This is a genomic window from Azospirillum humicireducens, assembly GCF_001639105.2.
GTDB lineage: Bacteria > Pseudomonadota > Alphaproteobacteria > Azospirillales > Azospirillaceae > Azospirillum > Azospirillum humicireducens.
Genome location: NZ_CP028907.1, coordinates 568,606 through 624,691, shown reverse-complemented (window position 1 = coordinate 624,691; position 56,086 = coordinate 568,606). Strand labels below are relative to the sequence as shown.

Genomic DNA, 56,086 nt, shown 5'->3' with positions numbered 1-56,086 from the left:
CACGGCTGATCGGCATCGCGCTGGCCGGCTTCGACTATGTCATGGACATGCAGACCGAACGCGGCGACGGCACCGAGCTGTTCTATGCCCGCTGCGCCGTGCTGCACGCCGCCCGCGCCGCCAAGATCGACGCCTTCGACGTGGTGTGGTCCGACCTGAACGACGAGGCCGGCTTCCTGAAGGAGGTCGACCTGATCAAGCGGCTGGGCTTCAACGGCAAGTCGCTGATCAACCCGCGCCAGATCGAGCTTCTGCACAACGCCTACGCCCCGACCGAGGAAGAGGTCGAGTATGCCGGCCGCGTCGTCGCGGCGGCGGAAGAGGGCGAGCGCAAGGGGCTCGGCGTCGTCTCGCTGAACGGAAAGATGATCGACGGTCCCGTCATCGACCACGCGCGCCGTGTGCTGCAGCGGGCCGAGGCGTCGGGAACCCGCAAGTGAATTGGAGTGCTGTGCCGTGACCGACTTCGCTTTCGACCTGCTGGACCGGCTGCCCCGCTTCGACGGGTTCGCCAGCCGGACCCCCTATCTGAAGGACCCGGAGCTGAAGCGCTCCCGCAAGGTCTGCCCGTCGCTGGAGGACGCCATCCGCCGCTCCGGCCTGAAGGACGGGATGACCATCTCCTTCCATCACGCCTTCCGTGAAGGCGACAAGACGATCAACACCGTGGTCGACCTGCTGGCCCGAATGGGCTTCAAGGATCTGACCCTGGCGCCGTCGTCGCTGCTCAGCTGCAACGCGCCGCTGATCGAGCATATCCGCAACGGCGTCATCAGCCGCATCTACACCTCCGGCATGCGCGGCAAGCTGGCCGAGGCGATCAGCCATGGCTTGATGGCGCATCCGGTCAACATCCACTCGCATGGCGGCCGGGTGAAGCTGATCCAGGACGGCGAGCTGAAGATCGACGTCGCCTTTCTCGGCGTGTCGACCGCCGACTGCTTCGGCAACGCCAACGGCATCAGCGGCCGCTCGCGCTGCGGTTCGCTCGGCTATGCCAAGGTGGATGCCCGCCATGCCGGCACGGTGATCCTGCTGGCCGAAGAGATCGTGCCCTTCCCCAACGCGCCCGCCAGCATATCGCAGGACGAGGTCGATTACGTGGTGAAGGTCGAGCAGATCGGCGACCCGTCCAAGATCAGCGTCGGCGCCGCCCGCATCACCACCAACCCGCGCGAGCTGCTGATCGCCCGGCTGTCGGCCGAGGTGATGGTGCATTCCGGTTATTTCGAGCAGGGCTTCTCGATGCAGACCGGCTCCGGCGCATCGGCGACGGCGACGACGCGATTTCTCGAAGGCTACATGCGCAAGAAGGGGATCACCGCCAGCTTCGCGCTGGGCGGCATCACCGGCGGCATCGTGGATCTGCACAAGAAGGGGCTGATCGAACGGGTGATCGACACCCAGAGCTTCGACGGCGATGCCGCTGAATCGCTGCGCACCTCGCCCAACCACATCGAGATCTCGACCAACGAATATGCCAATCCCGGCTCCAAGGGCGCCTATGTCGACCAGATGGATCTGGTGATCCTGAGTGCCCTTGAGATCGATGTCGATTTCAACGTCAACGTCATCACCGGATCGGACGGGGTGATGCGCGGAGCGTCGGGCGGACATTCCGACGTCGCGGCGGCGGCCAACCTGTCGATCGTGGTGGCGCCGCTGATCCGCAGCCGCATCCCGACCGTGGTGCGCCGCTGCACCACCGTGGTGACGCCGGGCGAATGCATCGGCGTGCTGGTGACCGACCACGGCATCGCCGTCAACCCCCGCCGGCCGGAGATCGCCCAGCGGCTGAAGGCCGCCGGTCTGCCGGTGATGACCATCGAGGAACTGCAGCAGCGCGCCGACTCCCTGACCGGCGAGCCGCGCCCCATCGAGTTCCTCGACAAGGTGGTCGGGATCGTCCGCTATCGCGACGGCAGCGTGATCGACATCGTCCGCCAGGTGAAGGGCTGACGGCCATGGAACCGGCGGCCATGGACGGAGCGGCGGTCTCGCTGGCCGAGATGCTGGAGGCGCGCGACCGCCGCGCCGAGCGCCAGCGGGCGCTGTTCGCCCGCCATGGCCTGCCGCTGCTGTCGGTGACGCTGGTGGCGCCGGGGCCGGTCAAGGTGACGGAGACCAGCCGCTTCGTGATGGAGACGGCGGCAGACGAGCTGGAGCGGCTGTTCCGCCGCACCGGCTGGCCGGTCGAGGCCAATCTGGCGGTGCGGGAGCGGACCGGCTTCGAGGCGCTCTATGCCGTCGATACCGAGGCGCGGGTGCTGAAATGGGCGGTCGCCGCCCTGGAGGACGACCATCCGCTGGGCCGGCTGTGGGATCTGGACGTGCTGTGTCCGATGCAAGGCGGCCTGTCGCGCGGCGCGTTGGGGCTGGCGCCCCGGCGCTGCCTGGTCTGCGGGGAGCCGGCCCATGCCTGTGCCCGCTCGCGCCGCCATCCGCTGGACACGCTTCTGGCCGCGATCGAGGAGAGGGTGAATGCGTTTCGCACCCGTTGAAGGCGCTGCCGCAAAGCCGCTTGCGCTTGCCGGTCCCGCTGGCGCCGCAAGCGAGCGCTCGCTCGGTGTCCGTCTCGCCCGTCTGGCCCACCGCTCGCTGTTGCGCGAGGTTCTGCTGACGCCGAAGCCGGGATTGGTGGACCGCCGCAATTGCGGGGCGCATCGCGACATGGACCTGTCGAGTTTCCTGGCCTCTGCCCGTGCCATCGCCCCCTGGTTCCGCCTGTTCTTCGAGCGCGGGCTGGAGGGCTGCGCCATGCCGGCGGGGCTGTTCCTGGCGGGGATCCGCGGGGACGGCATGGCCTGCGAGCGGGCCATGCTGCGCGCCACCGGCGGGGTCAACACCCACAAGGGCAGCATCTTCGCCTTCGGCTTGCTGTGCGCCGCCGCTGGCCGGCTGGCCGGGCGCGGCGCACCCGTCACCCGCGAGCCGCTGTGCGGGGAGGTGGCGGCGGTCTGCGCCGGTGTGGTCGAGGAGCTGCGGCGTCCGGGCGAGGCCGGCACGGCGGGAGAGCATCTGTTCCGCCGCCATGGCCTGACCGGCGCGCGCGGCGAGGCGGCGTCCGGCTTCGCCACCGTGCGCAGCCATGCCCTGCCGGTCTTCGAGCGGCTGCGGCCGGCGGGTCCGCGGCTGGCGCTGCATGGAGCGTTGCTGGAACTGCTGGCCGTCAATCCCGACACCAATGTGGTGTCGCGCGGCGGGCTGGCGGGGCTGGACTTCCTCCAGGGCGAGGCGATGCGGCTGCGCCGGGCGGGCGGGGTCACAGCACCGGACTATCTGCGCCGGCTGGCGGCGCTCGACGACGAGGCGATCCGCCGCAATCTCAGTCCCGGCGGCAGCGCCGACCTGCTCGCGGTGACATGGTTCCTGGCCCACCTCCCGGCAACGGCGCCCTGCCGCAAGCCGGGCCTTTGACCGTTGCAGACAAGAGGGGGCGGGGCTGACGACCGCCGGGGCCGATGGAATTCGATCATATGCGCGAGGTGGACGCGGCCCTGCTGGAGGCGTCGGAGCGCTACAGCTTCGTGCTGGTGCCGGGCCTCTACGACAGCGGCCCGGAACATTGGCAGAGCTTCTGGCAGGCCCGCCACCCCTTCTGGCTGCGCATCGCCCAGAGCAATTGGAACATTCCCGACATCGAACGCTGGGTCGGCGCCATCCGCCGTCTACTGGCCCAGCGGGCGCGTCCCGCCATCCTGGTCGGGCACAGCTTCGGCGCGCTGGCTTCCTGTTGCGTCGCCAGCGACCGCAGCCACGACATTGCCGGCCTGATGCTGGTCGCCCCCGCCGAACCCTCGCGCTTCGAGGCGGAGGAGCGGGTGCCCGAACAGTCGCTCGGCCTGCCCGCCGTGGTGGTGGCGAGCCACAATGACCCGGTGATGCGCTTTCCCCGAGCCGTCCATTGGTCGGGCGTCTGGCAGGCCGATCTCGTCGATCTCGGCGAAGCCGGGCACATCAATGCCGAAGCCGGTTTCGGTCCATGGCCCTTTGGCCTGCAGGTGCTGCGCACGCTGGTCACCCGCATCGACTCCCGATGACCGCGCCCCCGCAAAATCTTCGAAATTTTCTCGGCTGCCCTGCGCTGACAGGCTTCTGACAGTTCCAAGTGATAAAAATAACAACGTTGGTCAGATGAGAATAAAAAGGCACTCTGGTGAATAAAGTGAAGAATAAAGCCTGATTTAATCCAAAGAAGCAAAACTCCATTTTCAAATGAGGTCGCGGCAATCGTCTGGTTGACGCGGCGATGCCCCTTCTTTTTTCGGCCATCGGATCGTAGCGCTGCGAATGCGGCGTGGATCGGATGTCCGGACCCACCCGACCAGAGGATCGGACCCCGGCAGCGTCCCTTCCTTTACCGTCCGCTGCCGGAGAGCAAACAGAATCGAATGTCCGGAGGACACCATGCCCAGTGAAGTCTCTCTCGCATCCCTTGCACTCGACGAGCCCGGCTTGTCTGCGTCGGCCGCGCGCCGCTCCTGGCGCGAGGTCTGGTGGGGGCTGCTCGACCAGCGTATCGGCATCGTGCCGATTCCGGTGTTCGTGGTCCTGATCGCGGTGTTCGCCGGGGCGGTTGCCACCGGGTCGCTGTCCCACGACATCAACATGATGATCGCCGTGCTGGCGGTCTGCGGCTTCAGCTGCGGCGAACTGGGCAAGCGCCTTCCGGTGTTCCGCCACATCGGCGCCGCGGCGATCTTCGCCACCTTCATCCCCTCGGCCCTGGCCTATTACCATGTGCTGCCGACGCCGATGCTGAAGGCGGTGGTCGACTTCACCAAATTCACCAATTTCCTCTACCTGTTCATCGCCTGCATCATCGTCGGCAGCGTGCTCAGCATGAACCGCGACGCGCTGGTGAAGGGCTTCTTCAAGATCTTCGTTCCGCTGGCCAGCGGCGCCGTGTCTGCCGCCTGCGTCGGCACGCTGGTCGGCACCCTGCTCGGCCTCGATCCCAAGCACACCTTCTTCTACATCGTCGTTCCGATCATGTCGGGCGGCGTCGGCGAGGGTGCCATCCCGCTGTCGATGGGCTATGCCGAAATCCTGCATGGAAACCAGGGCGAGATCTTCGCACAGGTCCTGCCGATGGTCATGCTGGGCAGCCTGATGGCGATCCTGATGTCGGGCCTTCTGAACTTCATCGGCAAGCGCATGCCGCACCTGACCGGCAACGGCCAGCTCCAGCCGGGCGGCACCGATTTCGTCAAGGCGGCGACCAAGAGCAGCGGTCCCGTGGACGCCAACACCGTCGCCGCCGCCGGCCTGTTCGCCGTCACCCTCTATCTGATGGGCGTCATGGCCCAGAAGGTCGTCGGCTTGCCGGCTCCGGTGGCGATGCTGTTCATCGCGGTCATGGTCAAGGTGCTCCAGCTCGCCTCCCCCTCGCTGGAGGCCGGCGCCGGCGTCGTCTACAAGTTCTTCCAGGTCGCCGTCACCTATCCGCTGCTGTTCGCCATGGGCGTGGCGGTGACCCCGTGGGACAAGCTGATGTCCGCCTTCACCGTGCAGAATCTGATCATCATCTTCTGCACGGTGGCGACCCACATGACGATGGGCTTCCTCGTCGGCCGGATGGTCAAGATGTACCCGATCGAAACCGCCATCATCAATTCCTGCAACTGCGGCCAGGGTGGCACCGGCGACGTCGCCATCCTGACTGCGGCCAACCGCATGCAGCTGATGCCCTTCGCCCAGGTTGCAACCCGCATCGGCGGCGCCATCACCGTCACCCTGTCGCTGATCGCGATGGCCAATCTGATGTGACCGGTCTCTTCCTCAATCCGGAATGGATGCCCGGTTAAGGGCATGCTCTGCCCCTACAGCCAAACCTAACCGAACGCCCCGGTTCGAAAGAGCCGGGGCGTTCGTGTGTCCGGGCCTTGCGCATCTGGGCGGCGCGCCCGCAAACCGCCGGGGCGCCGGCCGGCTCGCCGTGCAGGTCGGCATCCAATCCCGCCCCGGCAGGGAACGGCGTCAAAGGCCGGGTCCGAAGCGATCATGCCCTATGTGGTGGGTTCGATGGACGTCGAAGCGGCGCAGACCAGCCACCAGACCGTTCCCGACAACACCGGTCTGATCGTCTTCCGGGCTTGCGACCCGCTGACGAACAACCAGATCTCGGCGGCTGGGGCCTACAGCTTCGGCTTCGATCGGTTCGCCCAGCATCTGCGGGGCGAGAAGGACGGCACGCCGAAGACCGCGGACCGGGCCTCCTCCCTCTGCGAACTGCCGGCACGTCCAGCGCCAACGCGCCGGGTCTTGCCGGTTCGCTGCAGATCGGCAAGCGCGAGGAGATCAAGCTCTGCGGTTGGGCGGGCGGCAATCCATTCCACCACCATCGGACCGCAACCGCATGGTCGAGGCCTGGGCGAAGATCCAGACCTTCATCGTGCAGGATTTCCAATGGACGGCGACCGCCCGGCATGCCGACATCGTGCTGCCGGCCACAACCAGCGTCGAGCGCAACGACATCGAGCGGGTAGGCGTGGCCGCACGCAAGGCCATCGTCGCGATGAAGCGGCTGATCGACCAGGTCTTCGAAGCGCACAACGACTACGACATCTATGTCGAACTCGCCAAGCGGCTGGGCGTTGAGCCCGGATTCTCGGAAGGCAGCACTGAGCTGGAGCGCGTCCACGAGATCTATGAGGATGCGCTGAAACAGGCGACGGCAAAGAAGCCCGATGCCGGACTTCGACACCTTCTGGAACAAGAAACGGTGAGGCGGCCCCCACTGGGCGAGACGGTCGGGAGGACGCGCCGAGCGGGAGCCCGTGCCCACCGGACCGGGGCAGGATCAGGTCGCCAGCTTCCCGGCCTGATGCGCAAGGTCCTGCTTGGGCCGCCGCTTGCGAACCGGTTTCCCGGATTCCGCATCGCCGTCCGCCGGAGAGGTGTCGGCGTGACCGTCACGGCGGAAATGCTCGTAGGACTTGTCGATATGCTGCTTCATCAGCTTTTCGGCTTCGTCGGGCCGACCGCTCTCGATGGCCGCGATGATCGCATCATGTTCGTCGGCGGCGGCATGCATGCGGCCGTCCTTGTAGGTGGCGTGCTGGTGCGAGAAGCGGAGCACGTCAGGCCCCATCAGGGCGATCAGCGACCGAAGGAGATTGTTGTTGGTGGCTTCGGCCACCTTCAGGTGGAAGAGGAGATCCTCTTCCAGCGTGTAGGCGTTGGCGTCGGCCTGCTCGCGCATGCGCTGTTGGGCCTTGCGGATTTCAGCGATCTGGCCGCCATGGGCGCGCTCGGTCGCCAGCCGGGCGGACAATGCCTCCAGGGCGCCGCGCACCTCGATCAGCATTTCCGGGCTGGTGTCGCCCGCGTTCAGGATGTTGCTGATAAGGCCGATCAGCACATGTTCGCTCAGATTCTCCACCACGGTTCCGCTTTGCGGCGATGTGCGCACGATCCCGAAAAATTCCAGACGGCGCAATGCCTCCCGGACCGTGCCGCGGCTGACGTCGAACCGTTCGGCAAGCACCCGTTCGGCCGGGAGCTTCTGGCCTGCCTTGATGATCCGGCGGGCGATCAGATCGCTGATCTGCTCGATGATGATGTCTGGCGGACGCCGGATCTTGATCTTCTGAAAGTGGCGGGAGACGTCGAAATCAGGATCATCCATGCCGCTCTCCGATCACCGAACTGGTTCGCTGGTTTACCATCGTTCCAATCCTTTAGGCATCCTTGACGGCCGAGTCAATCGCATGCCCCCGCCGGGCGTCTCCACCCGGCGGGACGGAAGGTCGCAAGGTCAGTAGACGGCCATGATGCCGCCATCGACGAAGATCAGCTGTCCATTGACGAAATCGGACGCCGGCGAGGCGAGGAACACCGCGGTGCCGACCAGATCCGTCGGATTGCCCCAGCGGCGGGCGGGCGTGCGCTTCTTCACCCAGCCGTCGAACTCCGCATTCTCGATCAGCGGCTTGTTCATCTCGGTGACGATGTAGCCCGGACCGATGGCGTTGATCTGGACGTTGAACTCCGCCCATTCCGCCGTCATCGACTTGGTCAGCAGGCGGATGCCGCCCTTGGCGGCGGCATAGGGCGCCACGGTGACGCGGGCCTGCTCGCTGGTCAGGGAGCCGATGTTGATGATCTTGCCCGCCCGTCGCGCGACCATGCGGCGGCCGGCCTCGCGCCCGACGAGGAAGGCGCTGGTCAGGTTGGTGTCGATGACCTTGCGGAAGTCCGCCACCGGGAAATCGACCAGCGGGCTGCGGATCTGGATGCCGGCGTTGTTGACCAGGATGTCGACGGAAATGCCCTGCTCGTCGAATTGGGCGAAGGCCTTCGCCACGGCGTCCTCGTCCGTCACGTCGAAGGCGGATTCATGGACGGTATAGCCCTTGTCGCGCGCTCTGGCGGCTGCATCGGCGAGGGTGTCGGGGTTGATGTCGCTGAGGATGATCGCGGCACCGGCCTCGGCCAGCCCTTCGGCGATGGCGTTTCCCAGCCCGCGGGCCGATCCGGTGACGAGGGCGGTCTTGCCGCTCAGATCGAACATGGTGGTCATGATGGTTGAGTCTTCCGGTTAGAGGCTTGTGCGGCGGACGCGCAGATCGGGACGCTCGAAGACGGCCGGCAGCAGTTCGGTGCCGAGCCCCGGCCCTTCCATCGGCAGGACATGGCCGTCGACGATGCGGGGCACCTCGGTGACGAGCTCCGCGTACCAGCCGGTGTAGAAGGCCCGCACCGACTCCTGGATCAGCGTGTTCGGGTTCGACAGCGAGGAATGGACCGCGGCGACATAGGCGACGGGGCCGGTGCAGTCGTGCGGGGCGTAGGGGCGATGGTAGGTGTCGGCCAGCGAGGCGATCTTGCGGCCCTCGGTCAGGCCGCCGGTCCACACCAGATCGGTCATCACCACGCCGATGGCGCCGGCTTCCAGCATGTCCTTGTAGGGGAAGCGCGATCCCAGCGTTTCCGAGGCGCAGATCGGCACGCTGGTCGAGGCGGCCAGCTCGGTCAGCGCGTTGACCGAGTTCATGCGGATCGGATCCTCGTACCAGGTGGGATCGTAGTCCTCCAGGACGCGGGCGATCTTCTTGACGGTCGGCAGATTCCACAGGCAGTGGAATTCGACCATGATCTGCATGCGGTCGCCCACCGCCTTGCGGATCTTCTCGAACGGTTCGACGGCGCGCTTCATCTGCTCGGCGGTGATGAACCGGCCGTCGTTGGCGATGGCGGCCGGATCGAACGGCCAGATCTTCATGCCGGTGATGCCCTGCTCCAGCAGGCTTTCCGCCAGCCGGCCGGCATCGGTCATGAAGCCGTTCAGATCCTCGTACGGCCCCTCGCTGGAACCCAGGTTCCAGGTATCGACCGGCTTGATCTTGTTGGAGCGCACATAGCCGTAGCCGGCGCAGGTGTTGTAGACCGGCACCCGGTCGTGGCAGAGGCCGCCCAGCATCTGATGCACCGGCTGGCCGCAGACCTTGCCGAGAATGTCCCACAGCGCGAGGTCGATGGCCGACGCGGCGCGGTATTCGGCGCCGGTCGAGGACTGCGCCATCGGCAGATTCACCAGCTCGCGGGCATGGGCCTCGATGCGCAGCGGGTCCTTGCCGAGCAGGCGGGCAGCCAGCACGTCATGGATGTGCGCCTCGACCGCGCCTGCGCCGTAGAAGGTCTCGCCAAGGCCGACGACGCCGGCATCGGTGTGGACGCGGACCCAGACGACGTTGGAGAACTCGTCCGTCCTCAGTGTTTCCAGCTGCGTGATTTTCATGGAGCGCTCGCAAGGGTGGGGTGGGCTTGCGCCGTGCCGGGGCACGGCGCCGCCGGATCAGAAGACGATCTGAACCTTCATGTTGCTGTTGCGGTCATGCGCCGCGGCGAACGCCTCGGCCGCTGCCTCGAACGGGAACTGCGCCGTGGCCAGCGGCGACAGGTCGACGCCGCCGGTGGTCAGGGCGGAGACCGCCCAGGCGAATTCCTCGTGGAAGCGGAAGGAGGTCTTGAACGTCACTTCCTTGGCGAGCAGCCGGTTCAGCGGGATCGGGGTGAGGCCGGGCGCCAGCATGCCGACCTGGACGACGGCGCCGCCGGGGCGGGTGCTCAGCACGCAGGTCTCCACCGCCCTGGCGCTGCCCGACGCTTCGAAGCAGACGTCGAAGCAGCCGCGGTCGGCCTGCCAGCGGTTGGGGGTTTCGCTGTCGGCCAGCACGTTGACGGTTTCATCGGCGCCGATTTGGGCGGCGATCTCCAGCGGCTTGTCCGACAGGTCGGTGATGGTGACGTGCTCGGCTCCCGCCCGGCGGGCGGCGACGGCGATCAGGCAACCGATCGGCCCGGCACCGGTGATCAGCACGCGCCGGCCGAGCAGGCTGCCGGCTTGCGCCACCGCATGGAGGGCGACGGCGAATGGCTCGGCGAAGACCAGATTGGTGTGCTTCGTGTCGGCCGGCACCGGGAAGCACTGGAAGTCACGCACCACCAGCGTTTCGCGGAAGGCGCCCTGGACATGGGGAAAGCGCGAGGCGCTGCCGAAGAAGATCATGTTGGCGCAGAGATTTTCCCGGCCGGCCAGGCAGTGCGGGCAGGTCCGGCACGGCTTGCCGGGATTGACGGCGACGCGGTCGCCGATCTTGGTCCGGGTAACGTCGGGACCGACCTCGACGACGTCGCCGCTGATCTCGTGGCCCAGGACCATCGGTTCCCGGACGTTGAAATCGCCGACGCGGCCCTCGAAGAAGTAGTGGAGGTCCGATCCGCAAATGCCGCCTGCGGCGATCCTGACCCGGACTTCTCCCGGCTTCAGGGCCGGCTCGTCGAGCGTTTCAAGGCGAAGATCCTTTTGTCCATGCAGAACACAGCCGCGCATCTGGCTTCTCCTGAAAGGTGATGGCGCGCCGGAGCGCCTCGTGTCTTGCGGTCCGTCCGCCCGGCCGGTGCCTCGGGCTCTTCGGGATCCTGCGTAGCCGCCCGGCACCGCGTGACGTCACGCCGAAAGGGAAGTGGACCAAAACCAAAATTGGTCTACTGGTTCGATGAATATTCTGGTCCTTTGGGCTTGTCAACCTGGAGCGTCGGACCGTCACGCCTGTACGGGCTGTCCGCTACACCCGCACCGGCCGCCGCATCGGCTTGGACCGGTTGAAAATTGCAGAGATCTCAAAGGGATGAGTGGCCGTCTTAAGGAGCGGGGCGCTCCGGATTCACGCCATTGGGGCCATGCGAAGCACCGAGCCGCAGGGCGCCGCACGGCGGTCTCGACGCTTCGGATGCAGCGGAATCAGGCCACCCTGCGACCGTCGGTCGCATGCCAACAAAACATTTTGTGCATCCAGCGTTATGCGGTTGACACATCCCGGCAGGCTGCACTATCCAGTGGAGCAGAAGACCAATGTACCAATTTGCCAAATAGGCCGGCCCGCAGTGTCCCGTGCCGACGCTGGCGCGGTGGAGCGTCCGTAGCCTGAGCGGATCGCAACCGGACATCGGTTCCGGCCTGCCGATCCATCGCCTCCGCCGACAGCGGCGCTCCATCGCCAGGACACCCGGCGGGTGATCATTTCTTGAGGGGGAACCATGAGTGCTATGCCCAAGGGGAAATCTCAGGCCGGAGCGGGCAGGGATGCCGCACCGTCCGGCGCTCCTCTCCGCGTGGTCGTCGCCGACGCCAATTTCATGCCCCATCGCGCGTTGATGCAGGCGCAGCTTCCCGCCGACACCGTGGTGTCCTGGCATCCCGCCTTCGACGAGGCGGCGGTCGCGGCCGACCTGCCGGGCGCCGACGTGTTCGTCGGGCCGCGCTTCACCGCCGCCATGGGGGCTGCCGCCGATTCCCTTCGGCTGGTCCATGTCGGCGGCGCCGGCTATGACGGCATCGACGGCAAGGCGCTGCCCGACGGCGTTCTCTGCGCCAACACCTTCTGCCACGAATCATCCATCGCCGAGTTTGTGGCGGCGACCAGCGTCGTCATGCGCCGCCAGCTCCTGCAGCAGGACCGCGAACTGCGCCGGGGGCACTGGGATTCCTCGGTTTACGAATCGCAGCGCTCTCAACCGAGTTCGCTGGCCGGAGCCACCGTCGGAATCGTCGGGTACGGTCACATCGGATCGCATGTCTGGCGGTTGATGCGGGCGTTCGGCGCCTCCGGCGTCGCCGTCACATCCCGGCCGGAGAGAGCCGAGGGGGAGGGGTTGAGCTGGGTTGCCGGGACCGACGGGCTCGACCGCCTGCTCGCGGAGAGCGACATCGTCGTGCTTTGCCTGCCGCTGCTGCCGGAAACCCGCCACATCATCGGCAGGGCGCAACTCGCGGCGATGAGGTCCGATGCCCTGCTGGTCAATGTCAGCCGCGGCCCGCTCGTCGATCCCGAGGCGCTCTTCGATGCGCTGAAGGATCGCCGGATCGGCGGGGCTGTCATCGACGTGTGGTATCAGTATCCGAGCGGCGGCGCCCATGCCCAGCCGTCACCGCTGCCCTTCGACACGCTCGACAACATCCTGATGACGCCTCACATCTCCGGCGTCACCACCCAGACCTTTCAGGGCCGTGTGCGCGAGGTCGCGGCGAACATCGCCCGCCTCCAGGCGGGGGAGCCGCTGCGCAATCTGGTCAGTCCCCGCTGAAGCCAGGCTGACACCATCGCGGGCGTGCCGGCCGGCATGCCCGATTGCGCCCATCCGCTGGCGCCGTTTGCCCGGTTCGTCCATCGCCCGGCGCCCCCAGGGTCGCGCGGCCAAGACCGCGCGCGCTCATTGTTCCACCGCAGCGGTGGTTGATGAAGGAAGCAGGACATGACTGAGATATCCAGCTCCATCGCGGACTCCGAACAGATCGCAAGGGACGATGCTCCCGCCGACGCCAAGAATGTGCGCCGGGCGGCACTGGCCGGTCTCATCGGCACGATGCTCGAAAATTACGATTTCGTGATCTACGGCACCGCATCGGCCCTGATCTTCAGCAAGCTGTTCTTCCCGACGATCTCTCCGGCCGCCGGCATCATCGCCGCCTTCGGCGCCTACGCCATCGGCTTCCTCGCACGGCCGCTCGGCGGTCTCTTCTTCTCGCATTTCGGTGAGAAGTTCGGCCGCAAATGGGTCCTGGTCACCACCCTGTTCCTGATGGGCGGGGCGACCTTCGCCATCGGCTGCCTGCCGACCTATGAATCGGTCGGCATCTGGGCGCCGCTGCTGCTCGTCCTCTGCCGCTTCCTGCAGGGTTTCGGCGCGGGCGCCGAGCAATCGGGCGGCGCCACGCTGCTGACGGAGACGGCCCCGCTCGGCCAGCGCGGCCGGCTGTCGTCGCTGATCATGGTGGGTGCGGCCTTCGGCACCGCGCTGGGCGCCATCGCCTGGATCGGCGTGCAGCAGCTTCCCGACGCCGCGATGATGAGCTGGGGCTGGCGGGCGATCTTCTGGAGCAGCATCGTCGTCACCATCGCCGCCTTCGTCATCCGTTTGAAACTCGCCGAGAGCCCGGTGTTCACCGAGCTGAAGAAGAAGGTGGACGTCAAGAACCAGGCTCCGCTGCGCGTCGTCGCGAAGCATGGCAAGAAGAACGTCGTCAAGATCATCCTGATGAACTGGGGCGTGTCGACCCAGTCCTACACCTATCAGGTCTTCATGATCTCCTACCTGATCAATGTGGTCGGGGTCGATACGCACTTCGTCCCGCCGGTGCAGCTGGCCGCCGCGATCGCCGCCTCCTTCGCGGCCTTCCTGACGGGCATGCTGTCCGACCGCTTCGGACGCCGCCGGATGACGCTGGCGCTGACCGGGATCCTGGTCGTCACGCCGTTCCTGGTCTTTCCGGGACTCAACACCGGCTCGCCGGCTCTGATCACCGCCATCATCGTCTTCGGCTACATGGTCGCCGCCCAGGGCGTGACCGGCGTTCATATGAGCTTCTTCCCGGAAATCTTCGGCAGCCGCTACCGCTATGCCGGCGTGACGCTGGGGCGGGAGTTCTCGTCGATCATCGGCGGCGGCATCGCTCCCCTGCTGTGCGCCTCGCTGCTGGCCTGGTACGGCAATTCCTGGGTTCCGGTGGCGATCTACATGGCCGTCACCATGCTGGTGTCGTTCCTGGCCACCTATTCGCTGCCCGAAACCCTCAACCGCGACCTGAACACGCCGACCGATGCCGAATGGGGCGAAGCGCGGCCTGCCAGGGCTCAAATCTGAACGGAGAATGATCACGGGGGGGGCGGAAGCCGGAGCTTTCCGCCCCCGCAATTTCTTCTCGCGTATCGAAGGAAGGGCATGACCATGAGCGTTCACCGCAAGGCGACCCGCATCGTCGGCGCCTATGCCGCCCAGCCGGAAGAGGTTTCCGACCGCCGGGCCTATCTGGAAGAGGTGCTGTCGCTTCCCGGCGTCGATGGGTTGGAGATTTCCTGGGGAGCGCCCGGCTGGGAGCAGGACGCGCCGCTTCTGGCCGATGTCCTCGCAAGCCGGGAGGGCCAGGGAGGACATGTGCTGACCTTGATCGGCGCTGCGGCGACGGCGGCGGCCAAGGACCCGGCGGTCGGCCTGGCTTCTCCCGATCCTGACGGGCGTGACCGGGCAGTACAGCATGTTGCCGCGGCCCGCGAAGCCGTGCTGGATTTCATGGCGCGCGGACAGCGTATCGTGGCCGTCGAACTTCATGCATTTCCGACCCAGCCCGAGGCCGACGCCGGGCTGGGCGGCCGTGCATTGGAGCGGTCGCTGTGCGAGATCCTGTCCTGGGACTGGGGTGGCGCCGCCATCATCCTGGAGCATTGCGATGCCCGCCGGACAGGGGGATGGCAGAAGGGCCTGCTCCCTCTCGACATCGAAATCGCGGCCGTGGCTGCCGCTGCGGCGACGTCGTCCACGCCCACGGGCATGGCGGTCAATTGGGGGCGCTCGGCGATCGAGGAGCGGGATGCGGCAGCTCCCTGCCGTCATGTGCAGCGCCTGCGCTCCGCCGGATTGCTGCGTGGTGTGATGTTCTCCGGCGCGACGGATCGCGATGGCGTCTACGGCATGGCCTGGAGCGATGTGCATCCGCCGGTCACGGACATGGTGTCAGAGTCGGTGATGAACCGGGACCGGATGGCGACGACGCTGGAGGAGGCCGGCAGCGCCTTGCTGTATGACGGCGTCAAGGTCGCGGCGCGGCCGCCACATACCACCGTGAAGGATCGCGTCGCCCTGATCCGCGGCACGCTGGCCGCCCTCGATGTGACCTGAACTGCCGGGGATTTCCGGAAAGCCCCGCTTCCTGAGACGCCGGAGACGTTGCGGGGCCTGGGTGGGCCGGTTCGATCGGCGGTGCCTGTGCGACGCCTACCGGCAACATGCCTCCCGCCGAAGCCGAAGCACGCTACGATGCCAAGATCGAGGATGTTGCCATGGCGGCGTGACGCAAGCCAAATGTCCTCTGGAAATCCCGGCAGGGTCAGTGATGGAAATCCGGTGACATGGAACTGCGGCACCTGCGCTATTTTCAGATGGTTGCGGCGGAGCGCAGCTTCACCCGCGCGGCTGAGCGGCTTCACATCGCGCAACCCCCGCTCAGCCGGCAAATCCGCCAGCTCGAAGAGGAGCTGGGGACCGAGCTGCTGGTGCGGGGATCGCGACCGCTCGAACTGACCGAGGCCGGGCGCCTGCTCTATGAGCATGCCATCCAGGTGCTGGACCGGGTCGACGACATCCATTGGAGCCTGCGGGCGCTGGGCGGGTCGCGCCGCACCGTCTATCCGGTCGGGCTGGTCGGCTCGATCCTCTACGGCTCGCTTCCCCGCGTGCTGCGCCGGTTCCGGGCGTCGCGCCCCGACCTCGATGTCCGCTTGATCGAAATGACGACGCTGGAGCAGCTGCCGGCCCTGCGCGACCACCGCATCGCCATCGGCTTCGGCCGGTTGCCCTTTCAGGAACCCGGCATCGTCCAGCAGGTTCTGCATGACGAGCGGCTGGTGGTCGCGGTGTCCTGCGAGTGCCCGCTGGCCGCCGGGACGGGCCCGGTGCCCTTGGCCGCACTGGTCCGCGAGACCCTGCTGGTCTATCCCCGCAAGCCGCGGCCGAGCTATGCCGATCAGGTGCTGGCGCTGTTCCGCGACCGGGGCCTTCTGCCCAATGCGGTGGTGGAGGCGGGAGAACTCCAGACCGCTTTGGGGCTCGTCGCCTGCGGAGTTGGGGTGTGTCTGGTGCCGGAATCCGCGTCCGGGTCGCGCGGCGACCTGATCTACCGGCCGGTCGCCGACAAGGGGATCACCTCGCCGATGATCGTCAGCACGCGGGCCGGCGACGAAAACGAGGCGACCGCAGCCCTGCTCGCCATGGTGACGGAATGACCCCGAGGGGTCCGGTTCCATGGCGAGGCATCCTCCCGGCTGCGGACAATTCTCGCAGCGATGCGGACACCGAGAAATCCCGTATCGGATTTCAGCCTCCGAAACGGAAAGCCCCCCGCCGGACTGGCGGGGGGCTTTCCTCGACCGGAGGTGCCGGAATGCGCGGCACCGGAACTCCTGCCGCCGGGACCGCTCAGGCGGAGACGCGCGCGCGGTCGACCACGTCGGTCGGCAAGCCGTCGCGGGCCTCGACCAGGCGGAAGTCGAAGGCGATCTCGGCGAAGGGACGGGTCACGCCACGGGCCTCCATCGCCGCCGGATCGTCGATGCGGCGGACGTCGGGCACCAGCCCGTCGCGGGTGGCGAAGGCGAAATCGTCGTCGATCAGCGGATCGCCCTTGATGTTGATCTGCGTCGTCAACTTGCGATAACCGGGCGCGCTGACGAAGAAGTGGATGTGGGCGGGACGGGCGCCGTGACGGCCCAGCAGGTCCAGCAGCTGCAGCGTGCTGCTGCCCGGCGGGCAGGCATAGCCCGACGGCATGATCGACTGGAAGGAGTAGCGCCCGTCGGCGCCGGTCTGGATGGTGCCGCGGTTGTTGAAGGGCGTCTGCGAGCTGTCGAAGATCGAATAGTTGCCCTTGGAATTGGCATGCCAGACCTCGACCACCGCATGGGGGATCGGCTTGCCCGACGCATCGCGCACGACGCCCGACATGAAGAGCGGCTCCGCCTCGGTGTCCAGCCCGTCGTCGATGCGGGCGTTGCCCTGATGCACCGGGGCGCCGACCACATAGAGCGGGCCTTCGATGGTGCGCGGGGTGCCGTTCTCGTTCAGGCCGGCGGCGCTCTCACGCTCCTCGACCAGCAGATCGAGGAAATGCTCGAAGCCCAGTCCCGGAGCCAGCAGCCCGGCCTCGTTGTTCTTGCCCAGCTCGGTCAGGTAGTTGCAGGCGGTCCAGAATTCATCCGGAGTGACATCGAATTCGTTCATGGTGACGAACAGGTCGCGGACGATGCGGTCGACGATCGCTTTGACCCGCGGGTTGGGCGTCTTGCCGGTCGTGACCTGGGTGAAGCGCGCCAGCAGCGCGTCGAGTTCCTTGGCCTGCATGGGAGTCTCCCTGTGACTTTGTTGGTTGGTGGTGTGTGGGGGGCTGGAAAGCGGACTTGCGAAAGAACCGTCAGGCGTCGCCGTCACGGACCGAGGAGGGGTGACGGCACAGCGGCGTCACGGCGATGTCCATGTAGGGGAACAAGGGCAGTCCGGTCAGGATGTCGTGCAGTTCTGCATTGTCGGCGACGTCGAAGATGCTGACATTGGCGTAGGCGCCGGCAACCCGCCACAGATGGCGCCATTTGCCGCCGCGCTGCAGGTCGGCGGCGATGGCCTTCTCGCGCGCCTTCAGGTCGGCGGCGGCGTCCGGCGGCATGTCGGCCGGCAGGCGAACCGTCATCGTCACATGGAACAGCATGGGATCACTCTCCAGCTTGGGGCGTGGTGGTTTGGGGAAGGGCGCGCGTCGCATGGAGGCTGCGCGGACGGTCGCGGCGCAGGGCGTCCAACCGGTCGGGATCGATGTCGACGCCGATGCCCGGCCCGTCCGGCACGACCAGGGCGAACTCCTCGTAACGCAGCGGCGTAGCGAGGAAATCGCCGGTGAACAGCAGGGGGCCGAACAGCTCGGTTCCCCAGTCCAGCCGGGGCAGCGTGGCGAACAGCTGGGCCGCCGCCGCCGTCCCCACCCCGGTTTCTATCATGGTGCCGCCATATATGCCGATCCCGGCCGCCTCGGCGATGGCCGCGACCTTCGCCGCCGGACCGACGCCGCCCGATTGGGCGAGCTTGACCGAAAAGACATCGGCACCGGCAGCGGCCGCGACACGGAAAGCGTCTTCGGCGCCGCGCAGGATCTCGTCGGCCATCACGGCGATGGGAAAATCCTGGGTCAGGCGGGCAAGCGCCGGCAGATGCTGGCGTCCCACCGGCTGTTCGACGAGATCGGCCCCGGCATCGGCCAACGCCGCCAGCCCGCGCCGGGCTTCGGTGACGCTCCAGGCCTGATTGACGTCCACCCGGACGCTGGCGCGGTCGCCCAGCGCGCGCTTGATCGCGGCGATGTGGGCGATGTCGTCGGCCAGCGCGCGCTTGCCGATCTTCAGTTTGAAGATGTTGTGGCGGCGTGTGTCGAGCAGACGTTCGGCCTCGGCGATGTCGAGGTCGGACTGCCCGCTCGCCAGCGTCCAGGCGCAGGGCAGCCGGTCGCGCACCCGCCCGCCGAACAGATGGGCCAGCGATACGCCCAGCCGACGGGCCGCCGCGTCCTGCAACGCGGTTTCGACCGCGCATTTGGCTGTATTGTTGCCCTGGACGAAGGCGCCGATCCGCGCCATCGCCGCGCCGACCCGCCCGGCATCCTGGCCGATGAGCAACGGCGTCATGTAGGTGTCGATCGCCAGCGCCATGCCCTCGACCGATTCCTCACCATAGCTCAAGCCGCCGATGGTCGTCCCTTCGCCCCAGCCGACGACACCGTCGGATGCGGTGATGCGGACGATCACGACCGATTGCGTCCGCATCGTTGCCATTGCCAGGACATGCTGGCGGATGGTCGGCAGATCCAGAATGAAGGTTTCGACCCGCTCGATTGTCGTCACGCGAACATCCTCAAATCAGTGCGTATGTGCAGCGTCATAGTTTTCGAGGCTGATCATCGCTTTAAAGGACGTTTCGTGTCCAAAACCGATTGGATCATGTTTCCATACCCAATAGGTATGCACAACGAGAAGGCGTGCGCCGCCATGCTCAGGAAGGCCGAGGGCAAGATTATATTTTTGCAGATTGGGAAAAACTGGTTCCCATATTTTTAAATGCCGAATCCTTGACAGGACATGGCGCCGATTTGGAAGATGAAGGTCCTTCCGCCTCGATGCGGAGGATTGGGTTTTGCCCGTTTCATCAAGAAGATGCAGCCGAGCCAGCCACAGATAAGGCCTCGGGCAAGCACCAACGACGCGATCCGCGGTTGGACGGCTCTCCATTTGGGGGCCCTCGCCGCAGGAACTTGCATGAATGAACAGGGCCTTTGGGCATCCATCAGGGAGACAAGAGAAGCATGCGCTTTTTCAATATGATGGTGGGCGTCGTCTGCGCGCTGGCGATCGGCGCGGCGGCCGGGCCGGCGCCGGCCGCGGACCCGATTAAGGTCGGTGCGGTCCTGTCCTTGACCGGCGGCGCGTCGAGCCTGGGCGATCCGGAACTGAAGACCCTCGAAATGATGGTCGACCAGACCAACAAGGCCGGAGGTCTGCTGGGACGCCCGGTCGAGCTGGTCCATTACGACGATGGCAGCGAGCCCGGCAAGGCCAACGTCCTGGCCAAACGCCTGATCGAAGACGACAAGGTGGACATGCTGATCGGCGGCACCACCACCGGCGCCAGCATGGCGATGTACCCGCTGATCGAACGGGCGCAGATCCCGTTCATCTCCCTGGCCGGCGCCCTGGTGATCGTCGAGCCGGTCAAGCGCTGGATGTTCAAGCCCGCCCATCACGACCGCATGGTCGGCCAGCGCGTGATGCTCGACATGAAGGCCAGGGGCTACCAGTCCATCGCCATGCTGTCGGACACCAGCGGCTTCGGCCAGTCCGCCCGCAAGGAGATGCTGAACGTCGCCCAGAAGGTCGGCATCACCGTGGCGGTGGACGAGACCTTCAACCCGAAGGACACCGACGTCACCACCCAGTTGGCGAAGATCAAGAACACACCCGGCATCCAGGCCCTGTTCGTCGTGACCTTCGGCCAGGGTGCGGTGGTCGTGACCAAGAACATCGCGCAGCTCGGCATCGACCTGCCGCATTACGAGACCTCCGGGGTGGCGACGCGGGAGTATATCCGTCTGGCGGGGCCGGCGGCCGAAGGGGTGCGCCTGCCGGCGCCGGTGCTGATGGTCGCCGCCGACCTGCCCGACAGCGATCCGCTGAAGAAGCTGTCCGTCGACTACGTCAGGGAGTACGAATCCCGTTACAAGACCGACGTGTCGTCCTTCGGCGCCTATGCCCGCGACGCCTGGCACATCTGGGTCAATGCGGTGACGCTGGCCAAGAGCGTCGACAAGGCCAAGGTCCGGGATTTCATCGAGAACACGACGGGTCTCCCCGGAACGTCCGGCATGATCAACATGTCGCCCCAGGACCATCTCGGCCTCGACATCTCCGCATTGAAGATCGTCACGGTCAGGAACGGCAAGTTCACGATCGCCGACTGAACTGTCCGTTTCGTCCGCTCCCGCCCGGTTCCACCGCGCCCGTATGGGCGCGGCGTGAGGGAATGCGCCGGCGCTCCGCCGAGAGGAAAAGGACCCCATGCTGCCAGAGCTTCTTCAATTCATTCTGTCGGGCATGACGCTGGGCGCCATGTACATGCTGTCGGCGCTCGGCTTTTCNGAGTTCATCATGGTCGGCGGCATGGCGGCCTCCTTCCTGTCGGCGGCGGGCGTGCCGCTGCCGGCGGCCTGCGTCGCGGGGGTGATGATCGCCGGGCTCGTCGGCGGTCTGGTCGAGCGGCTGGCGGTCGCACCCGCCCGCGACGCCGAGGTCGCCAGCATCATCATCATCACCATCGGCGTGTCGATGATCCTGCGGGGACTGACGGAGATCCTGCTGGGCAAGAGGCCGCACGCCCTGCCGCATTTTTCCGGCGAGGCGCCCCTGGCGCTGCTGGGCGCGACCATCCTGCCGCAAAGCCTGTGGGTGCTGGCTACAGGTGCGCTGATCGTGCTGGGGCTTGGCCTGTTCTTCGGCCGCACCCGCATCGGCAAGGGTGTGCTGGCGACGTCCTATGACCGGCTGGCGGCCCAGCTGGTCGGCGTCGACGTCCGCGGGGTGCTGACGCTCAGCTTCGCGTTGTCGGCGGTGATCGGCGCCGTCGGCGGTGTTCTGATCGCCCCGATCTCCACGGTGGCATACGACACCGGCATGATGCTGGGATTGAAGGGCTTCGTTGCGGCGACGCTGGGCGGCCTGGGCAGCGGGCCGGGCGCGGTGTTCGGCGGCCTGTTCCTGGGCCTGATCGAGGCGTTGACCGCCGGCTATGTCTCCTCCGCCTACAAGGACGCGGTGCCGTTCGTCCTGGTCTTCATCGTCCTGGTGCTGCGTCCGCAGGGGCTGCTGGGCGCCAAACCGACGGATCGGATCTGACCCATGACCCATCATCCCGACCAATCACTGCCGCGCAGCCGGCAATCCACTTCCGGGCCCACTTCCGGGCCCACTTCCGAGCCCATCCTGGGGCCCGGCGCGGGGCGCGTCATCGGGCTGGCGGTGCTGACCGCCGTCGTGGCGCTGCTGCCGTTGCTTCTGCCCAATGCCTTCTATTTCGACGTGGCGATCCGCATCGCCATCCTGGCGGTGAACGCCATCGCCCTCAACCTGCTGATGGGCTACACCGGCCAGATCAGCCTGGGCCATGCCGGCTTCTTCGGACTGGGGGCCTATGGCTCCGCCGTGCTGACCACGCATTTCGGCTGGACGCCGCTGCCGGCCCTGCTGGCCGCTGCCGGGCTGACGGCGGTGATCGCCTGGGCCGTGGCGCGGGTCATCCTGCGCCTGCGCGGCCATTATCTCGCCATGGCCACGCTCGGACTGGGCATCATCATCTCCATCGTGCTGGCCAACGAGGCGGCCTGGACCGGCGGTCCCGACGGCATGCCGGTCGACGGTTTCAGCCTGTTCGGCCTGACGCTGTCGGGCGAACGGCAATGGTACTGGCTGTTCGGCGGCCTGCTGATCGGCACCGTGATCCTGGCGCAGAACCTCATCGATTCCCCCGCCGGACGGGCGTTGCAGGCGCTGCACGGGTCGGAGACCGCCGCGTCGGTCGCCGGCATCGACGTCGGACGGCGCAAGATCGGCGTGTTCGTCCTCTCCGCCACCGTGTCGGCGATGCTCGGCAGCCTGTCGGCCCATTATTCCGGATACATAAATCCCGGCATCGCCGGCTTCCTGCAATCGGTGGAACTCGTCATCATCGTGGTTCTGGGCGGCATGGCGTCGATCTACGGATCGATCTTCGGCGCGGTGGTCATGGGCCTGCTGCCGCAGATCCTGGCCGGTTACGAGGGTTGGGATTCGGTGCTGTTCGGGGTGATCCTGGTGGTGACGATGATCTTCCTGCCGCGCGGCGTCGTTCCCAGCCTGGCGACACGCCTTCGTTCCCTCCGCTTCGCGGGCAAGGGAGGTGCGGCATGCTGACGGTCGCCAACCTGTCCAAACGGTTCGGCGGGGTTCACGCGGTTCAGGATGTGAGCTTCACCATTCCCAAGGGTTGCGTCTATTCGGTGATCGGGCCGAACGGCGCCGGCAAGACGACGCTGTTCAACCTGATCTCCGGCCTCTATACGCCGACTGCCGGCACGATCGGCTTCGAGGGGCGGGAGATCGGCGGCGTCGCCCCCGACCAACTGGCCAGACTCGGCATGAGCCGCACCTTCCAGAACCTGCAGATCTGCAGGAATCTCAGCGCCATCGACAATGTGATGGTCGGCGCCCATCTGACGCTCAATTCCTCCATGTTCGCCGGAATGGTCCGTTGGCCGGGCCTGTCGCGCGCAGACCGGGCGTGCCGCGAACGGGCCGCCGCCCTGATGGAGCGGGTGGGCTGCGGCGCCTTCATCAAGGCCGATGCGGCCGCGATGCCCTATGGCGCCCTGAAGCGGCTGGAGATCGCCCGCGCCCTGGCGTCGGATCCGAAGATTCTGTTCCTGGACGAACCGGCGGCGGGACTGAACCACACCGAAACCCATGGGATTCAGACCCTGGTGGCGGATCTCGCCCGGTCGGGGCTGACCGTCGTGGTGGTGGAGCACGATATGAAGCTGGTGATGAACGTGTCCGACCGCATCCTGGTCCTGAACTACGGCCGCCGGCTGGCCGAGGGCACGCCTGCCGAAATCCGCGAAAACCCGGATGTGATCGCCGCCTATCTGGGCGCCGACGCCGAGGAGGACTGACGACCATGCGCGCGCTTGCCATCATCGCGGCCGAACACCGCAACATGCGTCTGGTCGCCGGAGCTCTGGCGGTGCTGGGCGACCGGTTCGCCGCCGGTTCGGCGGACGAGGCCGGGCTCCACACCGTCGAACTGATCGCCGATTATTTCGAAGCCTACGCCGACCATTGCCACCATGCCCGCGAAAGCGATCTGCTGTTCGCGCGGATGCGTGCGCGCAGCGACCGGGGCGGGGCGATGCTCGACCGGCTCGACCGGGACCACCATGACGCGCGGCGCCATCTCGTGCGCCTGCGCCACCTCGCCAGCAACCCGAACCGCCATGATGCGAAGAACCTGACGGAGCTTGCCGCCGAGATCGCCCGTTTCCGCCGGGAGCTGGACGAGCATCTGCGGGTCGAGGAGGAGGAGTGCTTCCCCTTGGCCGGCGCGGTTCTGACTCCGGCGGACTGGACGGAAATCGACGCCGCCTTCGCCGCCCGCAGCGATCCGCTCGACCAGGGCGACCCTGCGGAGACGGTGGCCCTGCTGCGCGCGCGGATCACGCAGCTGCTGCCCTCGCCCGAAGGTTTCGGGGCGAAGGCCGACCATGCGCCCATCGCGCCGAAACCGTCGACGGCGGGAGATGCGCTGCTGACGGTCGATGGCGTGACCAGCGCCTACAGCCGCATCCAGGTCTTGCACGGCGTGTCCATCCAGGTTCCACCTGGGCAGCTGGTGGCGCTGGTCGGCGCCAACGGCGCAGGAAAGACCACCTTGCTGCGCTGCATTTCCGGCGTCCAGCCGATCTCCACCGGATCCGTCCTGATGCAGGGCAAGCCGATCACCGGCGCCAGCGCCGATGCGCGGGTGCGCGCCGGCATCTGCCAGGTGCCGGAGGGGCGGCATGTCTTCGCCCCGATGACGATCGAGGACAATCTGCGCATGGGCGCCCACACCCGTCCGGCGGCGGAGATCGCGGACGGGCTGGAGGAGGTGTTCACCCTGTTCCCGGTGCTGCGCGAACGGCGCGATCAGCCCGCCGGGGTGCTGTCGGGCGGCCAGCAGCAGATGGTGGCCCTGGGCCGCGCTCTGATGGGCAAGCCCAGGCTTCTGCTGCTGGACGAGCCGAGCATGGGGCTGGCGCCGCTGATCGTCGCGGACATCTTCCGCATCATCCGCATGCTGCGGGAGGCGGGCATGACCATCCTGCTGGTGGAACAGAATGCGCGGGCCGCGCTGTCCATCGCCGATCACGCCTATGTCATGGAATCGGGGCGGATCGCCTTGCAGGGACGCGGCCGGGATCTGCTGAAGAATGACGAGGTCCGCCGCGCCTATCTCGGCATGTAAGGTCGATGCCGTGGAGCAGCGCGGCGAACGGGAGTGCGGAAAAGACAGTGCGGACGGGTGCCTCCACCCGTCCGCAACCGGCAGTCAGTAGGTCAGGGTCGCCATAGCCGCGAAGACCGTGCTGTCCTTGTTGCCGCCGAGGAACTGCTTGCCGCCGTCACCGGCGAAGAAGCGCCCGGCCACGCCGCTGACCAGCAGGTTTGGCGTCGCCGCCCAATCGACCACGAGGTTGATCTCATTGCCGACATGGCCGCTGGTGACGCCGGCCGGCTTGCGGTCGAAGCGGAAGTCGTACAGCAGGGCGCTCAGCGTCACCGTCTCGGCCGGCTGGACGGCGAACTGGACATTGTGGACCTTCACATTGCTGTTGGAGGTCGGGAAATACTGGCCGTTGATCTCGCCCTGCAACCAGCTGCCCCAGCGCGGGAAGCCCATGTGGAGCGGGTCGAACGCCTCGCTCTTGACCGTTCCCGGATTGTCGCCGCTGAACTGGCTGTAGCGGTAGCTGGCGCGCGGCGTCCAGGCGACGTCGGCGAAGCTGTAGCCGGCCTCGCCGTACCAGGCCGAGGCGTCCAGCGCAGCACCGGCGCGGCTGTTGTGCTGCTTCACATATTCCGCCGACAGGGTCAGGCCGGGGACCGACGGGATGGTGATGCCGAGGGCGCGCAGGTTGTAGATGTCCATGCCCTTGCGGGTCGCCAGCTTCGACTCGTCGATGCGCATGTAGGAGGCGCCGACCGAGCTCTTGCCCTCCGCCCCGAAGCGCCATTCCAGATTGCCGCCATAGATGACGTCGGTGTTGCTGTTCTTGTCGCTCTTCAGGCGGAACAGGTCGGCATGGACCGGCGCGATGTCGAATTTGGCGACGGCGGTGCCGGTGTTCCAGCCGCGGCGCGGCCCCAGCCAGTAAGTTCCCTGCCGCCGCGAATCCAGCGTGCCGTCGCCGATGATGAAGCCGTCGCCGATCACGAAGTTCTGCCGGCCATAGCTGAGGTCGACGGCATCCTTGCCCAGGCTGGACAGCAGGTCGCCGCTCTTCCAGCCGACATAGAGGGTGTCGAGGTCGGTGCGGCCCTGGCGGCCTTGCGTGAAGCCGCCGGCATCGCCGTCCCCGACCGTTCCGCCCGACACCGCACGCACACCGCCGTAGAGGGTACCGGCGCTTTCGGTGGCATAGGTCAGCTTCAAGCTGGGAGCGATGTAGCCTTCGGCCCAATTGCGGTCCTTCTGGACCTTGCCGTCCGGTGTGACCACACCGGCACCGAGATTGGCGTTGGTCACCGCGACCGCACCGATGCCGGCGGTAAAGCCGCCTTCCAGGGTGACGCCGTTCTGCTCATGGAGCGTGACGTCCGCGTGGGCGGTGGTGGACATCGCGAGCAGGGGCACCGCGAGCAGGGCCGTCCCGGCCAGCATTGCGTGCCGGAGCGGTCGAGGGGGGCGGGTGGCGTCGTTCGGCCGGGGGATGCATGTCCCGGTGAAGGACAGGGCGGTGACCATGAAGCTGTCTCCGTTCAGGTGATTTTCTTGTTTGGGCAAGGGCGGGGCCAAGGCTGGCCGCCTTGCGTGCGCCATGCATGCCCACGACCCGTGAAGCCGTGTCGGAGCCGAGAGCAGGACTCGCATCGGACGTAGAGCTTGCAAGGTCAGGCATGCCATCGATTGATGGCGGTACGGATTATATACATACAATCAAATAATATCCGCTGTATTTATTGAATAATATTATCGGAAACTGCAAAATTGTTTTGCAGGATCAGGAGATTTTCGATTGAATTGATTATGAATGTTTATAAGGAGCCCGGTTGTTCGCCAGCGGATTTGTGTGCGGCAAGGTGTCCGGCTTCCAACCGTCTTGTGATGCGGCGGATTTTCCGCTATTCACCCGGCATCTCCACATGGTTGTGTCGAGCGTGGCCGGACCGGCTGGCAGCCTGTTCGCCCCGCCGCAGCCGGATGAAGGGCGCATCATGAGCGGCAGCAGTTCTCCCCAACTCCCGATGCAGGCGGGGGACCAGGCCTTCTCCAAGAAGCGCATGCGCCGCGACTGGCCCTTCTACTGGATCTCGCGGGTGAACGGCCGCTATGTGCAGGTGCTGGAAAAGCGGCTGAAGCCGTTGAATCTCGACATGCCGCGCTGGCGCGTGCTGATGTGCCTGTATGAGGACGAGCATCAGAGCATTTCAGAAATCGCGGAAGCCAGCGTCCTGAAACTGAACACTGCGACCAAGATCGTGCAGAGGATGGTCGCCGACGGGCTGGTGACGACACGGGTGCGGCCCACCGACGGACGTGCGACCGATGTCGGCCTGACGCCTTACGGCGACCGGATGCGCCAGCTCGCCATGGCCGAGGCCGACGGCATCCTGGCGGCATCCTTCGTCAACATTTCCAGCGAGGAGATGGCGGCGCTCAACGGGCTGCTGGAAAAGGTCTTCGACCGGCTGGGCGACGTCTGACCGGCAAGGCCGCCTGGCAAGCCGCTTATCAGGCTGAGGTCCCGAGCGTGTGGAAGCCCCGGTTGAACCAGATCAGCCCGCCACCGGGGCCGTCGCAGAGCGTCGTCGCCTGAACCTCGCAGAACAGCACGGTGTGGGTGCCCTTGCGCTGGTGGTCGACGATCCGACAATCGAAGGAGGCCGAGGCGCCGGACAGCACCGGGGCGCCGGTTCCATCCTGTGTCCAGGCGCCGCCGGCGAAGCGGTCCTCGCCGGTCCATTTGGCGAAGGAGCGCGACAGCTCCTGGTGATCGGCGTTCAGCACGTTGACGCACAGAACGCCATTCTTCAGGAAGGCGTCATGGGCGAAGGCGTTGGCGTTGATGCAGACGAGCAGCGTCGGCGGCGTATCGGTCACCGAGCAGACGGCGGAGACGGTCAGGCCGTGGCGGCCGGCAGGGCCGTCGGTGGTCACCAGATTGACGGCGGCACCCAGGCGGCTCATGCCGTCGCGGAAGGCCTGTGTTTCGGGCGGCAGCGGGGCGGCGGTTGCGGACATGATCGCTTCCTCTCAGATATCGAGAACGAGGGATTTCGACCGGGCGCGCGAACAGCAGACGCAGATCATGCTGCCCTCGGCGCGCTCCTCGTCGGTGAGGAACTGGTCGCGGTGATCGGGGGTGCCGTCGAGCACGTCGGTCACGCAGGTGCCGCAGACGCCCTCCTCGCACTTCACCGGGATGGAGATGCCGGCACGGGCGAGCGCCTTGGCGATGGTGTCCTCCGGGCCGACGCTCACGGTCACGCCGGACCGGCTCGCCGTCACCTCGAAGCCCTCGCCGGTGATGTCGACCTGGGCCGAGAAATACTCCCGGTGGATGTTGGCCGGGGCATGCCCGGCGCTCTTCGCCGCATCGATCACCCAATCCATGAAGCCTTGGGGGCCGCAGACATAGAGATGGGTCCCGGCCTCCGGCGCCGGCAGGTCGCGGGCAGGGTCGAGACGCTGTGCTTGCGGCAGATCGTCGTGATGGAACACCACGCGATGCCCCCAGGGGGCCGTGGCGATGGTGTCGCGGAAGGCGGTGGCCCGCTCCGACCGGGTGCAGTAATGCAGCGTGAAGTCCCGGTTCAGGGCGTGCAGCCGCCAGGCCATCGCCAGCATCGGCGTGATGCCGATGCCGCCGCCGAACAGCACGGTGCGGCGGGCATCCTCCGCCAGTTCGAAATGGTTGCGCGGCCCTTCGATGGTGAAGCCGCCGCCCAGGGCCGCAAGGCGGTGGAAGGCGACGGAACCGCCGCGGCTGTTGGGGTCGCGCAGGACGCCGATCTCGTAATGACCTATCTGGGCCGGGTCCGAGCAGAGCGAATACTGCCGCCACAGATCGGTGTCGCCGGCACTCAGGCGGATGTCGAGGTGTGCCCCCGCGGTGAAGGCCGGCAGGGCGGCGCCGTCGGGCGCCGCCAGCTTGACCCGCAGGATGTCGCCCGGCTCCTCGATCCGTTCGATGACGGTCAGGATGCGGGTCTTGCTGTCGGTGTCGTCGCTCATCGCATGTAGATCCCTCCGTTGACGTCCCAGCAGGCCCCGGTTACGAAGCCGGACTCCGGCCTGGCCAGCAGGGTGACGAGGTCGGCGACGAAGTCGGGGTCGCCGAGCTGGCCGACCGGGATTGCCGCCAGCGCTGCCGGGAGCCGTTCCGGCGTCAGCACCGAGCGCACCATCGGCGTGTCCATCGGACCCGGAGCGATGGCGTTGCAGGTGACGCCGAAGGGAGCCAGATCGCGGGCGAAGATCTTGGTCAGCGTCAGGATCGCCCCCTTGGAGGCGGCGTAATGCGCTCCCGTGGCGGTCCCGCCATTCTGGCCGGCCAGCGACGCCATGTTGACGATGCGGCCGTAGCCGCGCTGCTTGAAATGGCGGCCGAAGATCTGGCAGCCGGCGAAGGTTCCGCCGGCATTGGTCGCCATCACCGCGTTGAACTCGTCGACGCCGATCTCCAGCACCGGCTTGACCTCGGTGCGGGCGGCGTTGTTGACGAGCACCTCGACCGAGCCCCAGCGCTCGACGCAGCGGTCGAGGATGCGCTGGAAATCCTCGGGCTTCGACACGTCGAGCGTGCCGGAGGCTGCGGTCTCGCCCGCAAGGTCGAGGTCGCGGGCCAGCGTCTCGGCCGCATCGGCGGCGAGGTCGGTGACGACGACGCGGAAGCCGGCCCGATGCAGGGCGCGGGCGGTGAGCGCGCCCAGGCCGCTGGCGCCGCCGGTGACGACGGCGGTCTGGAGAGTGCCGGGAGACGGGGCCGCCATCAGAACAGATAGCTGAACGCCGTCAGCTCCCCGTCCGAATTCAGCAGCCGCGCCACCTTGTTGCGGATCCGCAGGCCGTCGTCGGTGCGCACCAGCGTGTAGGTCAGGTTCGCCGCATAGATCCGCTGGCGGCCGAACTTGTTCTCCACCACATGCTCGGCGCAGCCGAGGACGATCTCGTCGCCCGTCGCGCCCTGAAGCACGAAGCGGGAGACGGTGCGCACCGTGTCGGCCGGCGGCGCCGACGAGATCGAGAAGCCCTGCTGGAACCGCTCGACGCGCATTCGGCGCATCTTGGCGTCGTCATAGCAGACGTTGACCTGATCCTCGTAATTCTCGCCCTTGCCGATCGGGACGATGTAATGGCCGTCCTCGGTCCACAGCGCCAGCCAGGCGTCGTAATCGCAGCGGTCGAGAATATCGGCTTCCCGCCAGACGAAGGCGGCCAGCTCCTGCAGGTCGATATCCTTGTCCACGGTCGTGATCCCGCTCATTGGGCCATCATCCTTTTCCACATCTGATAGGAGGCGCGCATGCCGGTTTCGGCGCTGAGATGGCCGCGCGGGCCGTCGACGCCCGGAACCTCGTCGACGAGGCCGCGGTTCACCAGGATCGGCAGTTCCTTGCCGCCCAGCGTGCCGCGCTGGACGCGCTCCCACACCTCGGCGTCGTCGGGGGTGCCGAAGCCCATCGGACCCTGGAAATGTTCCTGCAGCCGGATGCGCATCCGGTTGGCGGCGGCCGGTCCGCCATCCATGCCAAGGCAGACATGGCGGATGGCGGTCTCCTTGACGCCGACCGGGCGCAGGACGCGGAAGAAGGCCAGCGACAGCGAGACGTTCGGGAACAGGTTCAGGTTGAAGCCGGCGCCGCCGGTGGCGCGGACGATCTTGCGCACGCGCGGCTCGTCGAAGCCCTCGTCGCGCAAGGCCTGGGCCAGCTCCTCGAACCGCTCCGGGATCGGGTCGTCGAGATTCTCGTCGAGATCGACCAGTTCGGGGATCATGACCGCGACCGAATGGCCGTTGCCGAGATCCTCGACGAAGCCCGCCTTGTCGAAGAAGTTGAAGGTGGCCTCGGCCTCCTTGTCCAGGCTCTGGATGAAGGACTTGTGGACGACCGGGAAATGGTAGGCGTCGGTGGTGTTCTCCAGCTGGATCTTCCAGTTCATCGGCACGGTGAACTGATGTTCGCCCAGCACCTTGACCGGATAGCCGCCGCCCTGCTTCATGAACAGGTCGATCCACTTCTTCGCCGGGCCGAGGAATTCGGCCAGCGGCTCGATGCCGTCGTCGAGCGTGGCGAAGATCATGTTCTGGTAGGAGTCGACGCGCAGCGCCTTCATCCCCAGCGTCGATTTGTCGAAGTCCTTGCCATACTGCTCGGGGTAGGGGACGCCGCGCAGCGAGCCGTCGAGGCCGTAGCCCCAGCCATGGTAGGGACACTGGAAGGACGAGGTCTTGCCCTTCTTCACCTCGCACACCGTGGCGGCGCGGTGGCGGCAGCGGTTCACCAGGACGTTGATGTCGCCCTTGCGGTCGCGCACCACGATGACCGGCTGCTGGCCGACCCAGGACAGGACGAAGGATCCCTTCTCGGGCACTTCCGAACCATGGGCGACGAACACCCAGGTGTGGGCGAAGATCTTCTCCATCTCCTGTTCGAAGAGGGCGGCATCCTCGTAAAGCGGCGTCTGGACCCGGTCATGCTCGACGAGGTCTTCCGGGCGAGCCGGAGTGTGGTGGGCCGGGCCAGGGTGGACCGGGCTATGGTCGAGAGACATGGCTTCTCCTCTTGGCTTGCCGGGGGATCAGAGTTCGGGCGTCGGCAGCGGCCGGCCCATGCGCGCCTCGATGCGCATGTAGCGCCACAGCCGGTGTCCCTGGTCGCCGACCTCGATGGTGCGGAACAGGTTGCAGGCGGCCACCACCGACTCGCGGTCGGGGAAATCGCCCAGCAGGTAGCAGGTCCAGGGGAACCCGGTGGGCGAGGTGCCGACCATCGTCTCGTCGTCGTCGATGGTGCCCAGCACGGTGACGCCCGGCATCTTGTGGACCGCGGCCAGGAACTGCTTCGTCGCCGTCCACACCGGACCGGTCTGATCGAAGGGAAGGTCGAAGAAATTCTGCAGCACGGCGATGCACAGCAGGGTGCGGATCGGTTTTTTCTCGGTCATCGCGTCGGTTCCCTGTTCTGAATTCTGATTGAGGGCCGGGGGTGCCGGATCACGGAAAGCCGGGGGCCGCCGGCTGGTCGAGCAGTGCGGCGCCGGCCATCTGCCAGCTTCCGGCGCCGATGAAGGCGTGCTGAGCCACGCAGGCGGCGTCGATCATGCAGCGCCCCAGCGGATGGCCGCTGTTCATCGAATCCGACCCGCCCAGCACGAAGGCGATGCGCGCGGCCTCGGCTCCGTCCTGCGCCGCCTTGGAAGCGACCTGCCGCAGACGGATCTGCATCGGCCGGTCGACCTCGCCCTTCGTCCGCATCTGGTCCCAGGCCTGTTCGATGGTGTCGTAGAAGGCCGCCCGCGCGCCGAGAAGCAGCCCTTCGGCCTGGGCGACGCCCATCTGGACATAGCCGCGCGCCGCCGGGCTGGGCGCGCCGGTGATCGAGTTGCGGCGGATCGCATCCTGGCGCACCCAGTCGATGGCCGCCCGCGCCGTGCCCAGCGCCACCACGGCCAGCACCTGGGAGGCGAGCGCCATGGCGGGATAGCGGAAGATCGCGTCGTCCATCGACGGCTTGCCGCCGCGGATGAAGGTCCATTCCTCCGGCACCACGATGTTCTCGACCGACACCTCGTGGCTGCCGGTGGCGCGCAGGCCGATGGTGTCCCAGGTCTCATGCACCGTGACCTTGGCGCGCGGCATGACGGCGGTGCGCAGGAGTGCGTTGGACTCCCCCTCCACCTTGATCCCGCCGCCGACGATCGACGCGCCCATCACGCCCGAGCACCAGGGCCAGCGCCCGGAGAACTCCAGCCCGCCCGCGACCTTGCGCGTCGGCTGGGGCGGGTACATGCCGCCGGCGAAGACGGTGTCGGGATCGGCGCCGTAGATGCTGGCGTAGGTTTCGGTCGGCAGCGCCGCCAGGTAGGTGGCGGAGACGCCGAAGCTGGCGACCCAGCCGGCCGAGGCGTCGGCGGTCGAGATCTCCTCGACCAGCCGGCAGAACTCCGCCGGGGAGCAGCCGTCGCCGCCGAAGCGGGTCGGAACGAAGGCGCGGTAGACTCCGGCCTCCTGGAACTTGCGGACGATGTCGACGGGAATGTGGCGGAGCTTGTGGAACTCGTCGCGCCGGGCGCGGATTTCCGATTTGAGGGCTTCAAGCGCCGTGGCGGCCGACGCGTTGCGTGGAGTCATGGGAATGGTCCTTCGCCTGGAAGTTCGGTTCGGCCATGCAGAGCCAGGCCGCAATGGCGCAGAGCTGGGGGTCTTCGAATTTGCGCCCGACGATCTGGATGCCGCGCGGCAGGACTGGCCCATCGACGCGGGTGTCCATGGCCGGCAGGACGATCGCCGGATGTCCGGAGAGATTGAAGGGACGCAGGAAACGGGTCAGCGGCAGGACGGCCTTCGGATCCCGCGCCGCGTCGAGACTGGGCGGCGGCACCGGCAGGGCCGGGGTGACCAGGGCGTCGCAGTCTGCCAGCAGCGCGTCCACCTCGGCGGTGAAGCGCGTCCTGACATCTTCGGCCCAGGCCAGATCCTCGTCCGTGACCGCTCCGGCGGCGCCCAGCCGGGCGCGGACATCGTCGCCCAGCGCCGCCGGGTTCGACAGCAGATGGCCGAATGCCCGGTGGGTCTCGCGGGCGATGACGGTCATCCCGGCCTTGAAGGCGTCGTCGAGCAGCGGCAGCTCCACCCACGGCATAGCGGCAGCGGCGGCGGGCAGCAGAGCGCTCCAGCCGCGATCCGCTTCGGCGCCATCGGGATGGCGGAGCAGGGCAAGGCGGGGAGGGCGGTCGAGGCTCTGTGCCGGTGCAAAGCTCGGATCCATCGCGGCCATCGCGCGCTCCAGCATGCCGATGCTGCGCGCCAGCGGGCCGATGCAGTCGAGCGAGCTGTCTGCGGGGCTGGCACCGCGGCGGTCGATGCGGCCGAAGGTTGGCTTCATGCCGAACACTCCGCAGCAGGCGGCCGGCTGGCGGACGGAACCGCCGGTGTCGGTGCCGACCGCGAAATCCACGAGACCGGCAGCCACCGCCACCGCCGATCCCGAGGAGGAGCCACCCGGGATCAGGTCGGGCCAACCAGGATTGACCGGGGTGCCGAAGCGGGCGTTGATGCCGGTCATGCCATAGGCCAGCTCGTGCATGGTCGTCTTGCTGACGATCCGGCAGCCAGACGCCAGCAACGCCTTCACCACTGCGGCATGGCTGGACGCCGCCGGAGCATGGTCGAACGCCGCCGATCCGCAGCGGGTCGGGAAGCCGGCGATGTCCAGGCAGTCCTTCACCGCGACCGTCAGGCCGTCGGGAGCGCCAAGCTCCAGCAGATCCGTGAAAATCGCCCCATGATTGTTGCGTGGCGTTGCCATGGTGTCGTCCGGATGAATGGGAGGGGGCTTCGGCTTCCGTGGCCGGCTGTTACGTGAAAATTACCGTAAGTCGGCTTGCGGTCAATGGCAATTTTGAAGTGACATGGAAAAATATCGTTTTATTCCAATTGATTAATAGATCTCCACGACAAAGCGCCGCCATCCCTGCCGAGGCGGGCGTGACGGTTTTAAAGATCGTCCAGCTTGCGGACTGTCTTGAAGATGAACATCACGGTAACATGATTGATGACGCAAAATTCTCCCATTTTCTGCAAAAGTACTTTGCATGCACCGGGAACCGGCCTGCTGCGGCGGAAAGCCGTGGAAGTGCAGGGATTTCCCCCTTGATGGCTGAAAATAGAAATAAAATTACGTGAATATTACCGCTTGACGGTGGTGGGGGGGCCGCTACCGTGTCCTGTGAATCCCGCTTTGCGGGACGCGGTGGGGCGTGTGTCGCATTTGGCCACCCGCCGCGAACCATTCCCCTCCCGACAATCAAGCGAGACCAGAGCGATGACGAATTCAACAGATGGTGCCGGCGATGTTGCGGCCCTCGTCCGGCGGATCGAGGTTCTGGAGGCTGAAGCCGATATCCGCCGGTTGCAGGCGCGCTACATGTTCCTCTGCGATACGCCCAATCCCGAATTCGGCGTCGCCGACGATCTGGCCCGCATCGAGCTGATCCTCCAGCTCTACAGCGAGGATGCGGTCTGGGAGGGGGTGGGGGAATATTACTCCAACCAGTTCGGCCGCCTCGAAGGCAAGGAGGCGCTGCGCGGGCATTTCCGGAATTTCTGGGGCAGCCGGCAGGATCCGGCGCTGATCCTCAACTGCCATTATCTCACCTCGGAACAGATCCATGTTCACGAGGATGGGCGCACGGCGGATGGGCAATGGGTCCATATGCAGCCCTGGCTGTTCTCCGACGGCAAGGCGCTGCTGCGTTCCTCGCGCCTGAACAACGGTTTCCGCAAGGAGACGGACGGGACCTGGAAGATCACCCGGACCCGGACCGAGAATGTGTTCGTCGCCCCGCTGCCGGCGACCTGGGCGTCCGACTACCCGAGCAAGTCGGTGCTGATGCAGCCGTAAGAAGGGCGGGTGGGCGTCACTGGGCGGGAGCGCCGCCGCGGCGGCGCCAACCCCAGGCGGCTCATTCCGGGCCGCTCATTCCGGGCCGGCGTCCCACTCCGCCTCGAAATCGTTCCGCGAGAAATACTCGACCAGGGCGTTGATGAACAGCCGGGTGCGGGCCGGAAGATGGCTTCGCGACGGGAAGGCCAGATTCATCGTCAGGCGCGGCAGTTCCCAATCCGCGAGGATGCGGACAAGCCGTCCGGCCTTGATGTCGGCATGAATGATGTAGGCGGGCTGCACGATGATGCCCAGCCCGTCGAGCGCGGCCTGACGAAGGACCTGACCGTCGTTGCAGATCATCTGTCCGACGAGCGGGATTCGCACCAGTTCCCCGTTGCGGGCAAGGTTCAAATGCTCAGGGTCGTCGGAGAGGCTGTAGAGCAGCATGTCGTGCTTGAGCAGATCCCTCGGTTCGGCCGGCGTGCCGCGGTCGCGCAGATAGGCGGGAGCGGCGGCGATCAGTCGCCTGGTTTCGGCCAGCTTGCGGATCGTCACGCTGCTGTCCATCTCGACCCGGCGGGTGCGGATCGCGAGATCCAGGCCGCTCTCCACCAGATCCTGATAGCGGTTCGAAATCTTGAGGTCGATCTGGACCAGCGGATGACGGGCGCGGAACTCGCGGATGACCGGCATCAGATGCAGCAGCGCGAAGGACAGCGACGCGCCGACGCGCAATGTCCCGCGCGGCTGTGCGACGACCATGCTGACGCTGGCCTCCGCCTCGCGCAGTGTCGCCAGGATTTCCCGCGCGTTTGCGGAGAAGCTCTCGCCCTCGGGGGTCAGGAACAGCTGGCGGGTGGTTCGCTGGACGAGACGGACGCCGAGCCGGTTTTCCAGGCTGGCCAGATGCCGGCTGACTCCGGAGACCGAGATGCCCAACGCATCGGCCGCCCGGCTGAGATTGCTCTCCTCGGCGATCTTGGTGAACACCTCGAGTTCGGTGAGTCTGTCCATTGTTGCGCTGTCCGGGATGATTTGCGGTAATGTTCACATATCCAACGGTTTTGGCAAGGGGCTGAATCGGCGAAGTTGGAGGTTCCAGACGAGGGTTGAGGCGATTCATTTTTGCGGAGCCTGCAACGCTCTTTCTCAAAATACGTGATTTATCCCGTAATCGTCCGGTGTCAGCCTCTGATGATCCGCGTGGGCATCAATCCCTGTCTCCCGCTGTTTCGGCGCCCAGGGCTTTCCCGGTAAATCCCAAGGAGCTTTTGATGAGCGATCCTGCAATCGTCCGCTGCCCCATACGCCACATCGTCATGTGGCGGGTCGCCGGCACGACGGTCGAAGAGAAGCGGATCAATGTGGAGACGGTGAAACGCGGGTTCGAATCCTTGCGCGGCATCATTCCCGGAATGACCCATCTGGAGATCGGCATCGATGAAAGCCGCATTTCCTATGCCTGCGACATGGTTCTGGTCACGGACTTCGAGAGCGCCGACGCGTTGCGGACCTATGCCGACCATCCGGCCCACCGCAGCGTGCGCGACGCGCTCGAAGGCCTTCGCATCGAACGCCACCAGGTGGATTACCCGATCTCGCATGGCGGGGGAGTCTGACATGGATCCGCTCAAGGATTTCACATCGGAACCGCGCAGCTTCACCTATGTCGGCAATCCCGCCCGCGTGATCTTCGGTCCCGGAACCATCGCCCGTCTGCCGGACGAGGTCGACCGGTTGGAGGCGAAGCGGGCGATGATCCTCTCCACACCGGCACAGCAGGACGAGGCCGAGAGGCTGGCCGCCCTGCTGGGCCCGCGTGCAGTCGGGATCTTTCCCGGAGCGGCGATGCACACGCCGGTCGACATCAGCGACTACGCGACCGACCGGGCGCGCAGCCTCAAGGCCGATGTCGTCATCGCCATCGGCGGCGGATCGACCACAGGTCTCGGCAAGGCCATCGCGCTGCGCACCGACCTGCCGCAGATCGTGCTGCCGACCACCTATGCCGGGTCGGAGATGACGCCGATCCTGGGCGAGACCAGCAACGGTCAGAAGCGGACCCAATCGTCGCCCCGCATTCTGCCGGAGGTGGTGATCTACGACGTCGAACTGACGCTCGGCCTGCCGGCCGGCCTGTCCGGCACCAGCGGCCTCAATGCCATCGCCCATGCCGTCGAGGCGCTCTACGCCCGCGACAGCAATCCGGTCATCGACGCGCTCGCGGTCGAAGCCATCGGCGCGCTGGCCGGAGCGCTTCCGGCGATTGCCGCCGACCCCCAAAGTCTGGCGGCCCGCAGCAAGGCGCTGTATGGCGCGTGGCTGTGCGGCGTCTGCCTGGGATCGGTCGGCATGGCGCTGCATCACAAGCTCTGCCACACGCTGGGCGGCAGCTTCGATCTTCCCCATTCGGAGACGCACACCATCGTTCTGCCCCATGCGCTGGCCTACAACGCGCCGGCGATCCCCGGCGCGATGGAGAAGTTGGCCCGCGTTCTCGGCCCCGATCCGGCGACGGCGCTGTTCCGCATCGGCCGGGCCGTCGGCGCGCCCGCCGGGCTGAAGGATCTCGGAATGCCGGAGGGCGGGATCGACCGTGCCGCCGATCTGGCCCTGTCCAACCCCTATTGGAATCCCCGCCCCCTCGAACGTCCGGCCCTGCGCGACCTGATCGCGCGCGCCTGGGACGGGGCGGAACCGCTGTCCTCGTGAGGAGGGACGATGTCCGGTTACTTCAGCGAAGCCCGTTCCGCCGAGACGGTGATCGACCGCATCGGCGCCGGGGCTGATCCCCGTCTGCGGCGCATCATGACGTCGCTGATCACCCATCTGCACGGTTTCATCAAGGACGTCGCGCTGACCGAGGAGGAATGGGAGCAGGCCATCGGCTTCCTGACCGAAACGGGGCGGATGTGCAGCGGAACCCGGCAGGAGTTCATCCTGCTGTCGGATGTCCTGGGAGCGTCGATGCTGGTCGATGCCATCAATCACCGGACGCCGGTCCCGGCGACCGAGAGCACGGTCTTCGGACCGTTCCATGTCGACGGCGCGCCGGTCCGGCAGATGGGGGAGTCGATCAGCCTCGACGGCAAGGGCGAGCCTTGCCTGTTCCGCGGGCGTGTTCTCGACATTGACGGGAATCCGGTCGCCGGCGCCTCGGTCGATGTCTGGTCCGACAATGCGGACGGCTTCTACGACGTCCAGCAGCCGGACATCCAGCCGCCCTTCAACAACCGCGGCGTCTTCGTGACCGGGGAGGACGGGCGATACGCCTTCCGCGGCGTCAAGCCGGTGTCCTATCCCATTCCATCGGACGGACCGGTGGGGCGGATGCTGGCCGCGCTGGGGCGCCATCCCTGGCGGCCGGCGCATATGCATTTCCTGATCGGCGCTCCGGGGTTCGAGCGCCTGATCACGCACATCTTCGTTGCCGGCGACAGCTATCTGGACTCCGACGCGGTGTTCGGGGTCAAGGACCGGCTGGTCGTCGATTTCAAGCCCGCCGATAACCCGACGGAAGGGTGGCTGGCCGAATACGACTTCGTCCTGGTTCGCCGGACGCAATGACCGCGGCACCGCCGACAATGAACAGGGAGACATCATGAAAATCGCACAGCCCGACAGCGCCGTGGAGCAGCTTTCCCCAGCAGTCGTCGACTTTCTCAAGGCGCCGGCGATGGTGATCGGCGCCGGGTCGGTTCCGGCGCTCAGCGGCCGCACCTATCCGGTCCACAACCCGGCGACGGGAGAGGTTCTGGCGCAGGTTCCGGCCGGCGGCGCGGAGGATGTCGATGCCGCCGTCAAGGCGGCGCAGGCGGCCTTCGAGGGGCCGTGGTCGCGCCTGCCGCCGACACAGCGCCAGGCGGCCATGCTGCGGCTTGCCGACCTGATCGAGGCGAACGGCGAGGAGCTGGCCCAGCTGGAGACGCTGAACAACGGCAAGTCGATCATGATGTCGCGCTTGCTGGAGGTTCAGGGAACGGCCGAGTATTTCCGCTATATGGCCGGCTGGGCGACCAAGATCGAGGGATCCACCCTCGACGTGTCGATCCCGATCCCGCCGGGGATGCGCTATCAGGCCTTCACGCGGAAGGAGCCGGTCGGCGTCGTCGCGGCGATCACACCGTGGAACTTCCCGCTGACGATGGCGGCCTGGAAGGTGGCGCCCGCGCTGGCCGCCGGCTGCACCGTCGTGCTGAAGCCGGCGGAGGAGACGCCGCTCACCTCGATCCGGCTGGCGCAGCTCTGCCTGGAGGCCGGCATTCCCGAAGGCGTGGTCAATGTCGTCACCGGCATGGGCGAGGCGGCGGGCGCGCCGCTGGTCGCCCATCCCGGCATCGCGAAGATCAGCTTCACCGGCTCCACCGAGACCGGCAAGCTGATCGGCGTCCAGGCGGTGCGCGACATGAAGCGGGTGACGCTGGAACTCGGCGGCAAGGCGCCGATGATCATGTTCGACGACATGGATCTGGATCTGCTGGGAGTCGCCACCGGCATCGGCAGCTTCTTCAACACCGGGCAGACCTGTTGCGCGGGCGTGCGCATCTATGCGCAGAAGGGCGTCTACGACCGCGTGCTGGACACCATCTCCGCCGTGACACGCAGCCTGTCGATCGGCTCCGGCCTCGACCCGCGCCACCAGATCAACCCGCTGGTCTCGGCTCGCCACAAGGCCCATGTCCAGGCCTGCATCGCCCGCGGCATCGAACAGGGCGCCAAGCCCGTCATCAGGGGCGGTGCTCCCGCCGACGGCTTCTATGTCGCGCCGGAACTGTTCGTCGACGTGCGCCAGGACATGGCGCTGATGCAGGAGGAGGTGTTCGGCCCGGTCGTCACCGTCACCCCCTTCGACGATGCCGACGAGGCGATCCGGCTGGCCAACGACACCCGCTTCGGACTGGGGGCGTCGATCTGGACGACCGACCTCAACAAGATGATGCGCTATGTCCCCAGGATTCAGGCCGGGACGGTCTGGGTGAACAGCCACAATCTGCCCGACCAGAACATGCCCTTCGGCGGCTTCAAGCAGTCGGGGATCGGCCGGGAACACGGGCGCGGCGCGCTCGACAATTACCTGGAGACCAAGTCGGTCTGCGTCGCCTACCGCTGAGTTCGGACAAGGGGCGGGCCGGGAAGGCCTGCCCCGTCTTCACGGTATCCGGCTTCGGCCATCGGCGCCGTCGCAGTGTGGGAAGTTCAAGACATGCTGGATGCGATCCTTGCAGGCCGGCCGGGCGGCCGGCGGTTCCGGCGGCATCTGTTCCGCCATATCTTCGAAGCGTCGCCCGATGCCTTCATGCTGGTGTATCGGGACGTCGTCGTCGACTGCAACGATGCGGCGTTGCGCATGCTGGGCTATGACAGCCGCGAGGCCATTCTCGGCGTGTCGCCGGACGATTTCGATCCGGAATACCAGCCGGACGGCAGGCGGTCGGCCGACGCCAGCCTGGAGATCGTCGAGCTGGCCCAGCGCAACGGCCACCATCGTTTCGAATGGCAGCATGTCCGCAAGGACGGCACGCTTTTCCATGTCATCATCACCCTGATGACCTGCAGGATCGCCGGCCACCCGGTGATGCTCAGCTTCTGGCAGAACATCGATGCGCTGGTCGCGGCGCGGCAGGCGGAACAGCGCAGCCAGCGGGAACTGGGCGATTTCCTGCGCGACCTGTCGGGCGCCTTCAGCGCCACCGTTCGCACCGTCGAGGCGGATCTGTCGCGGAAGGTCGAAGGAGCGGTGCGGGAGGCCGCGAGGCTGTCCGAACTGGCCGTCGATGCCAGCCGGTTGGCGAAGGTCGGCGCCGATGCGGTGTCGTCGGCCAACGGTGCGGCCGACGGGGTCGCTGCCGCGGCGGTCGAGCTTTCAGCCTCGATCTCGGAGATAGGCCGCCAGCTCCTGTCGGGTCTCGGCGTGACGGAGCGGTCCGACGGGCAGGCCGATCAGGCCCGCCAGATCGTCGGGCGTCTCGATGCCGCAGCCCGGCGGANGGTCAAGGCGCTCGCCGGGCAGACCGCCCGCGCCACCGAGGAGATCGGCGCCGAGGTCGCGCGCATCCAGGCGGTCGCGCGGGAAGCGGCGGAGTCGACCGGCGCCCTGGCCGGCGCCATCGGCACGCTGGGTCAGGTGATGGCCGGCATCTCCGCTTCCGTCGAGCAGCAGCGTGCGGCGACGGAGGAGATTTCACGCGGAATCCAGCATGTCGCCGGCCAGACGGCGAGTGCCGCCGACCGTATCGGCGCCTGCGAGGCGTTGACGGGCGACACCCGCGACGCGGCCGGCGGGCTGGCGCGCGGCGTCGGCGACGTGAAGGGGCTGGCCGATGCGCTCGGCGGCCATACCGACGAGTTCATGCGGTCCCTCGGTCGCCGGCAATCCTCCGGCTGAAAAGGTCAATCGGGATCGGCTTCGCCGGCCGCCCCACCACCGTCCCGCTGGGCGTCACGGCGGAAGGCGCTCGGCTCCACTCCGGTCCATCTCCTGAAGGCGCGCCAGAACGCCGTCTCGTCCGAATAGCCGAGCGCGCTGGCGACTTCTGAGATCCGCGCCCCCTTCTGGGACAGGTAGACCTGCGCCATCTGCTGCCGGTGCTGGGTCAGCAGGTCGCGCAGGCTGGTGTTTTCCTCGGCCAGCCGGCGCTGGAGGTTGCGGGATGACATCCGCAGATCGCTGGCGAGCGTTTCGACCGTGATCGGCTTCTGTCCGAGATAGAGGCCGATCAGCGCGCGCACCTGTTCGGCGATGGTTTCCTCGGCATACTCCTGCCCGATCAGATCGGCGATGTGATGTTCGAGGATGGTGGTCAGGCCACGGTCCTCCGTTCGATAGATGCGCGAAGCGTCGTCGCGGCGCATGACGAAGCGGTTTCCCGATTGCCGGAACAGGATGGGGGCCCGGAAGACGCGCTGGAGAATGGCGGTGTCGCCCTCCTCGGCATGCTCGAAATGCACCTCGACCGGCCGCCAGTCCTGCGCGAAACAGGACCTGACCAGCTGGCAGTTGGCGACGAGGGTGTATTCGGCATCCTGCCGGCGCGGCCAGAGTGTGGCGTCGGCGATCCGGTAGCTCCAGACCAGATCCTCGCCCACTTCGAACAGGGTCGATTGGGTGCCGCCCTGCAGCGCCTTCACATAGCTGGAGAGCCGTTCAAATCCTACTCTGACCGTGGGAGACAGCGAGAACAGAACCCCCATCGGTCCGATGTCGGCCGGCCGGATCTTCAAACCCAGCTTGATCCCCAGATTCGGCTCCGTCAGGTCATTTGCCGCGCTTTCGAACAACCTGACATATTGCGCCAGAGGGAGCCTTGAATAGGGATCGGTCATCATGCCCTGAATCAAGCCATGCCTGCCTAAAAACTCAGCAATATCCATCTTGTATTGGGACAGATGAGTGAAGAGCGGGGCAAGAGCAGACGCCCGGATCAATGCCGATCTCTGGCTTGTGGATAGAGTATTGGGAGGAGGCATGGAGAACGGTCCGCTGGCGGGGGGTTGGCGCACTCTATCGGAAAAATGGCGCGGAATACAATGGGGCCAGCGGAAAATACGTTCATAGTCCAGACACAATAAAAACCTACGCAGGGAGTCAATCTCATGTCCCTCGACGCAACCGCCCATGCGCCCAATGGAGAGCGCCTGTCGCGGAATTCAATCGGACTTGCCCATATCGTTTTCTTCGTCGTCGCCGCCGCCGCTCCGCTGACCGCGGTGGTGGGGGCATCGCCCGCGGCCTTCGCCTTCGGCAACGGCGCGGGAGTCCCCGGCGCCTTCGTGCTGGCCGGGCTTCTCTACATCATCTTCTCCGTCGGCTTCACCGCCATGAGCCATCATGTCGGCGGCACCGGGGCCTTCTATGTCTATATCGCCCAGGGCCTCGGCCGGCATCTGGCGGTCGGCGGCGCGCTGATCTCGCTTCTGACCTACAGTTCGGTGCAGATCGCGGTGTATGCGCTGGCCGGCGTTTTCCTGTCGGGAATGCTGGAGGGCCACGGCGTTGCGGTGCCCTGGTACGGCTGGTCGTTCGCGATGCTCCTGCTGGTGCATCTGTGCGGCCAGCGCAACATCTCCTTCTCGGGCAAGATCCTCGGCGTCGCGATGATCCTCGAATTCGTCGTGCTGCTGCTGCTGGATGTCGGGATCCTGTTCCAGGGCGGCGGACCCCAGGGACTGAGCCTGGACAATTTCTCGCCCTCGGTCGTGTTCGGTCCGGGGCTTGGCATCGCCCTGGTCTTCGTCGTCGGGTCCTTCATCGGCTTTGAATCGACGGCGATCTTCGGCGAGGAAGCCCGCGATCCGGCGGTGACCATTCCGCGGGCGACCTATGTCGCCGTCCTGCTCATCACCTTGTTCTATGCCTTCTCGACCTGGGCCATCGCCCAGTATTACGGCTCCGCGCAAATCCAGCAGGAGGCCATGAACAACAAGGAGGCCCTCTATTTCGTCGCGGCCGAGAAGGTGCTGGGCGGCTGGTCGGTCGCGCTGATGAACGGGTTGCTGGTGCTGTCCTTCTTCGCTTGCGTCCTGTCCTTCCACAACACGCTGAACCGCTATTTCTTCGCGCTGGGCCGCGAGGGCGTTGCCTGGCACAAGCTGGCGGCGGTTCACCCGGTCCACAATTCCCCCCATGTCGCCGGGACGGTGCAGACCCTCTCTGCGGGGGCCATCCTGCTGGCCTTCGTGCTGGGCGGTGCCGACGGGTTCGCGGTGGTCTTCTCCTGGATGTCGGCGCTGGCCGTTCTCGGCATCCTGGCCGTGCAGATCATGGTTTCCCTGGCGATCATTATGTATTTCCAGCGCAATCACCGTGGCGAGCATGGCCTGCTCTCCACCCTGGTCATGCCGGTCCTCGCCACAATCGGCCTGATCGGCGCCTTCTTCCTGGTCACGGATAATCTGGAGTTGCTGACCGGCAGCGACAGCCACATCGTCCAGGCCTTCCCGGTGGTGGTGCTGGCCTTCGGGCTGGGCGGGCTGCTGCTGGCCAGGGTGATCCGGCTGTGCAAGCCCGATCTCTACGAGAATCTCGGCCGCGTCTTCGACTGAAGCTGGGCAATGGCGGTGCCGGGCCGGACGTCGGGAGAGACGTCCGGCCCGCCGTCATTCCGTATTCACGGCTGTATCGGCGACCGGCTCCCGTGTTCCGTGCCGCTTCCGGTACATCGAGGGAGTCATGCCGAACCAGCGGCGGCAGGCGCGGGTGAAGCAGGCACCGTCGGCATAGCCCAGGACATGGGCGATTTCCGTGATCGACAGGTCCGATCCGGTCAGGTAATTCGCCGTCAGCGCCCGCCGCTTGTCCTGCTTGATGGACGAGAAGCTCTCCCCAGCCCGGCGCAGCGACCGCTGCAAGGTGCTGGGCGACAGGCCGAGGGCATGGGCCGTCGATTCCATGCCGAAGCAGCCGTCGCCGGGGAAATGATCGGAGGCCATGCGGCGGACTTTGTCCTCCAGCGACTGGGTGGGCGCCGCGCGCTCGCGCAGCATGCCCAGATAATGCTCGACGAAACCGCTGACCCGCTGGTCGACGCCGCTGCGGGAAATCGCGAGATCGCGGGCGGGGAAGATCAGCTCGTTGGCGGGCTGGTTGAAATAGAGCGGCGCTTTGAAAACCGCATCGTGGGTTCTGAGGCTGGCCGGAGCCGCATGCTCGAAATGCACCTCCAGCGGACGCCAGGCCGGGCCGGCCAGCGACCGCATCATCTCGACCACGATGGCCAGCGAAAACTCCGCGTCATGCCGGCGGGGAAAAATCCGCTTGTCCTCGATGCGATAGCGGAAAATGCAGCTGTCCCCGTCCCGCGTCATGCTGCAGGTCGTGCCCTGCTGGACCAGCCAGTTGTATTCGATGAAGCCGTTGAGCGCCGACCCAAGGGTGGGGGCGGTGGTGAACAGCAGCCCGACCGGCCCGAGGGTGAGGGGTGAGAGGTTGCGGGCGACGGACAACCCGAAATTGCCGTCCTGGACATAGGCGGCCGCCGCTTCGAACGCGGCCACATAGTTGCGCAGGGGAATGTCGCGGTAAGGGTCGCGCGGTGTCGCTTCCGACAATCCGAAGCGGCCGAGCAAGGTGTCGGGCGCGTAGCCCCGGCCTTTCAGCGCGTCGATCAGGCTCTGCGTGACCATCGCCCAAATTTTGGGCTCATCGCCGGAAGACGTCTTCTTCGGCATGATTCGGATCCAGCTGCGGGATTATGACCTCAAATATCAAATTCCTACCCGCCGTTGGCAAGCGGAATCGGGTGCCGGCTCCCTGTCGAAGGACAGAAAGGGGTAGGAGGCTGGATGCGGCGCCGGAGCGGGGACCTGATTCCGGTCATCCGTCCGGGCCTGCCGAATTTGTGCCGAATCCGGATAACCGGGGCAAATGTTGGCTGCCTAAGCTTTCTGCGCAAAGCAATTTTTAAAAAGAGCAGGGAGCAACATGAGCAATCTAAAATCGATGCGCCGCTTCTGGAGTCCGGTCGCGCTTGCCATCGCCGTCTCCATCGCCGTCTGGGCGGGCCTGACCGCATCGCCCGCGCTTGCAACCGAAAATGGAGCCCCGACCACGCCTTTCGGTGTGTTCGAATTCGGCGCCGGCATCCTGCCGCCGCCGACGCCCTACGGCACACTCGGCCTGCGCACCAATTACTATTCGGCCAGTTCGGTCAAGGACGGTGCCGGCAACACGCGGCTGTCGGATTTCAACATGCATGTGCTGTCGCTTGCCGCCGCCTATATCAAGATGACCGAGACGCAGTTCCTCGGCGCCAATGTCGGCTTCGGCGGCGTCGTCCCCTTTCTCGATATGGGCGGGCATCTGACGGTGCCGACGCCGGGCGGGCCGCTGACCCTCGAAAGCCAGACCTTCAAGCTGGGCGACATCCAGCTGTATCCGCTCATGCTGCAATGGAGGTCGAAGTCGCTGTTCGTCAATGCGGTCGCCCAAATCCAGGCGCCGACCGGATCCTATGACGCGAACCGCCTGTTCAATCCGGGATCCAACCATTGGTCCTTCGCCCCGGTGGTCGGCGTGACCTACATCACCGAAGGCGGATTCGAGCTGTCGTCGAATTTCGAACTCGACATCAACACGGTAAACCATAAGACCGACTACCGCAGCGGCATGGAATTCAAGCACGAGTTCGCCGTCGGCCAGCATTTCGGGCCGGTCGTGGCCGGTCTCGGCGGCTATTGGTATCAGCAGATCACCGACGATAGCGGACCGGGATCGGGCGACGGCAACCGGGCGCGCGTGTTCGCGCTGGGTCCGGCGGTCAGTTACTTCGAACCCGGCATGCCGCTCGTCGCCTTCCATGCCTACAAGGAGTTCGGGGCGCGGAATCGGGCCCAGGGCTATGCGACGGCGCTGCGCGTCGCCTATTCCTTCTGAGGGGGCGGAACGATGACCGAACCCTCATTCCTTCCATCGGCACCGCCACGCCTTGCCACGGCGCGCCAGGGCGCGGTGATTCTGCTGGGCAGCAGCCTGACCATCGTCGGCGCGGTGATGGTGGCGCCGGTGCTGCCCAAGCTCGCCGCCGAATTCGGCCCGAGCGCCCCGCATGCCGATGCCCTGATCCCGCTGGTGGTCGCCGGGCCGGCGCTCGCCATCGCGCTGTTCGCACCGGTCGCCGGCTGGTTGGCCGACCGCTTCGGGCGAAAGCCGATGCTGATCCTGGGGACGCTGCTCTACGCCCTGCTGGGTGCCGCCCCCAGCCAGTTGAACGACCTTTCGCTCATCCTGCTTTCCCGCCTGTTGTTCGGCTGTGCCGAAGCGATGGTGATGACCTGCTGCACCATCCTGGTCGGCGATTACTGGAGCGGCGCCGAACGCTCGCGCTACATCGGCCGGCAGGTGGTGACGATCGGCGTGGTCGGGTCGCTGTTCTTCGTGATCGGCGGGGCCGCCGGCGAGAGCTCGTGGCGCACGCCCTTCCTGCTCTATCTGCTGCCGCTGCTGCTGCTGCCGGCCATGGCCATGGTGCTGTGGGAACCGGTCCGCACCCCGCGGTCCGAACGGCCCAGGGCGGCCTTCGACCGGGACAACCGGCGCCGGATGGCCGTGGCCTGCCTGCTGGTGTTCGCCGGCATGCTCGGCGCCAACATCGTGCCGGTGCAGGCACCCGGCATCATCGCCGCCCTGGGCGTCACCTCCTCCACCCTGATCGGCCTGGCGGCCGGGCTGGGGCTGCTGTCATCGCTGTTCGGTTCCGTCATCTGGCCTGGCCTGCGCCGTCTGCTCGGCACCCGGATGGTCAATGCGCTATTGCTGGCGCTGATGGCGGTGGGGCTGTGGCTGCTTGTCCATGCCGGCACTTACGAGATGGCTCTGGTGGCGGTCGCCATCGGCGGGACCGGCGTCGGCCTGCTGGTGCCCAATGCGCTGGCCCCGCTGCTGGAGCATCTGCCGGAGGCTGCCCGCGCCCGCGGCGTCGGCGGTTTCACCTCCTGCCTCTATCTGGGCCAGTTCGGCAGCCCGATCGTGATTGTGGCCATCGCCACCCTTGTGCAGGGCGATGCCCAGGGGGTTCCGGCTGCGATCGGCGTGTTCAGCCTAGCCCTCCTGGCGCTGGCCGGCGTCTGGCTGGTCATCGGGCTTCGCCGCCAAGTCCCTGCCAGCGAGGCCGGATCGGCCTGAGTCCCGCGCCACCATTACCGCGGGAGTTCGCTCCCGCGGTGTCCTCCCCAGCTTTGTTCCTTGGAGATCGCATCATGCAACACCCGACATCGACCGTTCAGTGGCGGGACGGGCTCGATCTGGCGGAGAGGATCCGCCGGGGTGACCTCACGCCGCTTGAGGCGCTGGATGACGCCCTGTCGCGGCTGGATCGGGTCAACCCGACGCTGAACGCCCTCGTAGAGCCGCTGTTCGAGACGGCGCGCGACGCCGCCCGCAACCAGGAACGCGGCGCCGGCCCCTTTGCCGGGGTGCCGACCTTCGTCAAGGATCTGTTCCTGCCCGTTGCGGGCGCCCGCATGACCAACGGCTCGCGCCTGTTCGAGAAGGCGACCGGCCCGCTCGATTCCGATCTCGTCCGCAGACTGCGCAAGGCAGGGGCGATCATCGCCGGGACCACCACCTCGCCGGAGTTCGGCACCTCCTACAGCACCGAATCCCAGCTGTTTGGCGCCACCCGCAATCCCTGGTCGCCCGCCCATTCCCCCGGCGGGTCGAGCGGCGGTGCGGCAGCGCTGGTCGCGGCGCGGGTGGTCCCCTTCGCCCAGGGCAACGACGGCGGCGGCTCGCTGCGGGTTCCGGCCTCCTGCTGCGGTGTGTTCGGCCTGAAGCCGACGCGCGGCCGCGTTCCGAACGGCCCTCTGATCGGCGAAGGCTGGGCCGGCATGGGCATCGGGCACGCCATCACCCTGTCGGTGCGCGACAGCGCCGCCCTGCTCGACGCCACCGCCGGCGCCGCTCCGGGCGATCCCTATGCGGCTCCGGCGCAGGAGGGCCGGTTCCTGGATGCCGTGGCACGGCCGCCGGGTTCGCTGCGCATCGGGCTGGTGCGGTCTCTGGCGCCGTGGCCGACCCATCCCGACTGCCTCGCCGCGGTCGACCATTCCGTCCGCCTGTGCGAAAGCCTCGGCCATCGGGTGGAGGAGATCGAACTGCCGGTCAGCGCCCCGGAGTTCTACGACAGCGTCTTCACCATCATCGGTGCCCAGACCCGCAACCTGCTCAACATGGTCGGCGCCATGTCGGGGCGTCCGGCCGATGAATCGGTGCTGGAGCCGCGCACCCGCATCCTGCTGCGTGCCAAGGGTGAGGTCAGCGGCGCCGCCTATGCCGCCGCGGTTGACTCGATCCACATGTTGGGGCGGCGCATGGCCGCGCTGTTCACCGGTTTCGACCTGCTGCTGACGCCGACGCTGGCCAAGCCGCCGGTCGTTATCGGCGCCTTGGACATGGAGGATTCCCAGACGCTCGACGAGTTGATCGACCTGTTCCACAGCTACTCGCCCTTCACGGCGCTGTTCAACGCGACGGGCCAGCCGGCAATGTCGGTGCCCCTCTTCTGGTCGGGGGACGGCCTGCCGGTCGGCTCGCATTTCGTGGCGCCCTTCGGCGGGGAAAGCCTGCTGTTCTCGCTGGCCGGCCAGTTGGAAGCCGCCCAGCCCTGGAACGGCCGGGTGCCGCGCATCAACGCGCTCTGACCCGTTTCGGTGCGGTTGCCGCCCGCGCGTTCAGTCGCGCGGGCGGCGCAGCGTTTCCGACGGCAACTCCCCGAACAGGGCGCGGTATTCGTTGGCGAAGCGGCTCCAATGCCAGAACCCCCAGCGCGCGGCGATATCGCCGATGGAAACCGGGCCACGCCCGGCGGCCCGAAGGTCCCGGCGGACCCTGTCCAGCCGCATCGTCCGCAGGAACTGGGTCGGGCTGAAGCCGAAGGTGTCGTGAAAACAGTTCTGCAGCTTCCGGCGGCTGACGCCGACATGGCGGCAGATGTCGTCCACCGAAGGCTGCAACTCGGCATGGTCCATCACATAGGCGCGGGCCTTTTCGGCGATCCGCTTCTGCGGCGTGTCGATGCACAGCCGTTCCTCGTCCTCCGACAGGATGTCCAGCAGCAGGTCGGCAATCTCAGTCTCCATCGCCAACCGGCTCGCGGCCTGATCCAGGGCGCGGGCCAACATCGGCAGATCGGCGAAAATGTCCGAAACGGCGGTCTTCAGCGGCCGCATCCGCGCTGAATCGCCGTGCAGGGACGGCTGAATCTTGCGCAGGCGGCGGGCGGCGGCCGCCCGGCCCTGGTTTTCCGCCATCTCCAGAAGCCATCGGCGCTCGATTGCGATGCAGACCAGATCGAGCTGGCGGGGGGAACACAGTTCCGGCAGTTCGCTGCCGGAGACAATGCAGGTGGGGAAGGTCAGTGCCCGTCCGGCGAAACGCCCCTCGCCGTCGGCATCCATCGGCAGGTTGAACACCATGGCGCCGCTGGGGGCCGATCCCTGCTTGGCGAGGGAGGCGTTGGCCACATCGCGCAGGAGCTGCATGCGGTCGAGCCGGATATCGGTCAGCCTGCCATCGAAGCGGCCGCTTGAAAGCTGAACGAACCTCATCGACCATCCCCGCGCCTGTCCGGCACATTCGTCGATGTCCGATGTCCTGACCGTCGCGATCCGCGGATGGGAGAGGCCCGCTGCCGATGGATTTGGCGTGATGTCCAGCAAAACTGCTCCTCCTTCAGGACGAGAGGATCGCAACCGCTAACGCTCCCGCCTCGCATTCGCGACGGGACGTAACCGTACGGCCATCGGCCGACGGTCAAGTTTATGCATAAGCCGGGCCATGTCGACCGGATCGGCAAATGCACCGTTCCACCCGTCCGAGGAGCCGCGGATCATTGTTGTTTGTATAGCTGATTGTTATGGGGAATCCGAAGAAAATCGGCGCGCCGGTCCTTGTCTTCAGGCACATACGCAAGGTCAGGTTCGCCAGCCGCGATGGACGCTCCGAAGAAGGGGCGCGGCAAGGCACACGGACTCGAGTCTTCAAGGAGCCGGCCGTGGGCGGAAGGGCCGGACTGTTTCCCGGCAGGGAGAAACCGTCGCGTCCGGCCGTGATGGAAAGGTGAAGAAGCGGCGGGTGAGGGAAGGCTTCGATTACTGCAGGCGGTCGAGGCGGTAGGGAGCCGGATCGACGATCGGTGTTCCCCCGGTCACGAGGTCGGCGGCGAGCTGTCCGGCCGCCGGGGCGGTGCCGAAGCCGTGGCCGGAGAAGCCGGTTGCCAGCGTCAGGCCGGGGATCGTCCCGACCCTGTCGATCACCGGGAGGGAATCCGGCGTGATGTCCATCGTGCCGCCCCAGACCTCCTCGATGCTTGCCTTGGCGAAGACGGGCCAGGCCGACCTGATGTTCGCCATCGCCTCGGCGTTGATGCCGTGGTCGACACGCGGATCCATCGTTCGCACCTTTTCGAACGGCGTGGCGGCGGAGGGACGCCAGCGGCGCGCCAGCATGAGATCCTCGAAGAACTCCTTGCCGAAGCTGATGCGCAGCTGGCTGCGCCCTTCGCGGAACATCGGCAGATAACGCATGCCGAGCAGCGCATGGTCGAGGACCAGCGGCGATCCGACAGCCCCGCGCTGGCAGATGGTGAAGCCGCCGTCCTTGCGCTTGCGGAAGGAGAAGTTGGGAGCGCCGACGGCGATGTCGGTGGGGCCGTCCATCGGCGCGGTGCGGATCGCGTAGCAGACCAGCGGAAGGGTGGGCAGGAAGACGCCCAGATTGCCGAGAAAACGGCGGGACCACAGGCCGCCGGCGAGAACGACCTCCTCGCAGGCGATCTCCCCTCTCTCGGTGACGACGCCGCTCACCCTGCCGCCGGACCGGGACAGGTCGCGGACGGCGCAGTTCTCCACGATGACGGCGCCCTTCGCCATCGCCGCGGCGGCGATGGCGCTGGAGGCGAGGGTGGGTTCGGCGCGGCCGTCCGACGCGGTGTGGATGCCCCCGGCCCATCCGCCCGTGCCGCCCGGCACCAGCCGGTCGACCTCCGCCGGCGAGAGGATGCGCGTGTCCAGCGCCAGGGCCTCGGCCGTCTTCATCCACCGGCGATGGACATCGAGTTCGGCTTCGGTCCTGGCGAGGAACATGATCCCGGCCTGCCGGTATCCGACATCCATGCCGGTGCGCGCGTTCATCGCCCCCCACAACCGGTCCGATTCCAGGGCCAGCGGCAGATCGGGGGCGGAGCGGGAGGTCTTGCGCACCCAGCCGAGATTTCGGGACGACTGCTCTCCCGCCAGCCGCCCCTTTTCCAGCACCACCACCGGAACGCCGCGCTCGCTCAAGGTCAGGGCGGTCATCAACCCGACGATTCCTCCCCCGATGACGACGACGGTCGTCGATTTGGGCAGAGCCGTGGATGTCTGGACGGGAGAGATGACCGGGGCCATGGCGGGTGTCCTTGATGCGAAAGGCACGGGAAAGGTGGGCGGGCAGAAGGATCAGGGGGAGATGGTGATGCGTTCCACCTCTGCCCTGCTGCTGCCCCGGTAGGCGGTCACCTCGATCTCCACCTTGTAGGTGGTCGAGCCGAGCGGCGGGCAGGTCACGGTCGTGGTCGGATCGACGCCGCGGAACCGGTCGCCGAAGATCCCCATGACGGTGTGGGTGTCCTCCGGATTCTGGATGAACACCCGTGTCGCGACCACGTCGGCCAGACTGGCGTCGACCGCCTTCAGCGCCCGTTCGATATTGTCGAACACCTGATTGGTCTGGGCGGTCACGTCGGCCGGAATCTCCTTCGTCTCGGGATTGCGACCGGCGGTGTTGGATACGAAGATCCAGTTGTCCACCGCGACGATGCGCGAGTAGCTGCTGATCTCTTCCAGTTTCGTGCCGGTTTTGACTTTGGTGATCTTCACCATTTCAGACGCTCTCAAATGCCAGGGTAAAGGGCCAGGGGGAGGAATGGGTCAGCGCAGAACCGGCGTGTCCCAGAGATTGAGCGTCACCCCGATCCCCTTCTTCACGGCATTGCGGTAAACGACGGTGCCCCAGGCGACGTCCTCGACCGGCATGCCGCCGACCGACAGGATGATGATCTCCTCGTCGTTTCGACGGCCGGGCCGGGCACCGGCGCAGATCGCGCCGAGGTCTTCGAGTTCTTCGCGGTTCATCTTTCCTTCATGGATCATGTCCATGAAGCGGACGCCGATGACCGGCACATGGACATGGGCGGGCTTGGGCAGTTCCTCGAACCACGCCTCATAGAGGCCGATGTTGTCCATCACCTTGCGGATGTCGGATTTTTCCATGCCGGCATCGATCTCGCAGGACGCCGGCATCGACAGGAACGCGCCCGGCTTGACCCAGTCGCGCTTGACGATGGGGTATTTGGAGACGTCGCCGGTTTCGCCGGATGCGCAGTAGGTCACGATGTCGGAATCGCGGACGATCGTCTCGATGTCGTGGACGACTTCGATCGTGGTGATCTGCGGGTAGGTTTCCCGTGTCCAGGAGATGAAGCTGTCGAGGCTTTTCTGCCCGCGGCCCTGGACCTTCACCGTGTCGATGTTCGGGCAGGTCGCCATGAAGGCCGCGAGCGACGTCTTCGCCATGACGCCCGGACCATAGACGCCGACCACCCGGGAGTCGCGGCGGGCCAGATGCCGCGCCCCGACGCCTGGAACCGCCCCGGTCCGGTAGGCGGAAAGCAGGTTGGCGGACATGTGCGCCAGGGGAGCGCCGGTGTCGGCGTCGTTCAGCGTGAACATCAGGATCGAACGGGGAAGGCCCTTTTCGCGGTTCGCGATGTTGGAGCCGTACCATTTCATTCCCGCGGTACAGTATTTGCCGCCGAGATAGGCGGGCATCGCCATGAATCGGCGGTCGGCCGTCGGCTTCGGCATGGTCGGGAAGGGAGAGTTTTCCGGAAAGACGACCATGGCGCCATGGGAGTCGTTGTTGGCGCCGGCCATCCGGTAATCGCCGGTATGCAGCAGCACGAACATGTCTTCCATCGTGTCCACGCAGGCGGCCATGTCGGTCACGCCGGCTTTCACCATGTCCTGTTCCGAGAGATAGAGGAAATCGATCCTGGGCAGGTCGCTCATTGTGCCGTTCTTTCCTGAAAGCGCTGGGGCGAGCAATCCGATGCTCGTGAAGGCGGCGGAGGCCGCTCGCCCGGCTGATGCGGGAGGTGGGAAGGGAGCCGAAAAATGGCGGCCGGTTTTCCGCTCTTGTGGCGTTGATATTGACGAAACTGGATACGGTGACGAAGACGCTAGAATAAAATAACAAATAATCTGCGCGTTAATATTCCGATATCTGAAGATAAAATTTCCGGGAATGATATCTACACTATTGGAGACGTTTCGTTTTTTCGGTCAGTGCATTGCGATGGAAGTGATTCTCCTGTTGCTGGTCGATGTGTCACGGATGGCGTCCTTCCCAGCGGAGGCTTGGTCAGTGAGCTGTATTGCTGCCGATGCCGATAGACGGCTTGTCCAATCAAGATTTGGGAAAAGGCTCCAAACTGCTTGATAGGATCGGTCAATTTTTTGATATTTCAGGTCAGCCCATGGTTTCGGCCGCTCATGCGCACTCCAGCGCGCCGCGGAGAGGGTGCGGCCTGCCGATCGACATTCAACATGGTCCCGGCCGCTGTGGTCTTCGAAGGCCTTGGGCATCCGGTCACAATCGATTCGTGGCGCGGGTGTCCCGTCGGTTGACGATCTGCACAACGCATGCGGGTGGTATCGACGCTGGCCCGGATCTTTCTGCAAGTGCAAACACAGTCATGGTTTCTTTGGCGTACAGATTTCATCCCGCTATGATTCTCTCTTCCTCCGCATAGATGACGGAGGGGAAAATGAAAAAACACAGGAGACCCTCAAATCGAACCCTTAAACAATGATAATCATTGAATTATTGGCGATATATTTTAAAGCAATCAATTAATTATTAGTAGTAATTACAATTACTTGTTTTTATAAAATCATTTTGAATGTGCAATAATACATAGATATGTCATCCATATGCACTCGTAGACATATGACGAAAGCGCTGATACCATTGGATATAGTAAGAGAACGAACGGTTAATTTGGTAAACCATGAGAGAGTTGTTTTTTATATGAGCATTGCTTTCACGCATTCGTATGTCGAGCGCAGTGAGATGTCGGGCATTTGCCATGCATTTCCACTGTTGCCGTGAATTTTTGGAGAGCCGCCGGGATCAAGCCCGCAGAATCGAAGAAAAAGGCGAACTATGGTCGAGCGTAGATTGCTGGTTGCCGCGATTTTCATAGTCTGCCTGGCGTTCGCGCGTGCCCCCGTTCTGGCGCAAAGCCCGATGCCGTCCATTGGCGCCCAGGAGTTGGACGTCCTGATCGTCATTGATCAATCCCAAAGCATGGGCGGCGGCCGCAACGAGCCGGCGAGCGATGCCGAAAGCCACCGGATAAGTCTGGTGGAGCAAATCCTGCGCCGCCTGTCCGCCGATATCTTCGAGTCCTCCCGCCGTCATCGTGCGTCCATCATCGAGTTCGGGTCCGCCGACAAGACCAGAGTCGCCGTCGACTGGGTCGAACTGGCCCACGACCCCGCCGACCCGGCCAAGCCCTTCACCACGGTCGATTTCGCCATGGCGCGGGTGGCGCCGCAGAACCTGCATTACACCGATACGCCGAAAGCGCTTGCTCTGGTCAAGAGTCAGATGGACCGGCTGAAACCCGTTCCGGGCGCATCCGCGCGAAGCCGCATCGTCCTGCTCATCACCGACGGGCGGCCGGAGCGGCAGAACAACGCTCCCGCCAAGGTTCTGCGGCAGGAAATCGAAACCCAGGTGCGAGCGTTGCGGGATGCCGGAGCCGTGCTGTGGGTGATCGGTCTGGATAGGAACAACCGGTTCTGGGATCAGCAGCTTGCCGATGGCGGCCCCTCGGACGGCACATTCTGGCGGACCGTCACCGGCGATGCCGACAGGGCACTTCGCGCTGTCGGCGCATTTCCGGACGCGGTCAAGCTCGCCAACGTCTTCGTCGACCGCTGGCTGAGGGAGCGCACGCCGGCCCCGTCCGGATGGTCGTTCGTCGCCACGCCCTACCTGCGTCAGCTCGTCGTCTCCGTGCAGTACCCGCGGCCGCAACCGGCGGTGACGCTGGTGGATCCGAGCGGCCGGACGGTGGCGCCGGTCGCCGGCGCCGGTTCGGCCGGCGGTGCGACGTCGGGGCTTTTCAATCTGTTCGTCCTGAAGGATCCGCCGACGGGCGAGTACCGCCTCATGTCCGTCGACGCCACCGAAGCCCTCATCGAAGTCCGCGAGTATGGCCCGGTCGCCACCCTGGTCGGCCCCGGCGGGGAACTCCCCCGCGAGGTTCCCTCCACCCTGGCGTTCCAGCTCAATGGCGCCAATCCGCGGATCGCCATGGATGCCGTGCCGGGATGGCCGATTTCGGGCACCGTGCAGATCACAGGCGTGGGCGGCAGGCAAGTGGCCGAGGTGCCGGTGCGCATGGCGGAAAAGGGGAGAGTTCTGGCCGATTGGACGCCGGACACCGCCGGCCAATATGTCGCCAGATTGCGGCTGAAGGCGACAGGCCCGGACGGAAGCGTGCTCGACCTGTTCCGCGGCGCGGACATCAACGAGTTCCCCCTGACCGTTT

General features: G+C 66.2%; 51 protein-coding genes and 3 pseudogenes (2 of these 54 running past the window's edge). 30 read left to right on the top strand and 24 right to left on the bottom strand.

From position 1 onward, the window contains the following. From citE to A6A40_RS32060, 7 genes and pseudogenes are all read left to right on the top strand, one after another. On the top strand, positions 1 to 440 hold the 3' portion of the coding sequence (gene citE, locus A6A40_RS29915; protein ID WP_108549435.1) for a citrate (pro-3S)-lyase subunit beta. Its footprint begins 433 nt before the window's first position; the window shows 440 of its 873 coding nt (coding positions 434–873); its start codon lies beyond the left edge, outside the window; it ends in the stop codon at positions 438 to 440. 16 nt (positions 441 to 456) lie between these two features. Next, positions 457 to 1,959 (top strand): citrate lyase subunit alpha, encoded by a 1,503-nt coding sequence (gene citF, locus A6A40_RS29910; protein WP_108549549.1) that lies wholly within the window; start codon positions 457 to 459, stop codon positions 1,957 to 1,959. Between the two features lie 5 nt (positions 1,960 to 1,964). Next, positions 1,965 to 2,501: a citrate lyase holo-[acyl-carrier protein] synthase gene (gene citX, locus A6A40_RS29905; RefSeq protein WP_108549434.1), complete on the top strand. Its 537-nt coding sequence runs from the start codon at positions 1,965 to 1,967 to the stop codon at positions 2,499 to 2,501. Beyond that, positions 2,482 to 3,417, top strand: coding sequence for a triphosphoribosyl-dephospho-CoA synthase CitG (gene citG / locus A6A40_RS29900; RefSeq protein WP_108549433.1), 936 nt, complete (start codon positions 2,482 to 2,484; stop codon positions 3,415 to 3,417). Before citX ends, citG begins: the two co-directional genes overlap by 20 nt. Before the next feature lie 44 nt (positions 3,418 to 3,461). Further along, positions 3,462 to 4,040, top strand: coding sequence for an RBBP9/YdeN family alpha/beta hydrolase (locus tag A6A40_RS29895; protein WP_108549432.1), 579 nt, complete (start codon positions 3,462 to 3,464; stop codon positions 4,038 to 4,040). Positions 4,041 to 4,407: 367 nt separating this feature from the next. Then, complete coding sequence (locus A6A40_RS29890; protein WP_108549431.1) at positions 4,408 to 5,769, top strand: 2-hydroxycarboxylate transporter family protein; 1,362 nt, start codon at positions 4,408 to 4,410, stop codon at positions 5,767 to 5,769. 589 nt (positions 5,770 to 6,358) lie between these two features. After that, positions 6,359 to 6,529: pseudogene (locus tag A6A40_RS32060) on the top strand (molybdopterin-dependent oxidoreductase); the annotation flags it as partial. Between the two features lie 273 nt (positions 6,530 to 6,802). Here the strand turns inward: A6A40_RS32060 and A6A40_RS30870 are convergent. The 4 genes from A6A40_RS30870 to A6A40_RS29865 form a co-directional block, all read right to left on the bottom strand. Then, on the bottom strand, positions 6,803 to 7,630 hold the full coding sequence (locus A6A40_RS30870) for a FadR/GntR family transcriptional regulator (RefSeq protein WP_158279389.1): 828 nt from the start codon (positions 7,628 to 7,630) through the stop codon (positions 6,803 to 6,805). A gap of 129 nt (positions 7,631 to 7,759) precedes the next feature. Then, the gene (locus A6A40_RS29875; protein WP_108549430.1) at positions 7,760 to 8,524 is read right to left on the bottom strand and encodes an SDR family oxidoreductase; all 765 of its coding nucleotides are present in this window, start codon (positions 8,522 to 8,524) and stop codon (positions 7,760 to 7,762) included. Between the two features lie 18 nt (positions 8,525 to 8,542). Then, complete coding sequence (locus A6A40_RS29870) at positions 8,543 to 9,742, bottom strand: mandelate racemase/muconate lactonizing enzyme family protein (protein WP_108549429.1); 1,200 nt, start codon at positions 9,740 to 9,742, stop codon at positions 8,543 to 8,545. Positions 9,743 to 9,799: 57 nt separating this feature from the next. Beyond that, positions 9,800 to 10,837 (bottom strand): L-idonate 5-dehydrogenase, encoded by a 1,038-nt coding sequence (locus tag A6A40_RS29865; RefSeq protein ID WP_108549428.1) that lies wholly within the window; start codon positions 10,835 to 10,837, stop codon positions 9,800 to 9,802. A gap of 716 nt (positions 10,838 to 11,553) precedes the next feature. Here A6A40_RS29865 and A6A40_RS29860 point away from each other — a divergent pair. From A6A40_RS29860 to A6A40_RS29845, 4 genes are all read left to right on the top strand, one after another. Next, positions 11,554 to 12,591, top strand: coding sequence for a 2-hydroxyacid dehydrogenase (locus A6A40_RS29860; RefSeq protein WP_236784166.1), 1,038 nt, complete (start codon positions 11,554 to 11,556; stop codon positions 12,589 to 12,591). Positions 12,592 to 12,759: 168 nt separating this feature from the next. Next, complete coding sequence (locus A6A40_RS29855; RefSeq protein ID WP_108549427.1) at positions 12,760 to 14,148, top strand: MFS transporter; 1,389 nt, start codon at positions 12,760 to 12,762, stop codon at positions 14,146 to 14,148. 84 nt (positions 14,149 to 14,232) lie between these two features. Next, positions 14,233 to 15,180 carry a DUF4862 family protein gene (locus A6A40_RS29850; RefSeq protein WP_158279388.1) on the top strand — a complete coding sequence of 316 codons (948 nt, stop codon included), beginning with the start codon at positions 14,233 to 14,235 and terminating at the stop codon, positions 15,178 to 15,180. A gap of 230 nt (positions 15,181 to 15,410) precedes the next feature. Beyond that, positions 15,411 to 16,283: a LysR family transcriptional regulator gene (locus A6A40_RS29845; protein ID WP_108549425.1), complete on the top strand. Its 873-nt coding sequence runs from the start codon at positions 15,411 to 15,413 to the stop codon at positions 16,281 to 16,283. A 193-nt stretch (positions 16,284 to 16,476) separates the two neighbouring features. Here the strand turns inward: A6A40_RS29845 and catA are convergent, their stop codons facing one another. The 4 genes from catA to A6A40_RS30625 all read right to left on the bottom strand — a co-directional run bounded on the left by catA (position 16,477) and on the right by A6A40_RS30625 (position 19,325). Next, positions 16,477 to 17,397 carry a catechol 1,2-dioxygenase gene (catA, locus tag A6A40_RS29840; RefSeq protein ID WP_108549424.1) on the bottom strand — a complete coding sequence of 307 codons (921 nt, stop codon included), beginning with the start codon at positions 17,395 to 17,397 and terminating at the stop codon, positions 16,477 to 16,479. A gap of 70 nt (positions 17,398 to 17,467) precedes the next feature. Beyond that, positions 17,468 to 17,758, bottom strand: coding sequence for a muconolactone Delta-isomerase (catC, locus tag A6A40_RS29835; protein ID WP_108549423.1), 291 nt, complete (start codon positions 17,756 to 17,758; stop codon positions 17,468 to 17,470). Positions 17,759 to 17,762: 4 nt separating this feature from the next. After that, complete coding sequence (locus A6A40_RS29830) at positions 17,763 to 18,941, bottom strand: muconate/chloromuconate family cycloisomerase (RefSeq protein WP_108549422.1); 1,179 nt, start codon at positions 18,939 to 18,941, stop codon at positions 17,763 to 17,765. A 15-nt stretch (positions 18,942 to 18,956) separates the two neighbouring features. Further along, positions 18,957 to 19,325, bottom strand: coding sequence for a hypothetical protein (locus A6A40_RS30625; RefSeq protein ID WP_146191672.1), 369 nt, complete (start codon positions 19,323 to 19,325; stop codon positions 18,957 to 18,959). Between the two features lie 74 nt (positions 19,326 to 19,399). On the opposite strand from A6A40_RS30625, the gene A6A40_RS29825 reads away from it, so the two are divergent. From A6A40_RS29825 to A6A40_RS29805, 6 genes and pseudogenes are all read left to right on the top strand, one after another. Then, entirely contained in the window at positions 19,400 to 20,551 is a 1,152-nt protein-coding gene (locus tag A6A40_RS29825; protein ID WP_108549421.1) for an ABC transporter substrate-binding protein, read from the top strand. 97 nt (positions 20,552 to 20,648) lie between these two features. Beyond that, positions 20,649 to 20,728, top strand: a pseudogene (locus tag A6A40_RS32530) (hypothetical protein); the annotation flags it as partial. Between the two features lies 1 nt (position 20,729). Next, positions 20,730 to 21,482: branched-chain amino acid ABC transporter permease (locus A6A40_RS29820; protein ID WP_236784150.1), on the top strand; the 753-nt coding region annotated here is incomplete at its 5' end. A 123-nt stretch (positions 21,483 to 21,605) separates the two neighbouring features. Next, positions 21,606 to 22,535: a branched-chain amino acid ABC transporter permease gene (locus tag A6A40_RS29815; protein WP_335645214.1), complete on the top strand. Its 930-nt coding sequence runs from the start codon at positions 21,606 to 21,608 to the stop codon at positions 22,533 to 22,535. Next, positions 22,529 to 23,293, top strand: coding sequence for an ABC transporter ATP-binding protein (locus A6A40_RS29810; protein ID WP_108549419.1), 765 nt, complete (start codon positions 22,529 to 22,531; stop codon positions 23,291 to 23,293). Before A6A40_RS29815 ends, A6A40_RS29810 begins: the two co-directional genes overlap by 7 nt. Positions 23,294 to 23,298: 5 nt before the next feature. Next, complete coding sequence (locus A6A40_RS29805; RefSeq protein ID WP_108549418.1) at positions 23,299 to 24,624, top strand: ATP-binding cassette domain-containing protein; 1,326 nt, start codon at positions 23,299 to 23,301, stop codon at positions 24,622 to 24,624. Positions 24,625 to 24,708: 84 nt separating this feature from the next. Here A6A40_RS29805 and A6A40_RS29800 read toward each other — a convergent pair whose 3' ends face one another. Continuing rightward, complete coding sequence (locus A6A40_RS29800) at positions 24,709 to 26,124, bottom strand: alginate export family protein (RefSeq protein WP_108549417.1); 1,416 nt, start codon at positions 26,122 to 26,124, stop codon at positions 24,709 to 24,711. A gap of 398 nt (positions 26,125 to 26,522) precedes the next feature. Between A6A40_RS29800 and A6A40_RS29795 the strand changes: the two genes are divergently transcribed. Beyond that, positions 26,523 to 27,083 (top strand): MarR family winged helix-turn-helix transcriptional regulator, encoded by a 561-nt coding sequence (locus A6A40_RS29795; RefSeq protein WP_335645213.1) that lies wholly within the window; start codon positions 26,523 to 26,525, stop codon positions 27,081 to 27,083. A 28-nt stretch (positions 27,084 to 27,111) separates the two neighbouring features. Here the strand turns inward: A6A40_RS29795 and A6A40_RS29790 are convergent, their stop codons facing one another. From A6A40_RS29790 to A6A40_RS29755, 8 genes are read right to left on the bottom strand one after another with little or no spacing between them, the layout of a single operon-like run. Next, positions 27,112 to 27,621 (bottom strand): flavin reductase, encoded by a 510-nt coding sequence (locus A6A40_RS29790; RefSeq protein WP_108549416.1) that lies wholly within the window; start codon positions 27,619 to 27,621, stop codon positions 27,112 to 27,114. A gap of 12 nt (positions 27,622 to 27,633) precedes the next feature. After that, positions 27,634 to 28,614, bottom strand: coding sequence for a PDR/VanB family oxidoreductase (locus tag A6A40_RS29785; RefSeq protein ID WP_108549415.1), 981 nt, complete (start codon positions 28,612 to 28,614; stop codon positions 27,634 to 27,636). After that, positions 28,611 to 29,372: an SDR family NAD(P)-dependent oxidoreductase gene (locus tag A6A40_RS29780; protein WP_108549414.1), complete on the bottom strand. Its 762-nt coding sequence runs from the start codon at positions 29,370 to 29,372 to the stop codon at positions 28,611 to 28,613. Before A6A40_RS29780 ends, A6A40_RS29785 begins: the two co-directional genes overlap by 4 nt. Beyond that, entirely contained in the window at positions 29,372 to 29,866 is a 495-nt protein-coding gene (locus tag A6A40_RS29775) for an aromatic-ring-hydroxylating dioxygenase subunit beta (RefSeq protein WP_108549413.1), read from the bottom strand. Before A6A40_RS29775 ends, A6A40_RS29780 begins: the two co-directional genes overlap by 1 nt. Beyond that, on the bottom strand, positions 29,863 to 31,155 hold the full coding sequence (locus A6A40_RS29770) for an aromatic ring-hydroxylating oxygenase subunit alpha (RefSeq protein WP_108549412.1): 1,293 nt from the start codon (positions 31,153 to 31,155) through the stop codon (positions 29,863 to 29,865). Before A6A40_RS29770 ends, A6A40_RS29775 begins: the two co-directional genes overlap by 4 nt. A gap of 27 nt (positions 31,156 to 31,182) precedes the next feature. Beyond that, a complete protein-coding gene (locus tag A6A40_RS29765) occupies positions 31,183 to 31,548 on the bottom strand; it encodes a hypothetical protein (protein WP_108549411.1) in 366 nt (121 codons plus the stop codon). A gap of 49 nt (positions 31,549 to 31,597) precedes the next feature. Continuing rightward, complete coding sequence (locus tag A6A40_RS29760; RefSeq protein ID WP_108549410.1) at positions 31,598 to 32,734, bottom strand: acyl-CoA dehydrogenase family protein; 1,137 nt, start codon at positions 32,732 to 32,734, stop codon at positions 31,598 to 31,600. Further along, a complete protein-coding gene (locus A6A40_RS29755; RefSeq protein WP_108549409.1) occupies positions 32,697 to 33,911 on the bottom strand; it encodes an amidase in 1,215 nt (404 codons plus the stop codon). Before A6A40_RS29755 ends, A6A40_RS29760 begins: the two co-directional genes overlap by 38 nt. Before the next feature lie 38 nt (positions 33,912 to 33,949). On the opposite strand from A6A40_RS29755, the gene A6A40_RS30620 reads away from it, so the two are divergent. Both A6A40_RS30620 and A6A40_RS29750 read left to right on the top strand, forming a co-directional pair. After that, on the top strand, positions 33,950 to 34,288 hold the full coding sequence (locus A6A40_RS30620; protein WP_211112051.1) for a hypothetical protein: 339 nt from the start codon (positions 33,950 to 33,952) through the stop codon (positions 34,286 to 34,288). Positions 34,289 to 34,427: 139 nt separating this feature from the next. After that, entirely contained in the window at positions 34,428 to 35,006 is a 579-nt protein-coding gene (locus A6A40_RS29750) for a nuclear transport factor 2 family protein (protein WP_108549408.1), read from the top strand. Positions 35,007 to 35,081: 75 nt separating this feature from the next. Here A6A40_RS29750 and A6A40_RS29745 read toward each other — a convergent pair whose 3' ends face one another. Then, positions 35,082 to 36,005, bottom strand: coding sequence for a LysR family transcriptional regulator (locus A6A40_RS29745; RefSeq protein ID WP_108549407.1), 924 nt, complete (start codon positions 36,003 to 36,005; stop codon positions 35,082 to 35,084). A 260-nt stretch (positions 36,006 to 36,265) separates the two neighbouring features. On the opposite strand from A6A40_RS29745, the gene A6A40_RS29740 reads away from it, so the two are divergent. The 5 genes and pseudogenes from A6A40_RS29740 to A6A40_RS32055 all read left to right on the top strand — a co-directional run. Next, positions 36,266 to 36,610 carry a Dabb family protein gene (locus A6A40_RS29740; RefSeq protein WP_108549406.1) on the top strand — a complete coding sequence of 115 codons (345 nt, stop codon included), beginning with the start codon at positions 36,266 to 36,268 and terminating at the stop codon, positions 36,608 to 36,610. A gap of 1 nt (position 36,611) precedes the next feature. Next, entirely contained in the window at positions 36,612 to 37,703 is a 1,092-nt protein-coding gene (locus A6A40_RS29735; RefSeq protein WP_108549405.1) for a maleylacetate reductase, read from the top strand. Between the two features lie 9 nt (positions 37,704 to 37,712). Further along, positions 37,713 to 38,558, top strand: coding sequence for an intradiol ring-cleavage dioxygenase (locus tag A6A40_RS29730; RefSeq protein ID WP_108549404.1), 846 nt, complete (start codon positions 37,713 to 37,715; stop codon positions 38,556 to 38,558). Positions 38,559 to 38,592: 34 nt separating this feature from the next. Beyond that, entirely contained in the window at positions 38,593 to 40,101 is a 1,509-nt protein-coding gene (locus A6A40_RS29725; RefSeq protein ID WP_108549403.1) for an aldehyde dehydrogenase family protein, read from the top strand. Between the two features lie 93 nt (positions 40,102 to 40,194). Further along, a pseudogene (locus A6A40_RS32055) lies at positions 40,195 to 40,978 on the top strand (PAS domain-containing protein); the annotation flags it as partial. Between the two features lie 403 nt (positions 40,979 to 41,381). Here the strand turns inward: A6A40_RS32055 and A6A40_RS29715 are convergent. Then, complete coding sequence (locus A6A40_RS29715; protein WP_236784149.1) at positions 41,382 to 42,458, bottom strand: AraC family transcriptional regulator; 1,077 nt, start codon at positions 42,456 to 42,458, stop codon at positions 41,382 to 41,384. Between the two features lie 126 nt (positions 42,459 to 42,584). Between A6A40_RS29715 and A6A40_RS29710 the strand changes: the two genes are divergently transcribed. After that, positions 42,585 to 44,033 (top strand): APC family permease, encoded by a 1,449-nt coding sequence (locus A6A40_RS29710; protein WP_108549400.1) that lies wholly within the window; start codon positions 42,585 to 42,587, stop codon positions 44,031 to 44,033. Positions 44,034 to 44,087: 54 nt separating this feature from the next. On the opposite strand, the gene qhpR is transcribed toward A6A40_RS29710, so the two are convergent. After that, the gene (gene qhpR / locus A6A40_RS29705) at positions 44,088 to 45,113 is read right to left on the bottom strand and encodes an AraC-like transcriptional regulator QhpR (RefSeq protein ID WP_108549399.1); all 1,026 of its coding nucleotides are present in this window, start codon (positions 45,111 to 45,113) and stop codon (positions 44,088 to 44,090) included. Between the two features lie 298 nt (positions 45,114 to 45,411). Here qhpR and A6A40_RS29700 point away from each other — a divergent pair, with 298 nt between their 5' ends. The 3 genes from A6A40_RS29700 (at position 45,412) to A6A40_RS29690 (ending at position 49,127) form a co-directional block, all read left to right on the top strand. Beyond that, a complete protein-coding gene (locus tag A6A40_RS29700) occupies positions 45,412 to 46,362 on the top strand; it encodes a SphA family protein (protein ID WP_108549398.1) in 951 nt (316 codons plus the stop codon). Positions 46,363 to 46,374: 12 nt separating this feature from the next. Continuing rightward, on the top strand, positions 46,375 to 47,610 hold the full coding sequence (locus A6A40_RS29695) for an MFS transporter (RefSeq protein WP_108549397.1): 1,236 nt from the start codon (positions 46,375 to 46,377) through the stop codon (positions 47,608 to 47,610). A gap of 74 nt (positions 47,611 to 47,684) precedes the next feature. Beyond that, positions 47,685 to 49,127: an amidase gene (locus tag A6A40_RS29690; protein WP_108549396.1), complete on the top strand. Its 1,443-nt coding sequence runs from the start codon at positions 47,685 to 47,687 to the stop codon at positions 49,125 to 49,127. Between the two features lie 30 nt (positions 49,128 to 49,157). On the opposite strand, the gene A6A40_RS29685 is transcribed toward A6A40_RS29690, so the two are convergent. From A6A40_RS29685 to A6A40_RS29670, 4 genes are all read right to left on the bottom strand, one after another. Continuing rightward, positions 49,158 to 50,033 carry a helix-turn-helix domain-containing protein gene (locus A6A40_RS29685; RefSeq protein ID WP_108549395.1) on the bottom strand — a complete coding sequence of 292 codons (876 nt, stop codon included), beginning with the start codon at positions 50,031 to 50,033 and terminating at the stop codon, positions 49,158 to 49,160. Between the two features lie 543 nt (positions 50,034 to 50,576). Then, positions 50,577 to 51,872: an NAD(P)/FAD-dependent oxidoreductase gene (locus A6A40_RS29680; RefSeq protein WP_108549394.1), complete on the bottom strand. Its 1,296-nt coding sequence runs from the start codon at positions 51,870 to 51,872 to the stop codon at positions 50,577 to 50,579. Positions 51,873 to 51,923: 51 nt separating this feature from the next. After that, positions 51,924 to 52,346 (bottom strand): RidA family protein, encoded by a 423-nt coding sequence (locus A6A40_RS29675; RefSeq protein WP_108549393.1) that lies wholly within the window; start codon positions 52,344 to 52,346, stop codon positions 51,924 to 51,926. Between the two features lie 48 nt (positions 52,347 to 52,394). Then, entirely contained in the window at positions 52,395 to 53,534 is a 1,140-nt protein-coding gene (locus A6A40_RS29670; RefSeq protein WP_108549392.1) for a tyramine oxidase subunit B, read from the bottom strand. A gap of 1,156 nt (positions 53,535 to 54,690) precedes the next feature. On the opposite strand from A6A40_RS29670, the gene A6A40_RS29665 reads away from it, so the two are divergent. Beyond that, positions 54,691 to 56,086, top strand: partial view of a vWA domain-containing protein gene (locus A6A40_RS29665; RefSeq protein ID WP_108549391.1) — the 5' portion only. Its footprint extends 899 nt past the window's final position; the window shows 1,396 of its 2,295 coding nt (coding positions 1–1,396); its start codon is at positions 54,691 to 54,693; its stop codon lies off the right edge, out of view.

What these genes read in the sequence shown, in the direction of transcription:
- citX (WP_108549434.1), top strand. Translation starts at nt 1,965, where the DNA reads ATGGAACCGGCGGCCATGGACGGAGCGGCGGTCTCGCTGGCCGAGATG.
- citG (WP_108549433.1), top strand. Translation starts at nt 2,482, where the DNA reads ATGCGTTTCGCACCCGTTGAAGGCGCTGCCGCAAAGCCGCTTGCGCTT.
- A6A40_RS29895 (WP_108549432.1), top strand. Translation starts at nt 3,462, where the DNA reads ATGGAATTCGATCATATGCGCGAGGTGGACGCGGCCCTGCTGGAGGCG.
- A6A40_RS29890 (WP_108549431.1), top strand. Translation starts at nt 4,408, where the DNA reads ATGCCCAGTGAAGTCTCTCTCGCATCCCTTGCACTCGACGAGCCCGGC.
- A6A40_RS30870 (WP_158279389.1), bottom strand. Translation starts at nt 7,630, where the DNA reads ATGGATGATCCTGATTTCGACGTCTCCCGCCACTTTCAGAAGATCAAG.
- A6A40_RS29875 (WP_108549430.1), bottom strand. Translation starts at nt 8,524, where the DNA reads ATGACCACCATGTTCGATCTGAGCGGCAAGACCGCCCTCGTCACCGGA.
- A6A40_RS29870 (WP_108549429.1), bottom strand. Translation starts at nt 9,742, where the DNA reads ATGAAAATCACGCAGCTGGAAACACTGAGGACGGACGAGTTCTCCAAC.
- A6A40_RS29865 (WP_108549428.1), bottom strand. Translation starts at nt 10,837, where the DNA reads ATGCGCGGCTGTGTTCTGCATGGACAAAAGGATCTTCGCCTTGAAACG.
- A6A40_RS29860 (WP_236784166.1), top strand. Translation starts at nt 11,554, where the DNA reads ATGCCCAAGGGGAAATCTCAGGCCGGAGCGGGCAGGGATGCCGCACCG.
- A6A40_RS29855 (WP_108549427.1), top strand. Translation starts at nt 12,760, where the DNA reads ATGACTGAGATATCCAGCTCCATCGCGGACTCCGAACAGATCGCAAGG.
- A6A40_RS29850 (WP_158279388.1), top strand. Translation starts at nt 14,233, where the DNA reads ATGAGCGTTCACCGCAAGGCGACCCGCATCGTCGGCGCCTATGCCGCC.
- A6A40_RS29845 (WP_108549425.1), top strand. Translation starts at nt 15,411, where the DNA reads ATGGAACTGCGGCACCTGCGCTATTTTCAGATGGTTGCGGCGGAGCGC.
- catA (WP_108549424.1), bottom strand. Translation starts at nt 17,397, where the DNA reads ATGCAGGCCAAGGAACTCGACGCGCTGCTGGCGCGCTTCACCCAGGTC.
- catC (WP_108549423.1), bottom strand. Translation starts at nt 17,758, where the DNA reads ATGCTGTTCCATGTGACGATGACGGTTCGCCTGCCGGCCGACATGCCG.
- A6A40_RS30625 (WP_146191672.1), bottom strand. Translation starts at nt 19,325, where the DNA reads ATGGAGAGCCGTCCAACCGCGGATCGCGTCGTTGGTGCTTGCCCGAGG.
- A6A40_RS29825 (WP_108549421.1), top strand. Translation starts at nt 19,400, where the DNA reads ATGCGCTTTTTCAATATGATGGTGGGCGTCGTCTGCGCGCTGGCGATC.
- A6A40_RS29810 (WP_108549419.1), top strand. Translation starts at nt 22,529, where the DNA reads ATGCTGACGGTCGCCAACCTGTCCAAACGGTTCGGCGGGGTTCACGCG.
- A6A40_RS29805 (WP_108549418.1), top strand. Translation starts at nt 23,299, where the DNA reads ATGCGCGCGCTTGCCATCATCGCGGCCGAACACCGCAACATGCGTCTG.
- A6A40_RS29800 (WP_108549417.1), bottom strand. Translation starts at nt 26,124, where the DNA reads ATGGTCACCGCCCTGTCCTTCACCGGGACATGCATCCCCCGGCCGAAC.
- A6A40_RS29795 (WP_335645213.1), top strand. Translation starts at nt 26,523, where the DNA reads ATGGTTGTGTCGAGCGTGGCCGGACCGGCTGGCAGCCTGTTCGCCCCG.
- A6A40_RS29790 (WP_108549416.1), bottom strand. Translation starts at nt 27,621, where the DNA reads ATGTCCGCAACCGCCGCCCCGCTGCCGCCCGAAACACAGGCCTTCCGC.
- A6A40_RS29785 (WP_108549415.1), bottom strand. Translation starts at nt 28,614, where the DNA reads ATGAGCGACGACACCGACAGCAAGACCCGCATCCTGACCGTCATCGAA.
- A6A40_RS29780 (WP_108549414.1), bottom strand. Translation starts at nt 29,372, where the DNA reads ATGGCGGCCCCGTCTCCCGGCACTCTCCAGACCGCCGTCGTCACCGGC.
- A6A40_RS29775 (WP_108549413.1), bottom strand. Translation starts at nt 29,866, where the DNA reads ATGAGCGGGATCACGACCGTGGACAAGGATATCGACCTGCAGGAGCTG.
- A6A40_RS29770 (WP_108549412.1), bottom strand. Translation starts at nt 31,155, where the DNA reads ATGTCTCTCGACCATAGCCCGGTCCACCCTGGCCCGGCCCACCACACT.
- A6A40_RS29765 (WP_108549411.1), bottom strand. Translation starts at nt 31,548, where the DNA reads ATGACCGAGAAAAAACCGATCCGCACCCTGCTGTGCATCGCCGTGCTG.
- A6A40_RS29760 (WP_108549410.1), bottom strand. Translation starts at nt 32,734, where the DNA reads ATGACTCCACGCAACGCGTCGGCCGCCACGGCGCTTGAAGCCCTCAAA.
- A6A40_RS29755 (WP_108549409.1), bottom strand. Translation starts at nt 33,911, where the DNA reads ATGGCAACGCCACGCAACAATCATGGGGCGATTTTCACGGATCTGCTG.
- A6A40_RS29750 (WP_108549408.1), top strand. Translation starts at nt 34,428, where the DNA reads ATGACGAATTCAACAGATGGTGCCGGCGATGTTGCGGCCCTCGTCCGG.
- A6A40_RS29745 (WP_108549407.1), bottom strand. Translation starts at nt 36,005, where the DNA reads ATGGACAGACTCACCGAACTCGAGGTGTTCACCAAGATCGCCGAGGAG.
- A6A40_RS29740 (WP_108549406.1), top strand. Translation starts at nt 36,266, where the DNA reads ATGAGCGATCCTGCAATCGTCCGCTGCCCCATACGCCACATCGTCATG.
- A6A40_RS29735 (WP_108549405.1), top strand. Translation starts at nt 36,612, where the DNA reads ATGGATCCGCTCAAGGATTTCACATCGGAACCGCGCAGCTTCACCTAT.
- A6A40_RS29730 (WP_108549404.1), top strand. Translation starts at nt 37,713, where the DNA reads ATGTCCGGTTACTTCAGCGAAGCCCGTTCCGCCGAGACGGTGATCGAC.
- A6A40_RS29725 (WP_108549403.1), top strand. Translation starts at nt 38,593, where the DNA reads ATGAAAATCGCACAGCCCGACAGCGCCGTGGAGCAGCTTTCCCCAGCA.
- A6A40_RS29715 (WP_236784149.1), bottom strand. Translation starts at nt 42,458, where the DNA reads ATGCCTCCTCCCAATACTCTATCCACAAGCCAGAGATCGGCATTGATC.
- A6A40_RS29710 (WP_108549400.1), top strand. Translation starts at nt 42,585, where the DNA reads ATGTCCCTCGACGCAACCGCCCATGCGCCCAATGGAGAGCGCCTGTCG.
- qhpR (WP_108549399.1), bottom strand. Translation starts at nt 45,113, where the DNA reads ATGGTCACGCAGAGCCTGATCGACGCGCTGAAAGGCCGGGGCTACGCG.
- A6A40_RS29700 (WP_108549398.1), top strand. Translation starts at nt 45,412, where the DNA reads ATGAGCAATCTAAAATCGATGCGCCGCTTCTGGAGTCCGGTCGCGCTT.
- A6A40_RS29695 (WP_108549397.1), top strand. Translation starts at nt 46,375, where the DNA reads ATGACCGAACCCTCATTCCTTCCATCGGCACCGCCACGCCTTGCCACG.
- A6A40_RS29690 (WP_108549396.1), top strand. Translation starts at nt 47,685, where the DNA reads ATGCAACACCCGACATCGACCGTTCAGTGGCGGGACGGGCTCGATCTG.
- A6A40_RS29685 (WP_108549395.1), bottom strand. Translation starts at nt 50,033, where the DNA reads ATGAGGTTCGTTCAGCTTTCAAGCGGCCGCTTCGATGGCAGGCTGACC.
- A6A40_RS29680 (WP_108549394.1), bottom strand. Translation starts at nt 51,872, where the DNA reads ATGGCCCCGGTCATCTCTCCCGTCCAGACATCCACGGCTCTGCCCAAA.
- A6A40_RS29675 (WP_108549393.1), bottom strand. Translation starts at nt 52,346, where the DNA reads ATGGTGAAGATCACCAAAGTCAAAACCGGCACGAAACTGGAAGAGATC.
- A6A40_RS29670 (WP_108549392.1), bottom strand. Translation starts at nt 53,534, where the DNA reads ATGAGCGACCTGCCCAGGATCGATTTCCTCTATCTCTCGGAACAGGAC.